This is a genomic window from Streptomyces sp. 4N509B (assembly GCF_052245655.1).
Taxonomy (GTDB): domain Bacteria; phylum Actinomycetota; class Actinomycetes; order Streptomycetales; family Streptomycetaceae; genus Streptomyces.
In genome coordinates this window covers 1-56,419 of the sequence record NZ_JBQQBZ010000044.1, presented here as the reverse complement: position 1 = coordinate 56,419, position 56,419 = coordinate 1, and the positions used below count along the sequence as shown (strand labels likewise).

At 73.3% G+C, this 56,419-nt stretch carries 46 protein-coding genes and 2 pseudogenes; 16 read left to right on the top strand and 32 right to left on the bottom strand.

Translation table 11 applies throughout. The annotated features are described in order from the left end of the window. Positions 1-214 (top strand): annotated as a pseudogene (locus tag ACTWP5_RS28240) (dihydroxy-acid dehydratase); the annotation flags it as partial. 93 nt (positions 215-307) lie between these two features. Here the strand turns inward: ACTWP5_RS28240 and ACTWP5_RS28235 are convergent. Next, complete coding sequence (locus ACTWP5_RS28235; protein ID WP_443223981.1) at positions 308-772, bottom strand: nuclear transport factor 2 family protein; 465 nt, start codon at positions 770-772, stop codon at positions 308-310. 181 nt (positions 773-953) lie between these two features. Here ACTWP5_RS28235 and ACTWP5_RS28230 point away from each other — a divergent pair, with 181 nt between their 5' ends. Beyond that, positions 954-1,748 (top strand): helix-turn-helix domain-containing protein, encoded by a 795-nt coding sequence (locus ACTWP5_RS28230; RefSeq protein WP_443223980.1) that lies wholly within the window; start codon positions 954-956, stop codon positions 1,746-1,748. Positions 1,749-1,759: 11 nt separating this feature from the next. Here ACTWP5_RS28230 and ACTWP5_RS28225 read toward each other — a convergent pair whose 3' ends face one another. Then, positions 1,760-2,866, bottom strand: coding sequence for an aminotransferase class V-fold PLP-dependent enzyme (locus tag ACTWP5_RS28225; RefSeq protein ID WP_443223979.1), 1,107 nt, complete (start codon positions 2,864-2,866; stop codon positions 1,760-1,762). A 249-nt stretch (positions 2,867-3,115) separates the two neighbouring features. On the opposite strand from ACTWP5_RS28225, the gene ACTWP5_RS28220 reads away from it, so the two are divergent. Next, positions 3,116-4,144 (top strand): alpha/beta fold hydrolase, encoded by a 1,029-nt coding sequence (locus ACTWP5_RS28220; RefSeq protein ID WP_443223978.1) that lies wholly within the window; start codon positions 3,116-3,118, stop codon positions 4,142-4,144. Here the strand turns inward: ACTWP5_RS28220 and ACTWP5_RS28215 are convergent. The 4 genes from ACTWP5_RS28215 to ACTWP5_RS28200 form a co-directional block, all read right to left on the bottom strand. Then, positions 4,138-4,896 carry a hypothetical protein gene (locus ACTWP5_RS28215; protein ID WP_443223977.1) on the bottom strand — a complete coding sequence of 253 codons (759 nt, stop codon included), beginning with the start codon at positions 4,894-4,896 and terminating at the stop codon, positions 4,138-4,140. The two genes, ACTWP5_RS28220 and ACTWP5_RS28215, sit on opposite strands and share 7 nt — an antisense overlap. A 192-nt stretch (positions 4,897-5,088) precedes the next feature. Continuing rightward, positions 5,089-6,951: an AfsR/SARP family transcriptional regulator gene (locus tag ACTWP5_RS28210; protein ID WP_443223976.1), complete on the bottom strand. Its 1,863-nt coding sequence runs from the start codon at positions 6,949-6,951 to the stop codon at positions 5,089-5,091. 140 nt (positions 6,952-7,091) lie between these two features. Continuing rightward, positions 7,092-7,289 (bottom strand): DUF397 domain-containing protein, encoded by a 198-nt coding sequence (locus ACTWP5_RS28205; RefSeq protein ID WP_443223975.1) that lies wholly within the window; start codon positions 7,287-7,289, stop codon positions 7,092-7,094. Beyond that, positions 7,286-8,110, bottom strand: a complete 825-nt coding sequence (locus ACTWP5_RS28200) for a helix-turn-helix domain-containing protein (RefSeq protein WP_443223974.1) — start codon at positions 8,108-8,110, stop codon at positions 7,286-7,288. The genes ACTWP5_RS28205 and ACTWP5_RS28200 overlap by 4 nt, the downstream gene beginning before the upstream one ends. A 359-nt stretch (positions 8,111-8,469) precedes the next feature. On the opposite strand from ACTWP5_RS28200, the gene ACTWP5_RS28195 reads away from it, so the two are divergent. The 4 genes from ACTWP5_RS28195 to ACTWP5_RS28180 all read left to right on the top strand — a co-directional run bounded on the left by ACTWP5_RS28195 (position 8,470) and on the right by ACTWP5_RS28180 (position 15,075). Further along, complete coding sequence (locus ACTWP5_RS28195; RefSeq protein ID WP_443223973.1) at positions 8,470-8,721, top strand: hypothetical protein; 252 nt, start codon at positions 8,470-8,472, stop codon at positions 8,719-8,721. Continuing rightward, a complete protein-coding gene (locus tag ACTWP5_RS28190) occupies positions 8,712-9,077 on the top strand; it encodes a hypothetical protein (RefSeq protein WP_443223972.1) in 366 nt (121 codons plus the stop codon). The genes ACTWP5_RS28195 and ACTWP5_RS28190 overlap by 10 nt, the downstream gene beginning before the upstream one ends. 513 nt (positions 9,078-9,590) lie before the next feature. Next, the gene (locus ACTWP5_RS28185) at positions 9,591-12,674 is read left to right on the top strand and encodes an AfsR/SARP family transcriptional regulator (protein WP_443223971.1); all 3,084 of its coding nucleotides are present in this window, start codon (positions 9,591-9,593) and stop codon (positions 12,672-12,674) included. A 337-nt stretch (positions 12,675-13,011) separates the two neighbouring features. Next, complete coding sequence (locus ACTWP5_RS28180) at positions 13,012-15,075, top strand: tetratricopeptide repeat protein (protein WP_443223970.1); 2,064 nt, start codon at positions 13,012-13,014, stop codon at positions 15,073-15,075. Between the two features lie 16 nt (positions 15,076-15,091). Here ACTWP5_RS28180 and ACTWP5_RS28175 read toward each other — a convergent pair whose 3' ends face one another. The 4 genes from ACTWP5_RS28175 to ACTWP5_RS28160 all read right to left on the bottom strand — a co-directional run bounded on the left by ACTWP5_RS28175 (position 15,092) and on the right by ACTWP5_RS28160 (position 18,718). Beyond that, on the bottom strand, positions 15,092-15,715 hold the full coding sequence (locus tag ACTWP5_RS28175; protein ID WP_443223969.1) for a hypothetical protein: 624 nt from the start codon (positions 15,713-15,715) through the stop codon (positions 15,092-15,094). Continuing rightward, positions 15,712-16,947, bottom strand: coding sequence for a hypothetical protein (locus tag ACTWP5_RS28170; protein WP_443223968.1), 1,236 nt, complete (start codon positions 16,945-16,947; stop codon positions 15,712-15,714). The genes ACTWP5_RS28175 and ACTWP5_RS28170 overlap by 4 nt, the downstream gene beginning before the upstream one ends. A gap of 164 nt (positions 16,948-17,111) precedes the next feature. Next, entirely contained in the window at positions 17,112-18,089 is a 978-nt protein-coding gene (locus ACTWP5_RS28165) for a S1 family peptidase (RefSeq protein WP_443223967.1), read from the bottom strand. Positions 18,090-18,148: 59 nt separating this feature from the next. Next, complete coding sequence (locus ACTWP5_RS28160; RefSeq protein ID WP_443223966.1) at positions 18,149-18,718, bottom strand: Uma2 family endonuclease; 570 nt, start codon at positions 18,716-18,718, stop codon at positions 18,149-18,151. Between ACTWP5_RS28160 and ACTWP5_RS28155 the strand changes: the two genes are divergently transcribed. Both ACTWP5_RS28155 and ACTWP5_RS28150 read left to right on the top strand, forming a co-directional pair. Then, a complete protein-coding gene (locus ACTWP5_RS28155) occupies positions 18,717-18,947 on the top strand; it encodes a hypothetical protein (protein ID WP_443223965.1) in 231 nt (76 codons plus the stop codon). The two genes, ACTWP5_RS28160 and ACTWP5_RS28155, sit on opposite strands and share 2 nt — an antisense overlap. Positions 18,948-18,994: 47 nt before the next feature. Continuing rightward, on the top strand, positions 18,995-20,587 hold the full coding sequence (locus tag ACTWP5_RS28150) for a bifunctional phosphatase PAP2/diacylglycerol kinase family protein (RefSeq protein WP_443223964.1): 1,593 nt from the start codon (positions 18,995-18,997) through the stop codon (positions 20,585-20,587). An 87-nt stretch (positions 20,588-20,674) separates the two neighbouring features. On the opposite strand, the gene ACTWP5_RS28145 is transcribed toward ACTWP5_RS28150, so the two are convergent. The 8 genes from ACTWP5_RS28145 to ACTWP5_RS28110 are packed head-to-tail and all read right to left on the bottom strand — an operon-like array spanning position 20,675 to position 30,616. After that, a complete protein-coding gene (locus tag ACTWP5_RS28145) occupies positions 20,675-21,361 on the bottom strand; it encodes a GntR family transcriptional regulator (RefSeq protein ID WP_443223963.1) in 687 nt (228 codons plus the stop codon). Positions 21,362-21,385: 24 nt separating this feature from the next. Further along, on the bottom strand, positions 21,386-22,906 hold the full coding sequence (locus ACTWP5_RS28140) for an aminopeptidase P family protein (RefSeq protein ID WP_443223962.1): 1,521 nt from the start codon (positions 22,904-22,906) through the stop codon (positions 21,386-21,388). Beyond that, positions 22,899-23,849 (bottom strand): ATP-binding cassette domain-containing protein, encoded by a 951-nt coding sequence (locus tag ACTWP5_RS28135; protein ID WP_443223961.1) that lies wholly within the window; start codon positions 23,847-23,849, stop codon positions 22,899-22,901. The genes ACTWP5_RS28140 and ACTWP5_RS28135 overlap by 8 nt, the downstream gene beginning before the upstream one ends. Before the next feature lie 3 nt (positions 23,850-23,852). Continuing rightward, the gene (locus ACTWP5_RS28130; RefSeq protein ID WP_443223960.1) at positions 23,853-24,743 is read right to left on the bottom strand and encodes an ABC transporter ATP-binding protein; all 891 of its coding nucleotides are present in this window, start codon (positions 24,741-24,743) and stop codon (positions 23,853-23,855) included. Beyond that, on the bottom strand, positions 24,740-25,735 hold the full coding sequence (locus ACTWP5_RS28125; RefSeq protein WP_443223959.1) for an ABC transporter permease: 996 nt from the start codon (positions 25,733-25,735) through the stop codon (positions 24,740-24,742). Before ACTWP5_RS28125 ends, ACTWP5_RS28130 begins: the two co-directional genes overlap by 4 nt. Beyond that, complete coding sequence (locus ACTWP5_RS28120; RefSeq protein WP_443223958.1) at positions 25,735-26,751, bottom strand: ABC transporter permease; 1,017 nt, start codon at positions 26,749-26,751, stop codon at positions 25,735-25,737. Before ACTWP5_RS28120 ends, ACTWP5_RS28125 begins: the two co-directional genes overlap by 1 nt. A 16-nt stretch (positions 26,752-26,767) precedes the next feature. Further along, on the bottom strand, positions 26,768-28,495 hold the full coding sequence (locus tag ACTWP5_RS28115) for an ABC transporter substrate-binding protein (RefSeq protein ID WP_443223957.1): 1,728 nt from the start codon (positions 28,493-28,495) through the stop codon (positions 26,768-26,770). Between the two features lie 57 nt (positions 28,496-28,552). After that, positions 28,553-30,616, bottom strand: a complete 2,064-nt coding sequence (locus ACTWP5_RS28110) for a glycoside hydrolase family 127 protein (RefSeq protein ID WP_443223956.1) — start codon at positions 30,614-30,616, stop codon at positions 28,553-28,555. A 184-nt stretch (positions 30,617-30,800) separates the two neighbouring features. On the opposite strand from ACTWP5_RS28110, the gene ACTWP5_RS28105 reads away from it, so the two are divergent. The 5 genes from ACTWP5_RS28105 (at position 30,801) to ACTWP5_RS28085 (ending at position 37,731) form a co-directional block, all read left to right on the top strand. Beyond that, a complete protein-coding gene (locus ACTWP5_RS28105; RefSeq protein ID WP_443223955.1) occupies positions 30,801-31,631 on the top strand; it encodes a hypothetical protein in 831 nt (276 codons plus the stop codon). 171 nt (positions 31,632-31,802) lie between these two features. Next, positions 31,803-34,205, top strand: a complete 2,403-nt coding sequence (locus ACTWP5_RS28100; protein WP_443223954.1) for a protein kinase domain-containing protein — start codon at positions 31,803-31,805, stop codon at positions 34,203-34,205. A 772-nt stretch (positions 34,206-34,977) separates the two neighbouring features. Further along, positions 34,978-35,808, top strand: a complete 831-nt coding sequence (locus ACTWP5_RS28095; RefSeq protein ID WP_443223953.1) for an amidinotransferase — start codon at positions 34,978-34,980, stop codon at positions 35,806-35,808. Positions 35,809-35,854: 46 nt separating this feature from the next. Further along, positions 35,855-36,841: a fatty acid desaturase family protein gene (locus ACTWP5_RS28090; RefSeq protein ID WP_443223952.1), complete on the top strand. Its 987-nt coding sequence runs from the start codon at positions 35,855-35,857 to the stop codon at positions 36,839-36,841. Then, complete coding sequence (locus ACTWP5_RS28085) at positions 36,838-37,731, top strand: hypothetical protein (RefSeq protein WP_443223951.1); 894 nt, start codon at positions 36,838-36,840, stop codon at positions 37,729-37,731. Before ACTWP5_RS28090 ends, ACTWP5_RS28085 begins: the two co-directional genes overlap by 4 nt. Before the next feature lie 79 nt (positions 37,732-37,810). On the opposite strand, the gene ACTWP5_RS28080 is transcribed toward ACTWP5_RS28085, so the two are convergent. From ACTWP5_RS28080 to ACTWP5_RS28020, 13 genes are all read right to left on the bottom strand, one after another. After that, positions 37,811-38,839: a DMT family transporter gene (locus ACTWP5_RS28080; protein WP_443223984.1), complete on the bottom strand. Its 1,029-nt coding sequence runs from the start codon at positions 38,837-38,839 to the stop codon at positions 37,811-37,813. A 272-nt stretch (positions 38,840-39,111) separates the two neighbouring features. Beyond that, positions 39,112-39,972 carry an HpcH/HpaI aldolase/citrate lyase family protein gene (locus ACTWP5_RS28075; protein WP_443223950.1) on the bottom strand — a complete coding sequence of 287 codons (861 nt, stop codon included), beginning with the start codon at positions 39,970-39,972 and terminating at the stop codon, positions 39,112-39,114. Beyond that, positions 39,969-41,261 (bottom strand): CaiB/BaiF CoA transferase family protein, encoded by a 1,293-nt coding sequence (locus tag ACTWP5_RS28070; protein ID WP_443223949.1) that lies wholly within the window; start codon positions 41,259-41,261, stop codon positions 39,969-39,971. Before ACTWP5_RS28070 ends, ACTWP5_RS28075 begins: the two co-directional genes overlap by 4 nt. Continuing rightward, complete coding sequence (locus ACTWP5_RS28065; protein WP_443223948.1) at positions 41,258-42,226, bottom strand: ribokinase; 969 nt, start codon at positions 42,224-42,226, stop codon at positions 41,258-41,260. Before ACTWP5_RS28065 ends, ACTWP5_RS28070 begins: the two co-directional genes overlap by 4 nt. Beyond that, on the bottom strand, positions 42,223-43,608 hold the full coding sequence (locus ACTWP5_RS28060; protein ID WP_443223947.1) for an ADP-ribosylglycohydrolase family protein: 1,386 nt from the start codon (positions 43,606-43,608) through the stop codon (positions 42,223-42,225). The genes ACTWP5_RS28065 and ACTWP5_RS28060 overlap by 4 nt, the downstream gene beginning before the upstream one ends. Beyond that, on the bottom strand, positions 43,608-44,876 hold the full coding sequence (locus ACTWP5_RS28055; RefSeq protein ID WP_443223946.1) for an ADP-ribosylglycohydrolase family protein: 1,269 nt from the start codon (positions 44,874-44,876) through the stop codon (positions 43,608-43,610). The genes ACTWP5_RS28060 and ACTWP5_RS28055 overlap by 1 nt, the downstream gene beginning before the upstream one ends. Continuing rightward, complete coding sequence (locus ACTWP5_RS28050) at positions 44,873-46,180, bottom strand: ADP-ribosylglycohydrolase family protein (RefSeq protein ID WP_443223983.1); 1,308 nt, start codon at positions 46,178-46,180, stop codon at positions 44,873-44,875. Before ACTWP5_RS28050 ends, ACTWP5_RS28055 begins: the two co-directional genes overlap by 4 nt. A gap of 2 nt (positions 46,181-46,182) precedes the next feature. Then, positions 46,183-47,445 carry an ADP-ribosylglycohydrolase family protein gene (locus ACTWP5_RS28045; protein WP_443223945.1) on the bottom strand — a complete coding sequence of 421 codons (1,263 nt, stop codon included), beginning with the start codon at positions 47,443-47,445 and terminating at the stop codon, positions 46,183-46,185. Positions 47,446-47,486: 41 nt separating this feature from the next. Beyond that, positions 47,487-48,872, bottom strand: a complete 1,386-nt coding sequence (locus ACTWP5_RS28040; RefSeq protein WP_443223944.1) for an ABC transporter substrate-binding protein — start codon at positions 48,870-48,872, stop codon at positions 47,487-47,489. Next, the gene (locus ACTWP5_RS28035; protein WP_443223943.1) at positions 48,872-49,762 is read right to left on the bottom strand and encodes a carbohydrate ABC transporter permease; all 891 of its coding nucleotides are present in this window, start codon (positions 49,760-49,762) and stop codon (positions 48,872-48,874) included. Before ACTWP5_RS28035 ends, ACTWP5_RS28040 begins: the two co-directional genes overlap by 1 nt. Beyond that, positions 49,759-50,733 (bottom strand): carbohydrate ABC transporter permease, encoded by a 975-nt coding sequence (locus tag ACTWP5_RS28030; protein WP_443223942.1) that lies wholly within the window; start codon positions 50,731-50,733, stop codon positions 49,759-49,761. Before ACTWP5_RS28030 ends, ACTWP5_RS28035 begins: the two co-directional genes overlap by 4 nt. A 7-nt stretch (positions 50,734-50,740) precedes the next feature. Next, complete coding sequence (locus tag ACTWP5_RS28025; protein ID WP_443223982.1) at positions 50,741-51,868, bottom strand: LacI family DNA-binding transcriptional regulator; 1,128 nt, start codon at positions 51,866-51,868, stop codon at positions 50,741-50,743. A 145-nt stretch (positions 51,869-52,013) separates the two neighbouring features. Further along, on the bottom strand, positions 52,014-53,336 hold the full coding sequence (locus ACTWP5_RS28020; RefSeq protein ID WP_443223941.1) for a DUF2252 domain-containing protein: 1,323 nt from the start codon (positions 53,334-53,336) through the stop codon (positions 52,014-52,016). 365 nt (positions 53,337-53,701) lie between these two features. On the opposite strand from ACTWP5_RS28020, the gene ACTWP5_RS28015 reads away from it, so the two are divergent. Together ACTWP5_RS28015 and ACTWP5_RS28010 are read left to right on the top strand one after the other, a co-directional pair. Then, entirely contained in the window at positions 53,702-54,487 is a 786-nt protein-coding gene (locus ACTWP5_RS28015; protein WP_443223940.1) for a hypothetical protein, read from the top strand. A gap of 141 nt (positions 54,488-54,628) precedes the next feature. After that, positions 54,629-54,721 (top strand): annotated as a pseudogene (locus tag ACTWP5_RS28010) (GNAT family N-acetyltransferase); the annotation flags it as partial. A gap of 33 nt (positions 54,722-54,754) precedes the next feature. Here the strand turns inward: ACTWP5_RS28010 and ACTWP5_RS28005 are convergent. Then, on the bottom strand, positions 54,755-56,035 hold the full coding sequence (locus ACTWP5_RS28005; protein WP_443223939.1) for a pectate lyase family protein: 1,281 nt from the start codon (positions 56,033-56,035) through the stop codon (positions 54,755-54,757). Between the last annotated feature and the right edge of the window lie 384 nt (positions 56,036-56,419).

Genomic DNA, 56,419 nt, shown 5'->3' with positions numbered 1-56,419 from the left:
CAACCGCCGCCTCGACCTCGACATCCCCGACACCGAACGCGCCACCCGCGCCGCCACGCACACCCCACCCCCACCCCACCCAGCCGCCGCCCACGCCACCCAACGCGGCTGGACCCGCCTCTACACCGAACACGTCCTCCAAGCCAACGAAGGCGCCGACCTCGACTTCCTCACCGGCACCAGCGGCCACCACGTCCCCCGCCACTCCCACTGAACAACCGGCCCCGGGCTGCCCGGTACCTGGGCAGCCCGGCCCACCGGCCCACCGGCCCACGCGACCGAACGGTGACGCCGGCCACCCCGGCCGCTACCCGTCGTCGCCGCCGTGCCCGTGGTGGGCGTGGTCGTCGCCGTGGGCGTCCGGGTCGAAGCCCTCGGGCGCCTGGTCGAGGAAGGTGGTGATCGCGCTGATCCTGCCGTCGGCGTCGAGGACCAGCACGTCGGTGCCCGTGGCGAACGGCTCCTTCCCGTCGGCGTCGATCGCCCACAGCAACCGGGCCCGCCCGTGGTGGATCTCCGGATCGCGCCGCGCCCGGAAGACCACCGCGCCCATGTGCCCCGCGAACTGCTCGCGGAAGCCCATCAGCGCGGACGGTCCGCTGAGGACGCCGACCGGCGCCCGGTACTCGACGTCGTCGGTGAACGTGGCCGACGCCAGGCGCCGCTGCTCCTCGGGCGCCTCGGCGTTCCAGAACCGCAGGTAGCCGTCGACGTTCCTGGCCGCGACCGTGCCCTCGTCCGTGTGCTCGTGCTCGTTCTCGTTCTCGTTCATGGCTGGCAGACTCTCCCTCTCGTCACGCGGGACTCACCGCTCGACGTGGCGCCGCGTCTCCGCGTCGCCGCGTCGGGGTGCCCGTGTCGGCACCTGTCTCGACCCTGCGGTGTCGGCGGCACGGTGTCGATTACGTGCGAGGTAGTTGCCCCGGCCCGGCCGGTCGGCGAGCCTTCGGAACATGGTCACGCTCACCACGGAGCCGGTCGGGTCGCTGGTGCGGCGGTGGCGGGAACGCCGCCACCGCTCCCAGCTGGACGTCGCGCTCGCCGCTCAGCTCTCCGCACGTCACCTGAGCTTCATCGAGACCGGGCGGGCCACCCCCAGCCGCGCCATGATCGAGCGGCTGTGCGAGGAACTCGACGTGCCCCTGCGGGAACGCAACGCCTTCCACCTGGCGGCGGGGTTCGCGCCGGCCCACCCCGAACGCCCGCTCGCCGACCTCGGCGCCGCCCGCGCCGTCGTCGAGACCGTCCTGACGGGCCACGAGCCCAACCCCGCCCTCGCGGTCAACGTCCGCTGGGAGCTGCTGGCCGCAAACGGCGCCGCGACGGCCTTCCTGTCCGGCCTCCCGCCCGCGTTGAGCGGACCCCCGCTCAACGTGCTGCGCGCCACCCTCCACCCCGACGGCCTCTCCCGACGGATCCGCAACCTCGCCCAGTGGCGCGACCACGTGCTGCGCCGCGTCCGCCGCCAGCTCGCCCGCACCGCCGCCGAGGGACTGCCCGAACTGCTCGCCGAGATCGAGTCCTACCCACTCCCCGAGGGCCACGCCGACCAGCACCCGACCAACGACCTCGCCGTCCCCCTCCTCCTGGCCTCCGACCACGGCGACCTCAGCCTGCTCTACACGACGACGCTCTTCGGCTCACCCCGCGACGTGACCCTCGACGAGATCGCCATCGAGACCTTCTTCCCGGCCGACCCGGCGACGGCCGACCTCCTGCGAAGCATGGCGGCACCGCCGCCCCGGTGACCCGACACCGCTCACGCGAGTCCGGACAGCGCCGCCAGCACCCGGTCGACGTCCTCGTCGGTGTTGAAGCCGTGGAAGCCGAGCCGCAGCACCCCGGCCCGCGCCGTGGCCCGTACCTTCCGCTCCTCAAGGCTCCGCACCGCCGCGTCCGCGTCGGGGACGCGGACCGTGACGATGTGGCTGGGCAGCTCGGTCGGGGTGCAGGTCAGGCCCAGCGCAGTGGCTCCCTCCCGCAGCCGCTCGGCGAGCCGGAGCGCGTGCCGTTCGACGGCCACGGCGTCGAGCCGGCCGACCAGGTCGAGCGCCGCCGCGGCCCCCGCCCACGAGGGCCAGCACAGCGACAGGTCGAGCTTGCGGGCGCCGGGCGCGTGCGACAGCGGCCCGCCGTAGAAGTCACGCCACGGGTGGGAGGTGCCCATGTGGTTGGGCGCCAGCGGCTCCAGCTCGTCGATCCGGTCGCGGCGCACGTACAGCCAGGCCGCTCCCCGGGGAGCGAGCAGCCACTTGTAGCCGTGGACGGCGACGAAGTCCGGATCCACGCCCTCGGGCCGCCGCAGCACGCCCGCGCTCTGCGTGGCGTCCACGAACAGCCGTGCCCCGACCTCACGGCAGCGCGCCGCGACGGCCGTCAGGTCCGTTCGCCAGCCCGAGGCCGACTGCACGTCGCTGACCGCCACGAGCGTCGTGTCCCCGGTGATCGCCGCGACCACCTCCTCGCCGCGCAGACATCCCTCGGGCATCGGCACCTCGTGCACGCGCACGCCGCCGCGCCGTCCCGCCGCGAGCCACGGGAAGACGTTGCTGCGGTACTCCCGCGCGCCCACCACCACCCGGCTCCCGGCCGGCAACGACGCGGCCACCGTCGCCGCGGCCTCCGAGAGCGACTGCGTCAACGCCACGTCCTCGGCCGCGACGCCGAGCAGCGCCGCGAGCTGTTCCCGGCTGCGCTGCGCGGCCCGGTCCCGTTCCTCCCAGGAGAACTCCCCCTCCTCCCAGCGGTCGAGCTCCTCCCGCACGGCCCGCGTCACCGGCCGCGCGGCGGGTCCGCAGCTGGGGGTGAACAGCCACGTGAGACGGTCGAGAACGGGGAACTGACCACGGAACTCTGCGAGGTCCACGCCTGCGGCCTCCTGACCGAAGATCGACGTCGGCGGCCCCCGGTGGCGGAGGCCGCCGTCAGCGTACGTGCGGTGGGGGAGCGGCGGCCGGTGATTTTCCCGGGCCCGGCTCCCTCCCCGCCCCGCCTCCACCGTCCTCACCCGGCGGGCCGGGCCGATCTTGCCGACACGGCAACAGAACGCGCGTCTCGGACGGGTTCCCCCGCATGCTGGACCAGCCAGTCGGTCTCGGCCACCCCGGGAGGACCCATGCCGCAGCCCTCCGCCGCGCACCCCAGCGGCGACGCCCCCCACGCCCGCCACCGGCTCGTGCCCTCGCCCGCCGGGCGCACCCACCTCGTCGAGCAGGGCGACGGCCCGCTCGTGCTGCTCGTGCACGGCTTCCCCGAGTCCTGGTACTCCTGGCGTCACCAGCTGCCGGCGATCGCCGCCGCCGGCTTCCGCGCGGTGGCCGTCGACGTCCGCGGCTACGGGCGTTCCTCGAAGCCCGAGCCGGTCGAGGCGTACCGGATGCTGGAGCTGGTCGCCGACGCCGTCGCCGTGGTGGAGGCCCTGGGCGAGCGCACCGCGGTGATCGTCGGGCACGACTGGGGCGCGTCCGTCGCCGCCACCTCCGCGCTCCTGCGACCCGACGTCTTCCGCGCGGTCGGGCTGCTCAGCGTGCCCTACACCCCGCCCGGCGGCCCGAGGCCGAGCGAGGTCTTCGCCGGGATGGGCGGAGCCGACGAGTTCTACGTCTCCTACTTCCAGCGGGCCGGCCGTGCCGAGGCGGAGATCGAGCCCGACGTGCGCGGCTGGCTCGCCGGCATCTACGCCGCCCTGTCCGCCGACACGATGCCCGCGCCCGACGCGCCCGACCCGCACTTCGTCAGCCCGGGCGGGCTGCTGCGCGACCGTTTTCCCACGGGGCCCTCGCCCGCCTGGCTCGGCGAGGACGATCTCGACGTGTACGCCGGGGAGTTCGAGCGCACCGGACTGACCGGGGCGCTGAACCGCTACCGGAACATGGACCGGGACTGGGAGGACCTGGCCGCCCACGCCGGTGCCCCCGTCCTCCAGCCGTCGCTCTTCGTCGGCGGCGCGGCCGACGCCTCGACGACGTGGCTCGCCGAGGCGATCGCGGCCTTCCCGACCACGCTCCCCGGCCTGTCCGCCTCCCACGTCCTCGACGACACCGGGCACTGGATCCAGCAGGAGCGCCCCGAGACCGTCAACCGGCTCCTGACCACCTGGCTCAGCACCCTCGACACCCCCGGGACCTCGGGACCGGCCTACTGAGGACGCGGGTGGTGCTCCTCGAACCAGCGACGGACGCTGGGGAGGGCCAGCAGGAGGAGATACCCGAGGTCGACGATGATCACGTAGATGAGGAACAGGGCGACCACCCGGGAGACGTCGTCGGGAATCCTCACGTCGGTGACGTCGTCCACCACGAGGGTCGCCACCACCAGCGCCACGCCGAGGAAGAGGGTGGCCACGGCGGCACTGATCAGCTTGACGCGGAACATCTCGTCGCCGTGGCGGAGCTGGTACCAGCGGCGCACGGCTCCCGGCACCACGATCGCCGCGACCAGCAGGGTGAAGACACCGGAGATCAGGACGACCAGCCCGCGAGGAAGGGAGTCCACCTCGTACCCGAAGTTGTCCACGTTGCGCAGCAGGGTGGAGGCGAACAGATACGCGACGACGAGGCTCAGGACGCAGGCGGTCAGCAGCAGAACGGACAGCGCCTGTACGGCTCGCGGCATGGTCTCCCGTCCCTCCGGCACCGGAGCCGGGGCAGTCTTGCGTCTCCACAGCCGACGACCCGCTCCCGCCGCCGTTTCCGTTTCCGTTTCGGCTTCCTCGCGCGGGCTCGGCGGCCGTTCACGAGCCTCCTCACGGACCGGCCGCGGTGGCTCGCCGCTCACGCGGGACGGCTGCTGGGCAGCGCGGCGGCTCGCGTCGCGCCGCATGCGGTAGTCGAGGTACTGGGTGACGATTCCCAGGATGGTGGCGATCGTGCCCAGCGCACCGAGCATCCGTTCCATGGCGCTCATCCTCGCGATGTCGGGGCACGACGCCGCACGGCATGCCGTTCACGCTCGCCCAGGCCCGACTCGACCACCCGAACGGTCCCGTGAGGCGAGCGATCAGGATCCACCGCCCCGCCTCACCGGGGCCCGACGAGTCCGATGAGTCCGATGAACCTGACGAACCCGACGAACCCGGGAGGCCCGCACTCAGGCGGGCGTCGCTCCGGTGCGCGCGGCGAACTGCCACAGACCGGGAAGCCCCGGCCGCACGGCGAGCAGCGCGCTGGTCAGGTCCCGCACCGAGGGCCGGCGGGCCTCCTCGGGAGCGTGTTCGTCGATGGCACGCAGCGCGGCGAACATGCGGCGGTGGTCATCCATCCGGTGCCACATCCGGGCACAGTCGGTGTAGTAGCGGGCGCGGCGCTCCGCGCTCGGGAGGCGGGCGGGAGCGATCTGCCGGGCGTGCGGAACGCCCTCGTCCGGTGTCCCGAGCCTGGTGTGGATCGAGATCAGGTAGAGCGCGCACTGGGCGGGGGTGACGTCCACCGTCGACTCGCCTTCGGGAGCCTCGGCCGCGAAGCGCCGGGCCCACTCGGTCGCCTCACCCGCCAGGTCGAGCGCCCGGGAACGGTCCTGGGTCTGTGCGGCCGTGTACGCGGCGGTCAGCATCAGGGAGGCATAGGCGGCGCGTTCCGGGGAGCGGGGATCGTCGTGTTCCGCGAGCGAGCGCGCCTTGCTCTCCAGGAGGTCGATGGCCTCCCGGTGGCTGCCGGACTGCCGCATCCTGATCGCCAGGACGCGGGCGGCCTCGCCGATGACGGTCGGCCGCCCGCTGGCCTCGGCGGCGGTCAGGGCTCGTCCGGCCGTCTGCCACGACATGTCCGAGCGTGTCTTGGTGGCGAGTTCGGACGCCAGCACGTACGCGCGCGCCACCATGGCGTGGGCCGTTTCCCGGGCCCTGCCCGCGAGCTGGTCCCGCCGGGCCTCGGCGGACGCGATGAGGCGAGGAAGAACCCTGCCGAGTTCCTCGTAACGGGCGGCGCGCAGGTGACCGCGTGCGGCGCGGAGTTCACCGACGAGTTGGTTGAGCGGAGTGGGTTCGGCCACCTCGGCTGACGGCGTGAAGAGCATGGCCTCGACGGGGGCGGTCGGCCGAGGGGACTGGGCCGCTGCCTCGGTGGTTCCGGCTGCGACGGAGGCGGTGACGCCGAGGGCATGAGCAACGAATCGCCTGCGCTGCACCTTTTCGTCCTTTCCGTCAACTTTCCCTGTCAACCGAGGATTCCGCCCGATGGTTACGGCAGGAGACGGCCGGCCCTGGTGGGGAAGCAGGTTCTCTACCGGAACATCGTTTCGGATGGCCGCGACAATCCCTTGAAATCGGGCGGAGCTGCGGTGGTGCCGGGCACGAAGCCGCCTCAGGATTCTCTCGCACGCCTCTAAAGCCACACCTGTCTGCCCGTCGCCGTAGAGAGCCAGCACGCGGCGTTCGGCCAGGGCTTCGTCGTCCGGGTAGTCCGAGGTGAGGCGGGTCAGCTCACCGGCGACCTCGTTGAACGCCCCACGTCGTAAACCGATGTCGGACTCGATCACGATGATGCGGCGTCTCACGCACCGCAGCCAGATGCGCTTCTCCTCGGGCCACACGCCCGACAGCCCGGCCAGCGGTTCTCCCCGCCACAACGGGTGCGCCTGGTCGGCGACGAACAGGGCCTTGTCCTCGTCGCCCCTGTCGTGGAGCTGCTGCGCCTCGTCAACGAGCGCGACGAACTGGTGAGCGTCGACGGCCTCCCGATCCGCCCGTAACACGTAGGTGTCCCCACGGTGCTCCACCTTGAGAGGCCCGAGCTTCCGCTTCAGCCGCGAGACGGCGACCTGTAAGTTCGCTCGGGTGGCCTGCGGAGGGCCGTCGTCCCAGACCTGCTCGATCAGGGTGTCGACCGGGACCTCGTCACCGACTCGCAGCGCGAGACAGGCGAACACCTTCGCCTCCTGCCGCCTTCCCAGGGGCTGGGGCGCCCCGTTCCCCCATAACTCGATCGCGCCGAGTAAGCGACACTCCAATGCCACCGTGCATCCCCCTTCGGCCGTCTCCCACCACGCGGGAGGGCTTCGATGGGAGGATGCTTCCCATTCGCGAGATCAACAGTCCCGGTGCGTGCAAAGGCCCTCGGGCCTATGCCCGAGGGCCGGCGGATGGGTGCGTGGGCCTACTTGAGTGTTTGCACGAAGGTGCTCCAGGCATGTGCCGGCACGATGAGGACGGGGCTGTCGGCGCGCTTGCTGTCGCGGACGGGGACGACGCCGGGGGCGGCGTCAGCAATCTCAACGCAGTCTCCGTTCTCCATACCGCCCGGACTGTAGCTGGACTTGCGCCATATGGCGGATTTCAGGTCAGGTGCGGTCATATCGTGTAATCCTCCATATACTTCTCAATGAGCTTCAAGGACTCAACTGGGCACAGCGCGTACATGCGAACCCAATCGAAGAGCTGAGTGAGCTCGGCGACCCGCTTCGGCGACTCCACTAGTTCGCCAGACTTGAAATTCTCGACGTGGGCGAGGTGCTCACCGTCAGGCATGGCCAGCAGCGTCAAGCTCCCTCCTAGCATCGGGTATCCGCCCTGGTCAAACGGATAAACCTGAACGGTTACGTTCGGTGACTGTGTGGCCCGAACTAGATTCTCGCACTGCCTCGCCATGCATTCTCTTCCGCCTATTGGCCGTTTCAGGGCAGCCTCATCCATGATGGCCCAGTAGAGAGGAGGATCCTCGCGCTCGAAGACCTTCTGTCGGTTCATGCGTCCGACAACAGATGCATTGACCTCTTCTTCGGAGATGCCAGGTGTGGAGGACGTGAACAGCGCGCGCATGTAGTCTTCGCTTTGAAGTAGCCCTGGGACGAGGCTGCTGTTGAAGACCTGGATGCGAGTGGCTTTTCGTTCCTTCTTCGCTGCACCCCGGCTGTAGTCATGGATCGAACCTCGCTTGATAGCTTCGAGCATTCGGCTGATCACGCCGCCATTCTCGAAAAGCACGTCAAGTCCGGTTGCCAGAGCTTCGGAAGGAAGCTGGTCGCCGCTTTCCACGCGGCTGAAATACGCATGGTTGTACCTCGTCTTGGCTTCCAGGTCCTTCTGCGTCCACCCACGGCGCTCGCGCTGGCTCTTCACCTCCTCTCCCAACATCCGTCGCAGATTGCCGCGTCCGTCCTCGTCGTACTCAGTCAATCGAACAACCACCCTTTGACTGCCGGGACTTGTCACCCCGTTTGCCCTAGTCAGCGTACTCCTTTCGGCGCAGCATCGTAGTCAGTCAGTCACAGTACGAACCGGAGGACGGTGATCCTCGGTGCCTGCGCACGCACGCTCCACCCAATCCCCCGCACCGCAGCCCGCTTCCCCGCAGCCCGCTTCGACGGAGACCACGGCGACGAGCGGTGACTCCGCCGCGACCTCCGTCGAGGAGTTGCGGAGGCGCGTGAAGGGGCCAATCAGGAGAGCCTGGTCGGCCTGACCTGGAAGCGGCCGTGACGGGGCGGCACGCGCGTGCGGCAGCCCCGCCTTCGGCCGTCGCCGACGTTCCGGAGGTGGAGTTCACGCTCGCGGCCCCCACACCCGTGCAGCTTCGTGACCGCGACGGCTGGGGCCGAGGGCTGTGCTGGCTGTGCGCGACCGCAGAAGCCCCGGTTCGGTGGGCCGGGGCGGTGGTCTACGCGAGCTCGACGCACGGCCGGGCCCGCGTGCACATGTACGCCTGCGCGCCCTGCCTGCGGCAGGTGATTCAACTGATCGACCGACAGCACCAGGACAAGCAGGAGGAAGGCGTCCGATGGCGATGAAGGAGTGGGAACGCGCCGAGGTCATCCGGCGCTACCAGGCCGGTGAGTCCATGCACAGCATCGGAAAGGACTTCGGCAGTCGATACCTCATCCGGAAGGTGCTCGTTGCCGCTGGTATCCCCGTTCGCCAGGCCCCGGGGAACCAGCGGCTGGGGAGTCATCGGCGGCGAGAGGTGGCCCGCATTTTGGAGGAGCACGGCGATGACATCGTCCGGCTCTACCTGAGTGGCGCGTCGTTTGTCAGAACGGCACGACCCTTCGGGCTCAATCCGGCGACGGTCGAGCGTTATCTGCGAGATCGGGGAGTTTCCGTCAGGAGCTTCGTCCAAGCTCATCGGGCGCGTCGAAACAAATGAAAGAAACCGTCGTTCACTGAGCAGAATCCGTGACGTGCTGCCCACTCGATTCCTTGAAAAGTATGCAGTCCGCACTCGCGACGCCGGCACTGATGAAGACGAACGTCGCTGCCATCGCGCAAACGATTCCGACGGCTCGCAGAAAACGCATTGCTCACCCAACTGTTCTTGTGGTGCTGGTGTGGCCACTGGTGCGCTTGTTCCAGGGCGGGACCTAATGTGAGCATGGAATGACTGTCTGTGTCAAATCTCGATCATGCGAGATCAACTGAGGGGATCTTAAAGTGTGATAGGTGGCCATTTGTCGTACTGTGGGGCTCTGGCTCTGTCAGCGCCGAGTGGCCATCCCCATTTCACACGTCCGACCATGAGCGTCGCCATAACGCAGGTCACTTTGCGGCGCCAGGGTCACACGGATCGCGGTTCTAACGGTCGTCATGGTGTGGGCTGGCCGCTCCTGTCATTCTCATGACAGAGACGACCCGGCACATCGTGGCAGGGAATGAGGGGCCCATGGAGTTCTGCATCCTCGGCAACGTCGAACTGCGAGCCCACGGGCGCACGCACACCCTGGGGTCGACCAAGGAACGCCTCGTGTGTGCCTGCCTCGCCTACGAGGCCGGCCGCCCGGTTCCGGCCGACCTGCTCATCGACCGGGTATGGGAGGACACGCCGCCAAGGAACGCGCGCGGCAACCTCCACCCCTACATCAGCCGGCTCCGCGTCGCGATCCAGTCCCTCGCACCCGTCGGCGGGCCGCACATCCGGTCCAGGAACGGCACCTACCTGCTGGACGTCGACCCCCGCTCGGTGGACGCCCACCGCCACGCCGGGCTCGGCGCGGAGGCCCGCAGGCTCGCGGACCTCGGCGAGGACGACCGGGCGCTTCGCCTGCTGGACGAGGCCGACCGGCTGTGGAGGGAACCCTTAGCCGGGTTAACGGGCCTGTGGGTAGAGAACTTACGCCTCGCGCTCACGCACCAGTACCTCGCCATGGCGCTGCTCCGTGCCGACATCGCCCTCCGACGCGGTGACTTCTCCTCCGCCGTCACGCTCCTGTCTCCGCTCACCGTCCAGCACCCCGCCGACGAGGCCCTGGCCGAGCGTCTGATGCTCGCTCTCCACGGCCGTGGCCTGACTCAGCAGGCGCTCTCCGCGTTCTCAACGATCCGGCGCCGCCTCCGTGATGACAGCGCCAGTGAGCCCGGCGAGCGCCTGCGTCGTCTCCAGGACGAGATCCTGCGCGGCACGCCGATTCACGACCTGGTGCCGAAGCCCCCGAGGACTTCGTCCGCTCGACCCTCGGAGCTGCCCAGGCCGAACACCCTGCTGAGACGGGGTCCTCTGGTCGGCCGACTGGCCGAGCTTCACCGTATCCAGCAGGCACTGACCTCCACGCCCGAGCAGGCGGGTGACGACATCGCCGTGGTCTCCGTCACGGGAATGCCCGGTGTCGGCAAGACGGCGCTCGCGCTCCACGCCGCCCACGAGCTGAGGGAGCACTACCCCGACGGCCAGATCTACCTGAAACTCCACGCCCACACGGGCAACCAGACGCCCATGGCCCCCGAGGCCGCGCTGGGCAGCCTGCTGCGCACCTTCCACGTCTCCTCCGCGGAGATACCCACCTCCCTCGACGCCGCCGCCTCGCTCTGGCGCAACCTGCTGGCGCGGCGCAGGGCCATCGTGCTCCTCGACGACGCCGCCGGCCTCGAACAGCTGATGCCTCTCCTGCCGGGGAGCGGGTCGGCGTCCGCCGTCATCGTGACGAGCCGTCAACGTCTCACCGGACTGCCCGGCGAACTGTCCGTTTCATTGGAGGTGTTGACCGAGGCGGACGCCGCCGCGTTGTTCCGGCGCACGGTGGGGGATGGCAGGGGCGCCGACAGCGGCGAGCTGACCGAGGTCATCCGGCGCTCCGATCGTCTGCCGCTCGCCATCGAGCTGCTCGCCCGTCGGATGATCTCCCACCCCACGTGGGAGGTCTCCAACCTCCTCGATCGTCTGCAGGCCACGGAGCGACCGCTGTCGGAGATGCGCCACGGCAGCAAGGCCGTCGCGCAGGCGTTCGCCCTCTCCTGTGAACGTCTCTCCGACACGCAGCGGCTCGTCTTCCGCCGCCTGGCTCTGCATGTCGGCGCGGAGTTCGACGCGTACGGGGTGGCGGCGCTCGCCGGTGTGGGCCTGGGCGAGACGGAGGCCGTGCTCGACGCCCTGCTCGACGGTCACCTCATCCTGGAACCCGTCCCCTTCCGGTACACCACGCACGACCTTCTCCGCGAGTACGCCCGCACCCTCGTGGCGACGGAGGAGTCCGGAGACCAGGCCGCCGAGGCCACGGAGCGGCTGCTGGACTACTTCCTCGTCGCCGCGGACCAGGCCGACCGCCTGCTGTACCCGGACCGTCCGCGCATACCGGTCGCCGTCGCGCGGGTGCCGGCCGCGCTCCCGTCGTGGGAGGACCCGAGTGCCGCCCACCGATGGTTCACCCGCGAGCTGGACACGTTGGTCCTCGCCGCCGAACGTGCCTGGGAGATCGGCCCGCCCGAGCGCGCGGCGCTCTTCGCGAACGCGATGGGAGGATTCCTCAACGGCGAGCACCACGGAGCCCTCGCCGAGTCGCTCCACACCCGCGCGGTCGCCTACTGGCGTTCCACGGGAAACGCGAAGGCCGAGGTCCGTGCCCTGCTGGACCTGACGGAGACCCACACCCACGCGGGGAACTACCCGGATGCCGTCGCGGCCGCCGAGCGCGCGCTGCTCCTCGCCGACGGCCACGACAGCGGCGCGGTGGTGTCCGAAACCCTCCTCAAGCTGGCCACCCCCTGCAAGCACATGGGCGACCTCCACAGGGCGCGTGAACTCCAGCAGAGAGCCCTCGACCTTCGCAGAGACGCGGGCGACCTTCTCGCCCGCGCCCGCGCCGAGAACAACCTGGCGGTGACGCTGCTGGATCTCGGAGAACACGACGCGGCGCGCGTGGCGTTCCGGAACGCGCTCGACCTCCTCCGTGAGACCGGCGAGGTGAGCGGTCAGGCGATACTCATCAACAACCTCGGGGACCTGTACATGAAGACGGGGGAGTTCGCTCTCGCCCGCGCGTCCTACGAGAAGGCGCTGGACCTCATGCCCCGCCACGCCCGCCCCGTGTACCGCGCGACCATCCAGATGAACCTCGCCGGGCTGCTCCTCGACTTCGAGGAGTCCGAAAGGGCGCTGGAGCTCTACGGAGAATCCCTGAAAATCTTCCGCCACATGGGTGAGAGGCGCCGTGAACTGCTGGTGCTCAACGGCATCGGCAAGGCCCTTCGATTGACCGGGCGGCCCGACGAGGCACTGCCCCACCATCTCGCAGCCCTCGCCATGGCCCGCGAGATCGGCGCGGCCCTGGAGGAGACCCAGGTTCTCATCCAGATCGCACTGACGCGGCTCGGACTCGATGACGACCCGGCGTCGACGGCCGTCCAGCACCTCGAAGACGCGCTGGCCATCGCGGAGCGGGTCCAGGCCGCCACCGAGGCGGAGGAGGCACGGAAGCTCCTCGGGCACCTTCGTGATGCGAGTTCCCGTACGGCGAAAGGAGTCCCGTCATCGTGATCCGCATCGGTCATCAGAGAGAAAAAGTAATGCCGCGGCGGGTCGGTTCTCCGTTCGAGGGCTCGAAGACGTGGGGTTGGCGTTCTTGTTACCGATTGAGGCGGGTACGAGACTGGTTGTAGGGGCAACCCATCTCATGGGGATGGTCGGAACGTAGGGGGTAGGGCAGATGGCGGATGCGCATTCCGGCGTGGTCTCCGTGTCAGGCGGCGGTTCGGAACACATGAACGTCGTCGGGGACGGAGTGCAACTCTGGGGCCCCAGCGTCCAGGCTCGGGACGTCTCCGGTGGGGTCCACATCCATCAGCATCACCGCTCCCCGACGAACCGGCGCCCCGTGCCACGTCAGCTGCTCCCCGTCCCGGCGCACTTCACCGGCAGGGAAACGGATCTCGACGCGCTCGATGACGTCTGGAACCGGCGGAACCCGGCGTCGCCCCTGGTGATCGTGGTGACCGGACCCGGTGGTGTGGGGAAGACCGCCCTCGTGTCGCGTTGGTTGGGCGACCGCTCGGGCGAGTTTCCCGACGGTCAGCTCTACGCGGACCTCCGGGGCTTCGCGCCCGGCACACCGCCGAGCGCCGCCGAGGTGCTCGGCATGCTGCTGCGGGCGTTCGGGGAGACCGAGGTGCCCGCCTCGGTGCCAGAGCTGACGGCACGGTGGCGTTCGGTCACCTCCGGCCTTCGGTTCGCCCTGATGCTGGACAACGCGGCGACCGCCGCCCAGGTGCGCACGCTGTTACCCAGCGCACCGGGCAGCCTCGTGGTCGTCACCAGCCGGCTGCGGCTCACGGGCCTGGTCGCGGACGGGGCGACGTTCCACCCGCTGGGACTGCTCGACGACGGCGCCGCCGTCGAGCTGCTCTCGCGCAGCGTCGGTCGGGAGCGGGTGGAGCGGGAACAGACCGAGGCGCACGAGGTGGTGCGGCTGTGCGCGTTCCTGCCGTTGGCGGTCTGCCTGGCCGGCGCGCGCCTGGCCGCCAGACCCGAGCAGCCCCTCACCAGCCTGGTCGCCTCCCTCAGCCGGGGACTGGGGCGGCTGGCCGCGCTGAGTGGCGCGGCGCTGCTGGCCGAGGAGGACACCCCCACCATGCAGTCGGTCCTCGACGAGTCGTACGCCGCCCTGCGGCCGGAGGTGGCGCGGCTCTACCGCTGCCTGGGCGTCCTGCCGGTCACGGAGTTCGACGCGGCGCTCACCGCCGCCGCCAGCGGTCTCGACGAGGCCGACGCCGACGTGCTGCTGGACGTCCTGGTGGAGGTGAACCTGCTGGAGGCGGTCGGCCCGGACCGGTACCGCTTCCACGACCTGGTGCGTTTGCACGCCGAGCAGCGCGGCCGGGCCGAGGAGGCCGCGCCGGTCCGGGAGGAGTGGTTGCGCCGGCTCGTTGACTGGTGCCTGGCCAGGGCGACCGCGGCGGAGGCGCTGCTCGCGCCCCAACACCGCACGATGCCGCGCGAGTACCTCTTCGAGCCCGCCACACCGGCCCCGTTCACCGAGGAACGCGAGGCCCTGACCTGGATGAAGCACCGCCACGAGAGCCTGATGGCGGTGCTGCGCGCGGCGGACGCGGCGGGCTGGGACCGTGCGGTGTGGCAGATGGTGGACGCGATGTGGCCCAGCTTCCTGCGGCAGCGCGCGTACGACTCGTGGATCGAGGGGCACGGCCTCGCGGCGGAGGCGGCACGCCGCGACGGACACCGAGCCGCCGAGTCACGCATGCTCACCTCGGGTGGCAAGGGCCTGCGCATGGCCGGGCGCCCCGAGGAGGCCGTGCCCTGGCTGACGCGCGCGCTTCAGCTGGCCCGCGAGGACAACGACCCGTTGAACGAGGCACAGGCGCTGAGCGCGCTCGGCAGCTGCCACCGCGTCGTGGGCCGCCTGGCCGCCGCGTCCGAGCTGTACGAGCAGGCTCTCGCGCTGCGCGAGGCCGCCGGCAACCGGCGGCAGACCGCGCTGGCGCGACTGCGGCTGGGCGAGGTCGCCTCAGAGGAGGGCCGGTACGGGGACGCCGTCGAGTACCTGCGCCGCGCCCGCACCGACCTCCTGGCCGAACGGGACCGCTACGACGCGCCGCGAGCCCGCGCGCTGCTGGGCTTCGCGCTCGGCCACGGCGGCAACGACGCGGCGCGCCGGGCCGGCGAGAGCGAGCTGCGGGGTGCCCTCACGGAGTTCGAGGCGGCGGGGTCGGAGTTCTGGCAGGGCCGCACCTGGGAGCTCATGGGAGAGCTGGCCGAGGACTGTGGTGACGCCCCGGCCGCCCGAGACTGTCTCGGGCGCGCCGGGGCGATCTATGGCCGACTCAGCCGGGCCGAGGCCCAGCGAGTGACCGAGAGCCTGCGCCGGCTGGAGCGCGCGGAGGATCCGCGAGGAGCTCCGTCCGGCCGGGGCGGGGAGGACTGACCCTCCGACAGGCTGATCAGAGCAGCGGCCTGACGTGCAGCCACAGGGGTGAGCCACCCTCCTCCTGGAGGCTGTGGAACGCGTCCGGCGGTGCCCAGGGCAGCCCGAGCGTCAGTTGGGAGTGGAGGAACGAGGCGAACGCCGACCGTTCCACGTCCGTCATGCGTGGCCTGACGCCCGGCGGGCGTGCCGCCGTGGGGACGGCCGCCACGCGGGTGCCGTTCCGCGCGGCGGCCACGCAGCCGCCGTCCGTGGTCGGGGCGAGGGCGAGCAGGCAGCCGGGGTACCGGTCGAGCAGCCGATCGACGGCCTCCACGGCGGGGAGGGCGGGGTCGCCGCTCCACCGCAGCACGTCGGCCCGTTCCGCCTGCCCGCTCGGCTCTCCTGCGCCTGGTGCCCCGCCGGCGTCCGTCACCGGAGCGCTGGTGTGGCCGTCCAGGGAGCCGACGTGGCCGTGGCCGGCCAGCCACACCCGCCACAGGCCGCCCGGGCGGTCCGCCGGGACCACGACGTACTGGCGCTCGGGGCGGGGCAGCCGGTGGAGGCCGACGCCGGTCCGCCACACCGCGACGCTCACCCACGCCACGCGCGGCGTCGTGCCCACGCCGGTGCCCTCTCCGGTGTCCGCGCGCGCCGTCATGCCGTCACCCCCAGGGTGCCGAGCGCTCTCGGCAGCGGCACCGGCCGGGTCACCGGCGGGTACGCGGGCTCGCTGATCCCGAGCCGCCGGTAGATCAGCCGGCGGAGGTGCGCGTTGAAGCGGCCCGGCTCGGAGGAGATGCGGGCCGCCACGGCCGCGTACTCCTCCCGTCGGTAGCACTCCCGCGCGTACTCCACCTGCTCCACCAGCGTCTTCTCCGGCGTCAGGCCGAGGGCCGTGACCGCCAGCGCCGCCGCCGGCGAGCCCTCGTGCACCTCCTCCCACGGATAGGCCGCGAGGAGGATCGGCGCATCGGTGAGCGTCGCGTAGGACGTTACCGAACCGTGATCTCCGACGACGACGTCGGCCGCGCAGAGGATCGCCCGGAAGTCGACCTCGGGCTGCGGCACCAGCAGGACGTCGCCCTGGCGACACACCGACAGCCAGCCGCGCACCTGCCACCACCCGTGCGCGCCCGCCACGTTGGGGTGGGCGAGCATGGCCGCGCGGTAGGCGGGGCGGGGCAGCTCGCCGAGCATGCGCGGCAGCAGCGCCCGCAGGCGGCCGAACGCGCCCGACTGACCCCAGGTGGTCGTCGCCACCACGAACGTCTGGTCCGGTTCCACGCCGAGCGCCGCGCGGTACGCCTCGCGATTCGGCAGGCTGACCGCGAGCCGGTCGTAGGAGGGGTCGCCCACCACGTGGGCGACCGCCAGCGCCTCCGGGCAGCCGTGCGCCAGCACGGCGAGTTCGTCGGCGTGGGCGAGTCCCAGCACGGCGGGAACCACCCGGCCGTCGGCGTCGAGAAGACCGCCGTGGCGGTCCAGCGCGCCGGGCAGTTCGGCCCGCTCGCCGCGCGGGAGGCGCCTGCGCTTGTTGTGTCCGGCGCCGTGCGAGAGCAGGACCACCGGGGCGCGTAACTCCCCGATGCGTTCCCTGCCGACCGCGAGCGCCAGGTCGAACTCGCTCCCGACCGCCACCTCCCAGGGCAGCACGGGACAGCCGAGACGGTGCAGAAAGTGGGTGGTGCCCTCGCCGAACGGGTGAGGCAGGACGGCGAAGGACACCTCGATGCGGGAGTCGGACTCCAGCAGTGGCACGATGTCGTCGAGCAGACGCTGCGCGTACGTCAGCGTCGGAACGACGGCGAGTACCTTCTTGCAGCCGCGAACCGTCAGCCACTGCTCGCGTTCAAGATGAGTCGGCCCGGTGAGGCCGACGACTGTGGACATGATCCATCCTTGGGTGAATCTCTCCCGGACCCCCCTGATCCGGGGCGGCGACCGGGCGGCCACCGGGTGGTGGCCGCCGCCTGCTGGCCGCTTTCGGGGACATGCCCATGGCTTCGGACAGAACTCTTGCAATAACCTTGCACGCTCTCTGAACGTGACCAGCGTTACGCCACCGTCAGGCCGTAGGCGGACATCGGCTCGACGATGGGCTGGAAGAACGTCGTGCCGCCCGTCGCGCAGGTGCCCGAGCCGCCGGACAGGATGCCGATGCCGACGGAGCCGGAGAACAGCAGGCCGCCGCTGTCGCCGGGCTGGGCGCAGAGGTTGGTCCGGATCAGGCCGGAGACGATCTGGCCGCCGCCGTAGTTGACGGTGGTGTTGAGGCCGAGCACGGAGCCGACGAGGACGCAGCCGGACGTGGCGCCGGCGAACCTCACGGTCTGGCCGACCGTGGGGCTGCCGACGCTGGTGATGCGGGCGAAGTTGTCGTTGCAGGGGCTGTTGGGCAGCGGCAGGTCCGGGTCCGCGTAGCGGATGAGGCCGTAGTCGTTGCTGGGGAAGCTGCTGCCCGCCGTGTCGCCGATCAGCTCGGTCCGCCCGATGTCGCCGTACCAGACGGGGTTGCCGTCGGTGCAGTGGCCGGCGGTGAGGATGTAGTACGTGCTGCCGGCGCGGACGTTGAGCGCGGCGCTGCATCGCGCGCCGGAGCCGGAGACGATCGGGTCGCCGGGCCGCACGGCGCTGTGGGGCCGCAGCACGCCGGGGACGCGTTCGACGGTGAGGGCGTCGGCGAGGGGGCCGACGTGGCGGGTCAGGCGGGCGAGGTCGCTCGCGGTCACGGTCTCGTCGGCCCAGACGCGGACGGTGCGGGCCTCGTGGTCGACGCCCCAGGCGGTGCCGGCGACGTCGGCGGCGAGCAGGCGGTCGCCGGCGGTCGCGAGCTGGGCGGCGGAGAAGCCGGCAGGGGTGGGGGTGGGGGCGGGGGCGGCCTGGGCGCTGATGCCGGGCGCGGCGAGGGCGGTGACCAGGGCGGTCAGCAGCGCGACGACGGCGAGGCGGGCGGCGCGAGGTCTGGAGGCGAGGCGGGAGCGGGGGTGCCGGTCTGACACGGGTCCTCCTGCGAGGGATGCGGGGTGTGGCATGGCCCTGACATGACCATCACTGGAGGTATCCCCGCCCGCGATCCGCTCCACCCGCTCGGCTACGCCAGCTTCGCCGTGTCCAGCTCCAGGTCGAACGGCGCGGGCAGCCGCACCGGAACGCCGAAGGGGTGCGGCCCGTCCACGCGGGTGTAGCCGAGCTCGCCGGGCAGGCTGAAGAGCGTGCAGGAACGCTCCTGGCGGTCCACGAGGAGGTAGAGCGGTGCGCCGTACTCGGCGTAGCGGCGGCGCTTGACGACGCGGTCCGTCTCGGCGTTCGAGTCGGAGGTGACCTCGACGACGAGCAGCGTCTGGCTGGGTACGAGCGCGGATTCGTCGGCCAGCTTCTCGGGGACCACCGCGAGGTCTGGTACGTACCAGTTACTGCTCCCGGGAAGGTCGAGGTTCCCCGCCCCTTCGATGCACCCCAGTCTCTCCACCGCCTCGTCGAGCTGTCGGCGAATGACTCGTGCTGCCTTCACGCGGCCCCAACTCGGCGACACGGGCTCGATGACTCCTTCGATGATCTCCGTCCGGTCGCCCTTGATGTGCTGGATCGCGTACTTCAGGGCGGTCTCGGGGTCGGGTGCCGTGTACGTGTGAGGCTCCGGGCGGGGAGTGGGTTTGTGCATGCTCGTCGGTCTGCTCCTCGTGCGGGCCCAGCTCGACAGCATCATGATGACCGCTTTTGTCTACTGCATTCGAGGTCTTCAGCGCCACGACGCTCGACCGCGTTCACTCGAACGGGGAGCATTCACCGCGGAGGGGATGAAGGTGGACGTGTTCGCCGGGCCGGGCCGGGAAGGCGTAGGGGGCGACATCAGGGAAGCGACGACGACCTCTCCCACGGACGAGCGGTGAGCGACCAGCGGCCAGCGGCGAGCGGCCAGCGGGGATGCGGAGGCACCATGACACGGATCGGGCGGCTGGACCGGCGGGTGTTCCAGTGGGTGGCCGACGCGCAGCCGCGCGGTGCCGAGCAGGTGCTGCCGAGGCTGAGCCGCGCGGCCAACCACGGCCTGCTCTGGCACGCGACGGCGGCGGGCCTGGCCGCCTTCGGCGGCAGGTCGGGCCGGCGCGCGGCGCTGCGGGGCGTCGTCGCGCTGACGATCGCCTCCGCCGCCACGAACTCGGTCATCAAGTACGTGGCGGGCCGCCAGCGTCCCCTCCTCGACGCCGTGCCGGTGGCGCGCAGGCTGGTGCGGCAGCCGCTGACGAGTTCCTTCCCCTCCGGTCACTCGGCCTCGGCGGCGGCGTTCGCCACCGGCGTGGCGCTGGAGTCCGGCCGGCTGGGCGCCCTCGTCGCCCCGGTGGCCGGGGCCGTCGCGGCGTCGCGGGTGTACGTCGGCGTGCACTACCCCTCGGACGTGGTCGCCGGCTGCGCGCTGGGCGTGGGCGCGGCGCTCGCGACCGGTCGCTGGTGGCCCCGCCGCCCCCCGCCGCGGCGTCTCGTGCACCACCAGGCGCCCGCGCCCGCGTTGGCGGGGGGCGCCGGGCTGGTCGTCGTGGTGAACGAGACGGCCGACATGGGGGGAGCCGCCGCCACCGAGTCCGACGCCGGGCGGCTGCGGAAGGCGCTGCCCGAGGCCGAGGTCGTCTCGTGCGGGGCGGGCGAGGACCTGGGGGCCGTGTTCGACGAGGCGGCCGACCGCGCCGCCACCCTCGGCGGGGCGCTCGGCGTCTGCGGCGGCGACGGCAGCGTCAACGCGGCGGCCGAACGGGCGGCGGACCGGGGTCTGCCGCTGGCCGTCTTCCCCGGCGGCACGCTCAACCACTTCGCCCTCGACCTGGGGATCGGGAGCTTCGAGGACACGGTGGCCGCCGTCGGCGAGGGCGACGCCATAGCGGTGGACCTCGCCCGCGTGCGCCCGGCCGACGACGGCGGGGAGCCGACGCGGCACTTCGTGAACACCTTCAGCCTGGGCCTCTACCCCGAACTCGTCCGCCGCCGCGAGGCGCTGGAGGGACGCGTCGGGAAGTGGCCGGCCGCGGCCGTGTCCCTGGCGCGCGTGCTGCGCGGCGCCCGGCCCTTCGACGTGGAGCTGAACGGGCGCCCCCAGCGCCTGTGGCTGCTGTTCGTCGGCAACGGCCTGTACTCGCCCGAGGGCTTCGCGCCGGCGCACCGGACCCACCTCGACGACGGGCTCCTGGACGTGCGGGCGGTGCGGGCCGACCGGCGGCTGGCCCGCACGCGGCTGCTGGTCTCGGCGTTGACGGGGACGCTGCCACGGTCGGACGTGTACCTCGCCGCCCGGGAGCCCCGCCTCCACCTCGCGGGCCTGGCCGACGACAGCTCCCTGTCCTTCGACGGGGAGACCGCGCCCGCCCCGCGCGTGCTGCTGTTGGACAAGCGGCAGGGCTCCCTGACCGTGTATCGGCGGGCCCACTTCGAGGACGACCTCCAGCCGACGCTCGCCGCCACGGCGGCGGCGGACCCGCCACCGCGCGGCCGGCCGCGTCCCTGGCGGGCCGTGCGCCGGCTGGCGTCCGGCCGCGGCTGAGGAGCGGCTGCCCCGCGGCCCCGGCCGAAGATCCGCCCGCGGCCCCGGCCGAACGCCGGCAGCGGCCGGCGTCGGCCGTCCGCCGTCTCAGCCGCGGAGGGCCCGCTCCGCCCCGTGGGCCCACTTGCCGCGGATGTGGCCGATGTGGCGCTCCATCAGCGCCTGCGCCCCGGCCGCGTCCCGGGCCTCGACGAGGTCGAGCAGCTCGTGGTGCTCGGTGGCCGACTCCTCCAGCCGCCCCGACTCCAGCAGCGGCGTCAGACCGAAGAGCCGCGTGCGCGACCGCAGGTCGGACACGATGGTGGACAGCTGCCGGTTGCCCGCGTACCCCAGCAGCTTGAGGTGGAAGACCCGGTCGGCGTCGATGTACGCCACCAGGTCGCGGTCGCGCACGGCCTGCACGATGGCGTCGGCCAGCTCCCGCAGCGCGGGGAAGTCGCCCTCCGGGACAAGTGGCACGACGGCCCGGATCGTCGGCGGCTCCAACAGCAGCCGCACGTGGGTGATCTCGTCCAGCTCCTCCTCGGGCACGGCCCGCACCCGGTACCCCTTGTTCGGCAGGGCCTCGACCATGCCCTCCCGCACCAGGTCGAGCATGGCCTCCCGCACCGGTGTGGCCGAGATCCCGAACATCGCGCCGAGCGTCGGCGCCGAGTACACCGAACCCGGCTTCATCTCCCCCGAGATCACGGCCGCGCGGACCGCGTCGGCCACCATCTCGCGCAGCCGTTCACGCTTGCTCAGCGGGCGTAGCCCCGTGATCGTCGGGGTCATGGCTCCCGTCTGCGCCGTATCCATCTACCCCTCCGCGGGTGTTGTGGTGCCAGAGCCTTCATACACGACATCCGACGCGCCGTCCGACGTGATCAGTTTCCGGACCCAGTCCTCGATTTCTCCGGCCGAGATCGGCAAGGCGCCCGACAGCACCTCCGCGCCCGTCCCGGTCACCAGCAGGTCGTCCTCCAGCCGGACGCCGATCCCGCGCAGCTCCGGCGGCAGCGTCTCGTCGTGGGCGTGGAAGTACAGGCCCGGCTCGACGGTCAGGACCATGCCGGGCGCCATCGCCGCGCCCTGGTACGCGTCGTACCCGGCGCGCCCGCAGTCGTGCACGTCCAGGCCCAGGTGGTGCCCGATGCCGCAGACGATGTAGCGGCGGTGCTGCTGTCCCTCCGGGGAGAGCGCCTCGTCGACGGAGACCGGCAGCAGACCCCAGTCGTGCAGGCCGCGCGCGAGCACCTCCATCGCCGCGAAGTGGAAGTCGGTGTACGTGCGCCCCGGTCCGACGTGGGCCATGCCGGCCCGGTGCGCCGCCTCGACCAGGTCGTGGACGGCGCGCTGCGCCTCGCTGAACCGCCCGCTGGGCGGCACGGTGCGCGTGACGTCGGCGGTGTAGTACGTCTCGGTCTCCACGCCCATGTCGAGCAGGAGCGGCTGGTCCGCCAGCACGGGCCCGTCGCAGCGGACCCAGTGGAGGGTGGGGGCGTGGGGGCCCGAGCCGACGATCGTGAGGTACCCGGGGCCGTTGGCTACGGTGCGGGCGTGGCGGTCGAAGGTGCCCTGGAGCCAGCGCTCGCCGCGCCCGCCGGGGGCCGCGACGGCGGCCGGGATCGCGGCGACGGTGGCGGCGAAGCCGGTCACGGTGTGGTCGACGGCCTGCCGCAGCTGCTCGACCTCCCACGGGTCCTTGACCATCCGCAGCTCGGAGAGGGCGACGCCGAGCCCGGTGGCCGCCTCGGCGTCCCGGTTCAGGCCGTGTCGGCGCACCAGTTCGGGGTCGGTGCCGGGGGTCGCCAGGGCGCCGGCGGCCAGGCGGCTCAGGGCGTCGTCGAGCTCGTCGAGGGGGCGGACCGTCAGGCCGAGGGCGCGGGACCACTCGACGAGGCCGGGGGAGGGGCCGACCCACAGCTCGCCGTGGACGGCGTCCGCGAAGAAGCCGGTGTCGCCGGGGCGTGCCGGGGGCGGCACGTAGAGCTCGGCGGTGGTGTCGCCGCCGGTGCCGGCGCGCAGGACGAGGACGGCGTCCTCGACGGCGCAGCCGGTCAGCCAGAGGAAGTCGCTGTCGCCGCGGTAGTCGTAGTACATGTCGTTCGCGCGGACGGGGGCGTGGCCGGCGCCCGCGACGACGGTGGCGGGGCCGGTGCGTTCGGCCAGGCGACGCCGGTGGTCGGCCGCGGCCTCGGCCGCGCCGGGGACGACCCGGGCGGGGACCTCGACGGAGCGCCAGCCGCCGGCGATGGCCTTGGTGAACGCCGGCACCTCGCCGAGCCGTGGCGGCCGGGTGTCGGCGTACGGGGGGCGGGGGAGGGCGGGCTCAGTCATCCTTGGTCTCCTTCGCTGCCTTCGTGGCCTGCGCGTCCTTCGTGGCCTGCGCGTCCTTCGGGTCCGTCGCGGGGCTCGCGGCGCCTGCCGGGCCGTCCGCCGCCGGCGCCGCCTCCGCCGCCCGGCGGCGGGCCGCGGCCCGGCGGGCTGCCTCCCACTCGGGGCGGATCCGGGGCACGGCCGCGAGCAGCGTGCGGGTGTAGTCGTGGCGCGGATCGCGGAAGACCGTCTCGCGGTCGCCCTGCTCGACGATCCGGCCGCCGTTCATCACCGCGACCCGGTCGGCGATCTGCCGGACCACGGCCAGGTCGTGGGCGATGAACAGGTAGCTCAGGTTCTCCTCGCGTTGCAGCCGCCGCAGCAGGTTCACGACCTGCGCCTGCACCGAGACGTCGAGCGCCGAGACCGCCTCGTCGCACACGACGATCCTCGGGCCGACGGCCAGCGCCCGCGCGATGCCGATGCGCTGCGCCTGCCCGCCGGAGAACTGCGCCGGGTAGCGGCGGCTGTGGTCCGGGTTGAGCCCGACGCGTTCCATCAGCGTCCGGGTGAACGCCCGCGCGCCGCCCGGCACCTCGCGGCCCTGGTACAGCAGCGGCGCGGTGACGATCCGCTCGACCGTGTGGCGGGGGTTGAGGGAGGAGTACGGGTCCTGGAAGACGACCTGCACCTCCGAGCGGAAGCGGTGCAGCGCCTTCCCCGACAGCCGCGTGACGTCCTCGCCCTGGAACTCCACGCTGCCCGCCGTGACGTCCAGCAGCCGCGCCACCAGCCGGGCCGTCGTGGACTTCCCCGACCCCGACTCGCCCACCAGTGCGAGGGTCTCGCCGGCCCGCAGCGACAGGTCGACGTCGTCCACGGCGCGGAACACCCGGCGCCTGCCGCCGCCCCGCAGGGTGAACTCCTTCACCAGACCGCGCGCGCTGAGGATCTGCTCGGTCATCGGTCAGCCTCCCAAAGGTGCGTCCGGGGACGCGTCGAGCGTGCGGAGGTCCCCGACCTCGTCGTCCAGCCGCGGCACGGCGTCCAGCAGCGCCCGCGTGTACGGGTGCCGTGGGTCGGAGAAGAGCCGCTCGGTGTCCGCGCGTTCCACGCAGCGGCCCTCGCGCATCACCACCACCTCGTCGGCGACCTCGCTGACGACGGCCAGGTCGTGGGTGATCAGGATCAGGCCCGCGCCGGTGTCCTCGCGGACCTCCTGAAGCAGCCGCAGGATCTGCGCCTGCACCGTGACGTCGAGCGCGGTGGTCGGCTCGTCGGCGATCAGCAGGTCCGGCTCGCAGCTGAGCGCCATCGCGATCATGACGCGCTGCCGCATGCCGCCGGAGAACTGGTGCGGGTAGTGGTCCACGCGCCGCGCGGCGTCGGCGATGTGGACCCGCTCCATCGCCTCGACCGCCACCCGCCGCGCCTCGCGGCGCGTGGCGCGTGGCCGGTGCGCCCGGTACGCCTCGGCGATCTGGAGGCCCACGGTGTAGTACGGGTTGAGGGAGGAGAGCGGGTCCTGGAAGATCATCGCGATCCTCTCGCCCCGCACCCGCCGCAGCTGCCGCTCCGGCAGCCCGGTCAGCTCCCGGCCCGCCAGCGTCACCCGCCCGCTCCTGCGGGCCTGCGGCGGCAGCAGGCCCATGACGGCCAGGCTCGTCATGGACTTGCCGGATCCCGACTCGCCGACGATGCCGAGGGACCCGCCGGGCGGCAGGGAGAACGACAGCTCCGACACGACGTCGACGGGACCGGCCGCCGTCGGGAAGGCCACCGTGAGGTCCGAGACCTCCAGCAGCGCCCCGTCCGCGCCCGCCGGCCTCGCGGCGCTCACCGCACTCGTCGGACTCATGAGGACGTCACCCGCACTCTCGGGTCGAGGGCCGTGTACACGAGGTCGACCACGACGTTGCCGACGACGACGAAGAACGCCGCCAGCAGCGTGACGCCCATGATGACCGGCTGGTCGTTCTTGGTGATGGCGTCCGCCGTCATCTTGCCGACGCCGTTGATGCCGAAGACCGTCTCCGTGATGAGCGCGCCGCCCAGCAGCCCGGCGAAGTCCATCCCGAAGATGGTCACGACGGGCGTCAACGCCGGCCGCAGCGCGTGGCGGCGCACCACCAGCTGCCGCGGCAGGCCCTTGGCGCGGGCGGTGCGCACGTAGTTCTCCGACAGCGTGTCGATGACGTTGGCGCGGGTCAGCCGCGCGTACAGCGAGGCGTACGCGAAGGCGAGCACGATCCACGGCATCAGGTACGTCTGGAACCACCGCGTCGGGTCCTCGGTCAGCGCCACGTCCTGCGGGAACGGCAGCCACTGGAGCTCCACCACCAGCACGTACTGGAGCACCAGCGCGAACACGTAGTTCGGGATCGACAGGCCGGCCAGGGCGACCGTCATGGCGCCCCGGTCCCACCAGCTGCCCTGCCGCAGCGCCGAGACCAGGCCGCCCGCGATGCCCGCCAGCAGCCACAGCACGGCCGCGCCGACGGCGAGCGAGAGGGTCGCCGGCATACGGTCGGTGATCATGTCCCACACCGGCTGGCTCGACTGGAAGGAGTAGCCGAGGCACGGCGCGGCGCACTCGGTGGCGCCGGGCCCGCTGCCGTAGGTGCGGCCGGCGACCAGGCCGCCGAGGAAGGTGAGGAACTGCTCGTGCAGCGGCCGGTCGAGCCCGAGGTTGGCGTGGATCTGGTCGATCAGCTCGGGGGTGCAGTTCTTGCCGCAGATCTGCACCGCCGGGTCGGGCGAGAGCACGAAGAAGACGCCGAAGGTGAACAGGCAGACCAGCAGCAGGATCAGCACCACGCCGGAGAGCCGGACGGCGAGGAAGCGTGCCATCAGCGGGTCCCCCCTTCGGGGCCGAGGACGGTGCGCAGCCGGTCACCGAGGACGGTGAACGACAGCACGAGGAGGAAGAGGAAGGCGCCGGGGATCGCGAAGTACGTCGGCACCACCGAGTACCAGCTGACCGAACTGGCGATCATCTGGCCCCAGGACGGCGTCGGCGGAACGACGCCGACGCCGAGGAACGACAGGCCCGCCTCGGTGCCGATGTAGCCCGGGATGGCGAGCGTCGTCATCACGACGATCGTCGAGCGCAGGTTCGGCAGGATCTCCCGGAAGACGATCGACACGCTGCCGGCGCCCGAGGCACGGGCCGACTCCACGAACTCCCGCTGCGCCAGCGACATCGTCTGCCCGCGCACCACGCGGGCGAGATAGGGCCAGCCGAAGAACGAGATGACGACGACCAGCAGGACCGCCCGGTTGCCCGCCGGCAGCGCCGACAGGATCGCGATCATGAAGATCAGGGCGGGGAACGCCATGAGGAAGTCCATGACGCGCGAGATGACCCAGTCGACCTTGCCGCCGTAGTACCCGGCGAGCAGCCCGAACACGACGCCCAGCAGCGTCGTCAGGGCGGTCGCGGAGAGCGCGATCAGCATGGAGACGCGGGCGCCGTAGACGATGCGGGCGAAGATGTCCCGGCCGTTGCCGGGCTCCACGCCGAACCAGTGGTCGCCGCCGGCGCCGCCGAGGTCCCCGAGGGGGACGCCGGCGAGGTTCGGGTCGATGGCGGAGGAGTCGAACTCGTACGGGCCCCAGCCGCTCAACCTCACGATGAGCGGCGCGAACACCGCCATCAGGATGACCAGCAGGATGTACGCGGCCGACAGCACCGCGCCGACGTCACGGCTGAGGACGCGCCACACGCGGGGCGCCGGCACCGGCGCCTCGGTCGGGGCGGCGTTCGGGGAGACGCCGGGGGGCGCGGGCGCGCCGCCGCCGGTGGCGGACGGCGCGCCCTGCTCGGCGTTCCCTGGCCCCTTGTGGAGGGGAACGGCGGAGGTCATGGACGTATCCCCACCGTCACCCGCGCTCGGGGTCACGCAGGCCGACGAGGACCAGGTCGTAGCCTCCCGAGGCGGCGCCCGGGTTGGCGTACAGGCCGGTCACGTTCTCACCGGGGACGGTGAGGGTGGCCTCGACCGCGAGCGGCACGATCGGCGCGAGCTCCATGATCTCCCGGTCGAGCTCGCCCCACTCGACGTTGGCGGCCTCCAGGTCCGTCATGGCCCGGATCTCGTCGATCCGCTCGTTGATGTGCTGGTCGTCGATCTGGGCCAGGTTGCCGTTGCCCTTCTCCGTGATGTTGCGGCCGTCGAAGAGCGGCGGCAGGAAGGTGGAGGCGGAGGAGGCCCAGTCGGGGCACCAGCCGGTGATGGCGGCGTCGTGCTGCTGCGAGGGGGTGCCGATCGTCTCGTAGTACGTCGCCACGTCGATGACGTTCAGCTCGACGTCGATGTTGATGCGCTGGAGCGACTGCTGGATGGCCTCCGCCTGCGCCTGCATCTTCGGGTCGGAGCGGATGTCGAGCGTCAGGGAGAAGCCGTCGGAGTGGCCGGCCTCGTCCATCAGCGCCTGCGCGGCCTCGACGTCACCGGTGTGGCCCTCGCTCGGGTACAGGTCGTAGTCGGCGTGGCCGTTGACCGTGGCCGGCAGGATCGTGGTGGAGACCTCCGCCAGCTGCGTGCCGCCGCTGGCGACCTGCACCGCCGCCTTGTCCACGGCCAGGTTGATGGCCTGCCGCACCCGCACGTCGTCCAGCGGCTCCTTGGTGGTGTTCAGGCCCATGTAGGTGGTGCAGACGCCGGGGAAGACCATCGTGCGGCCCTCGTACCGGGGGTCCTGGAGGCGCGCCAGCGTCGCGGGCTGGACGGCGCCGCCGAGCATGTTCACGTCCGCGCCCTGGCCGGCGAGCATCCGCTCGTCGATGGTGGCCTTGTCCAGGCCGATGGTGAACTCCCAGGCGTCCGGGTACGCCTCGCGGACGTCGTCGGTGTCCGGGTCCCACTCCTCGTTGCGGACCAGGCTGATGGAGCTGCCCGGCTCGTAGGACTCGACCCGGTACGGGCCCGAGGCGATGGGGTTGTTGATGAACGCGTCACCCGCGCCGCTGTCCACGGGGAAGGGCACGAAGTTCGGCTGGGCGACGACGGAGCCGAACTCGGGGAAGGGCTCCTTCAGGTGGAAGACGATCGTCCGCTCGTCGGGCGTCTCGATGGTCGGCAGCGGGCCGTCGCGGTAGGGGCCCTCGTAGCCCTCGGGCGCGTCGATGACCTGCCGGGCGTAGGGCGATCCGATGCCGATCTCCGGGTCCCAGTTGCGGGAGACGCCGAACTTGACCTCCTCGGAGGTGATCGGGGTGCCGTCCTCGAAGGCTATGCCTTCCTTGAGGGTGAACGTCCAGGTCAGGCCGTCCTCGGACGGGGTGCCGAGGTCGGTGGCGAGGTCGGGGACGACCGTCGAGGGGTCCTCGGCGTTGCCGGGCGCGGCGGTGGTCAGGGTGCGGTAGATCAGGCGGTAGAAGTTGTTGACGCCGCCGTCGAAGCCGCGCGCCGGGTCGAGGTAGGAGAAGTCGGCGTTCTGCAGCACGTGCATGGTGCCGCCGCGGGCGGGCGTGTCGGTGAACGAGCCACCGCCGTCCGCCCCGCCGCCGGGGCCGCCGGAGGTGCCGCCGCCGCCACAGGCGCTCAGCGCGAGCGTCGCCGCGACGGCGGCGGACGCCACCGCTCTGGCGAGAAAGGATCGCTTCACTGGGGTGTCCTTACTGTCGGAACTGTCGAACGGGTGGGGGTTCGGGGGTCGGGCGGGTCAGCGCAGGTGGCGGAGCCAGACCCGCATGGCGCCCGGCTGGCGGTTGCCCCACAGGAAGTACGGGACGAACCGGACGGGAACGCGTGCCGGAGGCGCGGCCGGCTCGGCCGGCTCGGGGTCGGGCAGGACCTCCGGGTACAGCTCGCCCCGGCCCTCCCCGTCGCCGTAGCCGTGACCGTCGACGGGGGGAACGGCGGCCAGCGCCGCCCGCAGGACGGAAACCGGCGTCCCGAAGGTCTCGGCCTCCGTCTCCACCCGCACCTCGCCGAGGTCGGCCGGGGTCAGGACCAGGTCGTCCACGGGCGCGCCCGCGTCCTGTTGCTCCACGCAGTAGACGAGCGGGCCGCGCAGCAGGGCCAGGCTGCCGCGCGTCGCGTCGAGGTAGGGGTGGGAGCGCACCGCGCGCACCCGCGTCGGCAGGTCGAGCACGACCCGGTCGCCGGGGGCCCAGGCCCGCGACAGCCGCAGCCACCCGGACCCCGGCGCCCCGGTCGGACCGGTCTGGGTCGCCGGGGCCGCCGGCTCGTCGTTGACCCGCAGGCTCGCGCCCCGCGCCCACGCCGGCACCCGCAGCACCAGCGCCGGGGCCGGGGCCGACTCCGGCGCCCGTGCGTCGTCGCGCGGCGCCGACGCCACGGCGTCCACCGTGACCGTGACCCGCCCGTCCCACGGGTAGGCCGTCTCGACCGTGAGGTCGAGCAGGCCCGTGCGCAGCCGGGCCGGCGCGTACAGCCCGATCGTCACCGCGTCGGCGGAGACGGTCGCGAGGTGGTCCTGGAGCTGGGAGACGAAGCGGACGATGTTCGGCGGGCAGCACGGGCAGCCGAACCACGCCCGGCGCAGCGGCTCGCCGCCCTGCTCCGCGCCGCTGCGCTGCTCGTGGTCGGGCCGGCGTTGCAGCGGGTTGTCGTAGAAGAAGGCGCGGCCGTCCAGGGAGGTGCCGACGGCGAAGGCGTTGTACAGCACGCGCTCGACGACGTCGAGCACGTCCGCCCTGCCCGTCGCGAGGAAGAGCCGCCAGCCCCACTGGATCGTGCCGATCGCGGCGCACGTCTCGGCGTAGGCCCGCTCCGACGGCAGCTCGTAGCGGTCGCCGACGGCCTCGTCCGAGTGGCGCGCGCCGAGGCCGCCGGTGAGGTACAGCTTGGTGGCCACCATGTCGTCCCACAGCGCCTCGAGGTGGTCCAGCAGCGCGGTGTCGCCGCGCTCCAGGGCGACGTCGGTCGCGCCCGCGGCCAGGTAGACCATGCGCACGGCGTGGCCGGTGACCGAGGTGAGCTCGCGCAGCGGTTCGGCGTCCTGGAAGTACGAGGCGGGGAAGATCGTGTGCCGCAGCCGGCCGCTGCCGCGCCGCTCCACGAACAGCTCGGCCTGGCGCAGGTACCGCTCCTCGCCGGTCTCCCGGTACAGCTCCACCAGCGCCATCTCGACCTCGGGGTGGCCGCAGTACAGCGGCTCGCCGTCCTCGCCGTAGCGCTCGACGGCCAGGTCGGCGAAGCGGCGGGCGACGCGCAGCAGCCGCTCGTCGCCGAGCTGGCGGGCGGCGGCGACGGCGGCCTGGGTGAGGTGGCCGAGGTTGTACAGCTCGTGGCCCCAGGAGAGGTCCTCCCAGGGGGCCTTCTGCGCGTCGGGGCCCTGGAAGTAGGTGCCGAGGTAGCCGTCGGGAGCCTGGGCGGCCTCGATCAGCGCGACGCTCTCCTCGTAGAAGTCCTCGCACGCGCGGGCGTCGCCGGCCTCGCCGGCGTCGCGGGCCAGCTCGTACACCAGGCCCTCGAGCGTCTTGTAGACGTCCGTGTCCAGGAACGGGTACCGGCCCCGGTACGGCTCGGCCTCGGCTGCCCCGGTCGACCCGGCCGTCACGCGGCGGAAGTTGTCGAGGTTGCCCGCCTGACGAATCTCGTGGGCGGCGTGCGGCAGCGTCGCCGAGCGGTTGCGGTCCTGCCACGCGGTGAGCAGGCCGGCGCCCGTGAGCCGGGCCTCCCGGCTCCCCAGTGACCGCCCGACCACGCCCACGCCGCGCACGGCGGGCGCCCCGCCCGTGTGCCGTTCCCCAGAGGTCATACGCTCAGCCTTTCGCCTCGCTGAAATGTACAGGGTGACATTGCACTGGTACTGATATCTCTGCGGTTATCAAACGCGTAACGTTCTGGTTACGTCCCTGTCCGGGGAGCCCTCCCGAGCACGCTCGGCTAGCGTCCCCAGCGACAGCCGGAGGTCACCGGAGGGACGAGGGAAGGGCACATCCGTGGCGAGCAAGGTCCACTTCCTGCCGAAGGACGTCGGCAGCCTCAGCGGCGGCCCGCCCCCCGGCGCCCGCCCCCACCCGCCCGGCACCCTCTTCGTCCTCGGCGCGCAGGGCGGCATGAGCGTGGAACCCGACGCGGGGTTCCGGCTGCTGTTCGGTCGGGACGAGCCGGAGGTCCACGTCTGCGTGGGCCTCGGCGACACCTACGTCAGCCGCCGGCACGGCCTCATCACGCGCCAGGACTCCCGCTGGCTGCTGACCAACACCGGCAGGCGGCCGATACGCCTGGCCGGGTCCCGGCTCGTGCTCGGCGGGGACCAGGCCGAACTCCCCCTCGGCTACACGCCGCTGTTCATCCTCGCCCCCCGGCAGGAGCACCTCCTGGAGGTCCGCGTCTCCGCCTCGGCCTCGCCCCCCGGCCCCGGTTCCGGGCACGGCTCGGGCTACGGCGAGGACGTGTGCGAGGCGAGCACCGCCGAGGACCCGCGCGAACTGGACGACACCGAGCGGCTCGTGATCGCCTGCCTCGCCCAGCGGTACCTGCGCAACGAGCCGCAGCCGCAGCCGCTGACCTGGGCTCAGGTCGCCGAGGAGCTGAACGGCCTGCGGCGCGGCGCGGACACGGACCGGCCGTGGACCCAGAAGCGGGCGGCCCACGTCGTCGCCAAGGTGCGCCGGGAGCTGAGCCGGAAGGGCGTGTACGGACTGGTGGAGTCGGAGGTGCCGCCGCCCGTCGGCAACGCGCTCAACCACAACCTCATCATCGACCTGCTCACCACCGTGACCATCGGCAAGGACGATCTGGGGTTGCTGCGCGGCGCCGGCGAGTGAGCCGTCCCGTGGCGCACTGACGGCCGCCGGCGCGCTCCCTCACCCCGCGCGCCCGGCCCGGGCGCCCGGCCCGCCACCTCCCGCCCCCCACACCCCGCCGAGGCGGTAGCTTCGGGTTCACGCGGCGCGCTCGGGCGCGTGCGGTGCCGGGCAGGGGTGAGGAGACGAACGGTGCGTGCCGGGGTGAGGATCGCGGGCCGCTACGAGCTGCGCAGGCCCGTCGGGGAGGGGCGCGGCGGCGCGGTGTGGCTCGCGCACGACGTGATGGTCGGCCAGGACGTGGCGCTGAAGCCGGTGTTGATCAGGGGAGACCGCGAGCGGGCGCTCAAACGGCTGCGGGCCGAGCCGCGCGCCCTGGCGCGCTTCCGGGACCACCCGCACGTCGTGACCCTGTACACCACCGAGGAGTCCGACGGCTTCTGGCTGGTGATGGAGTACGTGCCCGGCGGCGGCCTGTCCGGCGAGCGGTTCTCCCCCGTCCGCGCCGCACGGCTGGGCGCGCAGATCGCGGACGCGCTGGTCGACCTGCACGCGGACGGCATCGTGCACTGCGACCTCAAGCCGGCCAACATCGGCTACGGCCGGCGCGGCGAGGCGAAGCTGCTGGACTTCGGCGCCGCCTACCGGCTGAGGCGGCACCAGACGATCTCGCCCAACGGTCCGATCAGCTACACACCCGGCTTCGTCGCCCCCGAACTCGCCCTCTACCGCATCCCGATGCCGGCCTCGGACGTCTTCAGCCTCGCGATGACGCTGCACGCCCTCGTCGCGGGCAGGCCCGCGCCCACGCCGATGAGCGCGGACGAGGTCGTCGAGCTGGACCAGGAGGCCGTCGGGCCACTGGGGCCCGCCCTGAGCGCGATGCTGCACTACCACCCCGAGCGCAGGCCGGACGCGGCCGAGGCGAAGCGGCTGTTGGAGGCGGTCGTGGGGCCGCCCGCCGCGTCCACGCACGTCTCGCTCACCCCTTTTCCGGACGCGGGCCTGGACGTGGACCTCTTCGGGTCCGCGTCCGCGTCCGTGTCGGAGCCGGGGCCCGGGGCCGGGCCCCGCCAGGGGCCTGAGCCCTCGTCCGCCTCCGCGTTCCGGCCCGATGCCCCGCCCGACGCCCGGACCGGTGGTCCGGCCGGCGGGCCACCCGAGGTCCCGCCGGTCCCGGCGGTCCCGGACGCCCGCTCGGCGTCGGCCTCGGTGGCCGCCCGCGCGCCCCGGCCGGGCGCCGCGCCCGCCCCCTCGACGCCACCGCCGCCGCCGCCGTCTCCGCCCTCGACCCCGCCTCCTCCTCCCGCCACCCCGCCGCCCGCGTCGGCCCCCTCCGTCCCGCCCGCGACGTCGCCCGGCCGCGTCCGCCGGCGCGTCCTCCTCACGCTCGGCGGCGTCGCCGTGGCCGTGGCGTCGGTCCTCGCCGCCGCCGCGACGGACCTCCCGCCCCTCTTCGACGACGGCCCGGGCGAGGCCACCTCCCAGCCCGGCGACCCGGGCCAGCCCGGCGGCGGCGAGGGCGGGGTCCGCACCGCCCCGCCCCGGGCGTTCGAGCGCGAGGCCGCCCACACCATCCCCGTCCAGAGCGCCGACCACCCGCCCCTCGCCGTCCACGGCACCACCGTGTGGCTCACGGAGAACGAGCGCGTGACGGTCAGCGACCTCGTCACCGGCGAGCCGCGCGCCACGGTCGAGCCGGAGAACCCCCCGCTGTACCGGGCGTCGGGCGGGGCGCCCGAGCACGAGCTGAACCCCCCGGAGCCGACCGAGATCGACGGCGAGCCCGTGATGGTCGCGACCATCCCCGTCCTGCTGCCCGAGGGCAGCGCCGGGATCGAGGTCATCACGGCACGGGCCACCGACGCCCGGGTGCTGGGGCGGGTGACGATGCCGCTGGGTGGGCTGCCCGAGGGCCGGCTGGGCGCCTCGGTGTGGAACGGCACCCACGACGGCGTGGCCCCGGTGCAGTGGACCGTCGACGGCAACCTCCAGGGCACCGCTGCCGTCGACGTGGTGGAGGGCACGGTGCTGTGGGAGCGTCAGGACTTCCGCGTCGTGGACGGCTACGGCGGGCACCTCCTCGGCTTCGGGTACGACGCCGAGCGGGAGCTGTGGCACATGCGGGGGGCCAGCCTCACCACGGGTGAGGACGTGTGGAGCGTGGAGGTCGGGGACTGGCGGACGCTGCCCACCTGGGGTCCGTGGACCGGCGTCGAGTCCAGCACGTTCGGCGCGGGGATGCCGCTGCTGGAGATCGCCACGGGGCACTTCGTCCTCCAGGGCCAGGTCGACCTGGCGGGCGTCGAGGAGTGCTGGCGCGGCGGCGACGTCGCCGTCTGTGCCGGTGACGACGCCCTCGCGCTCGACGTCGCGGCCGGCGAGGTGTTGTGGGAACGGACCGCGTGGCACGGCGAGGTCACCGCCGCCTTCGGGGACCTGCTCTACGTCAGCCGCAACGACGGGCCCGTCGTCCTGGACGCCCGCACGGGCGACGTGGTCTCCACCGACGCCGGCGTCGCGCCCGACCTGGTCACCCCCTACGGTGGCCTGGTCTTCACCGACACGGGCGTGAACGTTCACCTCGCCCGCTGACGGGCGGCCGCGCCCCGTTCGACGCCGGCCCACCGCCCGCCCCGCGCCCGTGGCCGAGGTGACGCCCCCTCCGCCACCCAGCGGCGATCGCGCCACGTGTCCACGGGATTACGCACCGAGGGCTTCCGGTCGCGTGTGGCCCGCCACCACGCCGCGATGTCGACCGAACGCGAACGGTGACCGCCCTCGGCGGCGGGCGCCGCGAGGGCTGGCAAGCCCGAGAACGCGTCAGATTCGGGCGGCGGCGCCCCCTCGGCCACGGCCCCTGACGTGCGGTCACGGCTCGCGGGGCACTCCGTGGCCCCTTCCGGATCCGGCCGTCGGTTCCCCGTCGGAACAGCATGTGAAACGGGTGTCCGAAAAGGCCGGTGCCCGGCGCGTTCCCGTCCCCCTCCGGTCCTTCTGTCAAGACCGTGCCAGCGGCCATTCTGTTCCGGTCCCTCGGATCTTCTTGTCTCCGCGATAGGGGTCGCGTTCAATCGGTGCCGTGACACTCGACACCCGCGAAAACTCCCGTGTTCTCAACGAGTCGTCAGACGGCCGGACGAGTCCCGTCCGCTCCTACACCGAATGGGATCCGCTGGAGGAGGTCATCGTCGGAATCGTCGACGACGCCTCCTTTCCGACGTGGCACATGTCGCTCCCTCCCGTTCTTCCCTCCCACCAACACGCGACCTTTCGCAGCCAGGCGGGACGTCCGTTTCCGCCGCACCAGATCGAGGCCGCGCGTCGGGAACTGGAGGAATTCGTCCGCGTTCTCGAAGGTGAGGGGGTGACGGTCCGCCGCCCCGAGCCCATCGCCCAGCGCCAGACGTACAGCACCCTGGACTGGTCGAGCACCGGCATGTACGCGGCCATGCCGAGGGACGTCCTGCTCGTGGTCGGCGACGAGATCATCGAGTGCCCCATGGCCTGGCGCTCCCGGTACTACGAGACCCTCGCCTACCGCCCCCTGCTGAAGGAGTACTTCCACGGCGGCGCCCGGTGGAGCGCCGGGCCCAAGCCCGAGCTGCGGGACGCCCAGTACGACCACGGCTGGGTCGACCCCGGCGAGGACGGGCCCGCGCGCCTGGTGGTGACCGAGTTCGAGCCGACCTTCGACGCGGCGGACTTCACGCGCTGCGGCCGGGACATCATCGCCCAGAAGAGCAACGTGACCAACGAGTTCGGCATCGAGTGGCTGCGACGGCATCTCGGCGACGACTACCGCGTCCACGTCTTCGAGTTCGACGACCCGCACCCCATGCACATCGACGCCACGCTCGTCCCGATGGCCCCGGGAAAGCTCCTCGTCAATCCCGAGCGCGTGCGGAGAATCCCGAAGCTCTTCAAGGGATGGGACGTGATGGAGGCGCCGACCCCCGTCATTCCCGACCACCACCCGCTCTACATGACCAGCAAGTGGATCAACATGAACATCCTCATGCTGGACGAGGAACGGGTCGTCGTGGAACGTCAGGACGAGCCGATGATCGCCGCGATGAGGAAGTTCGGATTCACGCCGATCCCGTGCGACTTCCGCAACTTCAACAGCTTCGGTGGCTCCTTTCACTGCGCCACCCTCGACGTGCGGCGGCGCGGCACGCTCACGTCGTACTTCTAGCGTCCCTCGACGAGGACACGAAGAGAGAAGAGAGGAGGACAGCGGAATGCGCACGACGCGCGTATGGCGCAACACGCCGAAGGACGCGATCCTGCTGGCCCTGAGCGTCGCGCAGCTCGTCACGACGCTCTGGCTCGCCGCCCGCTTCGACGACCCGTCCCCGGCGGGCTGGGCCGTGGGCACCGCGCTGCTCGCGGTGATGACGGCCTACAACATCATCGTCATCTCCCACCTGTTCACCCACGTCCCCTGGTTCGTCTCCCACCGGCTGAACGCGGCCGTGTCGCTGCTGAACTCGGTCAACATCGGCCAGTCCGTGCAGGCGTACCAGCTCACCCACGTCCGCAACCACCACCGTTTCAACAACGACGCCAAGTCCGCCGACGGCACCACCCGCGACACCACCTCGACCTACCGCGACGGCGAGGACGGCGAGCACGCCCCGCTGGTGCCCTACGCCGTCGGCGGGGCCCTCTCCTCCCTGCTCACCCGGGCCAGGGAGGTGGGCCAGGTGGTCCGCCTGTGGCGGGTCGGCCCCGCCGAGACCGCCCTCCACGCGCTGGCCTCGCGCCGCGAGGCGCGCCGCCGGCGCGAGCTGCGGCAGATCCAGGCCGACCGCGCCGCCCACGTCCTGTCGCTGGCCGTCTTCTGCGCGATCTCCTGGCAGTGGACGCTGCTGAGCTACCTGCCGGCCTTCCTCGCCGCGCTCACCATGGTCAACGTCCAGAACTACTACCGGCACTACGGCGCCAACCCGGCGGAGCGCGCGGCCGACTCCGTCAGCCACTACGGCCGGCTCTACAACCTGCTGACCTTCAACGACGGCTACCACCAGGAGCACCACCTGAGCCCCGGCGCCCACTGGTCGAGGATGCCGACGGTCCGCGAGCGCAACCGCGACAAGCTCGCGGCCCAGCCCCGCATCGTCAGCCCGGTCCCGGCCATGCTCGGCTTCCTCGACCGCCGCCGCCCCCTGCTCCACCGCGCCTCCTCCGCCGGGGCCGGCGCCGACAGCACCGGGGGGACGCCGTGACCGCCCCGGCCGCCTCCACCGAGGCCGAGGGCCGGGCGGTCACCGGCCGGGCCCTGCCGCCCGACGGCTTCCGCGCCCACGTCACGACCGGCGTCCTCGACGTCGACGCGGTCCACGCGGTCCTGCGCGGCGAACTCGCCGCCTACCGGGTCGTCGACTTCCTGACCGCGCGGGACGCCGAGCGGATCGTCGCCAACTTCTGGGGCTCCGGGCGCCGCACGCCCCGCTACGGCGACGGCGAGGACGGCGTCGAGGGGTACTTCCTCGGTCCCTCCCACATCGAGAAGACGACCGAGGAGTACCTGACGGCGGTGGAGGACTCGGCCGACGCCGTCCACGCCCTGTACGAGGGGGCGGAGAACCCCGTCGCGGCGGTGCGTCACGCGCTGGTGGCCCACGGCCGGGTCGCACGAGCCAGGCCCGCCGCGCACGAGGGGCGCCTCGCCGGGGACTCCAAGGCGGTCTGCTGGAACCAGACCGGCGCCTACCAGCTGATGCCGCACGACGACCTCGCGCAGCTCAGTGACCCGCTCCAGGCCGGCTTCGAGATCCAGCGCCTCACGCGCGTCATGGCGGTCAACGTCTACCCCAGGGTGCCCGAGGGCGTCGGCGCGCTGCGGCTGTGGAACGTCGAGCCCGACGACGCGAGCCGGGCCGCGCTCGGCCTGACCCACAGCGGCTTCCCCTACCCACCCGACCTCCTCGACGACCACGCGAGCCTGACCGTCCCGGTCCGCACCCGCGACCTGTGCGTCATCAACGGCAACCTCGTCCACGCCGTCGTCGGCGGCGGCGGAACGGGAACGCCGGGCGGGCCACGGGAGAAGCGGCTGCTGCTGACCTGCTTCACCGCCCTGAACGACCGGAACGAACTGCTCTGGTGGACCTAGCGCGGGCGGGGACGGCGACACCCACGCCGGTGCGTTGGACGGCCGACGCGCCGCACCGCGCCCCACTCCTCCCGGCGCCTCAGCCCTCCCGCGACGCCCCGTTCGGCGTCCCGGCACCGGACCCGGCCACGGTCGTGGTCTCGACCCCGGCTCCGGCTCCGGCTCCGGACCCGGCCACCGTCACGGCCTCGACTCCGGCGGTCAGCCGCGACTCGGCCAACGCCAGTCCGGCGATCGCCGTCAGCAGCAGCACCGTGCCCACCACCGTGGCCACGGTGAGGGTCTCGTCGAGCAGCACCACGGCGAGCGCCGCCGCGCTGACCGGCTCGATCAGCATCACCACCGCCGCCGTGGCCGCCCGCACGGCCGCCGTCCCCGCGAAGTACAGCGGGTAGGCGAGCGCCGTGGTGACCGCCGCCACGTACAGCATCATCCCCACCACGCGCGCCGGTTCGTCGGTCTGCGGCCACAGCCCCTCGGCCGCCGCCAGCGGCAGCATCAGCGCCGCCCCGATGCCGAAGGACCAGACGGTCAGGGTGTACGGGTCCTCGCCCGCGCCGTGCCGCCCCGTCCACCGGCCCAGCACGTTGGCGACGGCGTACCCGGCGGCGGACAGCAGCGCCCAGGCCACGCCGAGGGGACGCACGACGCTGGTCTCGTTGCCGAGCACCAGCACGGCCAGGCCGAGGAGCGCGCCGCCGACGGCCAGCAGCCCGACCCGGCCGACGCGCTCGCCGAGGAAGAGCCGCCCGCCGGCGGCGGTGAACACCGGGGCGGCGCCGAGGGTGACGATGGTGCCGACGGCCAGCCCGGTGTCCCGCACCGCGCCGAAGTACGCCGTCTGGAAGACGGCCAGCCCCAGGCCGGTGCCGGCCAGCAGCAGCGCGCGCCGCCGCAGCGGCGGGCGCGGGGTGGTGCGGGGTGGCCGGCGCCGCCGCAGCACGCCGGCCGCCAGGAGCAGCAGCGCCATGCCGCTGAGGAACCGCCAGAACGACACGGCCATGGGGCCGAAGTCGCTGGAGCGGTAGACGATCTCGACGGCGGCGCCCGTGGTGCCCCACGTCACGCCGGCGACGGCGAGGTAGCTCAGGCCCCGCCCGACCGACAGCGACGGCCGCCGGGCGCCGGCGGGCGGCGCCCCGGACGGAAGGGCCGCCGGGGCGGGACTGGTGGTGGGGGTGGAGGCGGTGGTGCTGGCAGGCGACGTGCTCGCGTTGGACGCGTTCGACACGGATGACTCTCCCGACGGAAGCTGAGTGGTCGTGGACTCCCTGACGCGGGCACAACCAGCCGGCGCGCCCACCGCGAGGGGCGGACGCGCGGATGTCGGTGGGCCCGCTCAGCGGGCCGGAGGCGAGAGCACTGCCATGCGCATGCGCGTCACCCTACACGGCGTGCGAGCGCGAGAGTACGGTGCGCGCCCGCCACCACGGCCGGGTCGACGAAGCGGCCGTCGGGCAGCGCCATGGCGCCGACGCCCGGCGCGGACGCGACGGCGGTGACGATCTCCTCGGCCGCCGCCACCTCGCGGCTGCTGGGCAGGTACGCCCGCTCGATGACCGGGAGCTGGCGGGGGTGGATCGCGGCCCGGCCGAGGAAGCCGAGGCTCCGGCCGGCCGCGCAGGAGCGGGCCAGGCCCTCGACGTCGCGGACGTCCGGATAGACCGACTGGGGCGGCGACGGCAGCCCCGCCGCGCGGGCGGCCAGCACGACACGGCCACGCGGCCAGGCCAGCGACGCCTCGTCGCCGAGGGGCACGCCGAGGTCGGCCCGCAGGTCCGCCTCGCCCAGCGCGATGCCGGCCACCGCCGGATGCCCCGTGGCGATGGCGTGGGCGTGCTCGACGCCCAGCGCGTTCTCCAGCAGCGGGTACAGCGCGGGCGTCGGGGCGTCGGGGCCGAGCCAGCCGAGGAGGCGCTCCAGTTCGGCCGCGCACGTCACCTTCGGCACGCGCAGCGCGGCCAGGCCCGGCAGCGGCGCCAGCCGGCGGACCTCGGCGGCGGCCAGCGGTGAGTCGAGGGCGTTGATCCGGACGTGGACCGGCACCTCGTGGCGCCGCGTCAGCAGCTCGGCGGTGGCGTCGAGGGCGTAGCCCTTGCGGTCGGCGGCGACCGCGTCCTCCAGGTCGACGATCACGACGTCCGCGCCGGAACGCAGGGCGCCGGCCACCCGCTCCGGCCGGTCCCCGGGCACGTACAGCCAGGTCAGGACGACCTCGCCCGACCGTTCTGCGCCGTTCACAGCGCGCCCTCCCGCCGCAGCCCCGCGATCTCCTGCTCCCGCAGGCCGAGTTCGCCGAGGACGGCCTCGGTGTCGGCGCCGTGGGGCCTGCCGGCCCAGCGGATCGCGCCGGGCGTCTGGGAGAGGCGGAAGAGGACGTTCTGCATCCTCACCGTGCCGAGCTCCTCGTCGGGCACCTCGGTGATGGAGCCCAACGCCCGGTACTGCTCGTCGGCCATCACGTCCCGCACGTCGTAGATCGGCGCCACGGCCGCCTCGGCCTTCTCGAAGGCGGCGACGACCTCGTCCCTGTCGCGGCGGGCGATCCACGAGGCGACGGCCGCGTCCAGCTCGTCGGCGTGCGCGGCGCGCCCGGTGCCGGTGGCGAACCACTCCTCCTCGGTGACCTCCGGCCGCCCGACCAGCCGCATCACGCGTTCCGCGATCGACTGCGCGGAGGTGGAGACGGCGACCCACCGGCCGTCGGCGGTGCGGTAGGTGTTGCGGGGAGCGTTGTTCGTGGAGCGGTTCCCGGTGCGCGGCTGGACGTAGCCGAGCTGGTCGTACCAGACGGGCTGCGGCCCGAGGACCGTCAGGATCGGCTCGATGATCGCCATGTCGACCACCTGGCCGCGCCCGGTGCGCTCGCGGCCGGCGAGCGCGGTCATCACGGCGTAGGCGGTGGTCAGCGCCGCGATGGAGTCGGCCAGGCCGAACGGCGGCAGCGTCGGGGGCCCGTCCGGCTCGCCGGTGATCGCGGCGAAGCCGCTCATGGCCTCGGCGAGCGTGCCGAAGCCGGGCCGGCGGGCGGCCGGGCCCGTCTGGCCGAAGCCGGTGACGCGGGCCAGCACCAGGCGGGGGTTGGCGGCGGACAGCTCCTCCCAGCCCAGGCCCCAGCGCTCCAGGGTGCCGGGGCGGAAGTTCTCGACGACGACGTCGGCGGTGGCCGCGAGCCGCAGCAGGACGTCCCGGCCGCCGGGGGTGGACAGGTCGAGCGTCATCGTCCGCTTGTTGCGGCCCAGCAGCTTCCACCACAGGCCGACGCCGTCCTTGCTGGGGCCGTGGCCACGGGAGGGGTCGGGCCGGCGCGGGTGCTCGACCTTGATCACCTCGGCGCCGAAGTCGCCGAGGAGCGTGGCGGCGAGCGGGCCGGCGAAGAGCGTGGCGAGGTCGAGCACGCGCAGCCCCGCCAACGCGGCCGGGCCGTCGGGGGCCGCGTGGGGGGCCCCGGAGGCGTCCGGGGTGTCGGGGGCGTCGGGGGTGTCGTGCGCGGGTGCGGCGGACGCCGCGTCAGGTGCGGGGTTCGTCATGCTTCCTGCTTCTGCTGGTGCGTGTCCTGCTGGGTGTCGTGGAGGGCGTCGATCTCCTCGCGGGAGGGCATGGCCGAGGAGGCGCCGGGCCGCTGGACGCACAGCGCCGCCGCCGCGGAGGCCCACGCCATGGCCTCCCGCATCGGCCGCCCCTCCCCGAACGCCGCCACCGCCAGCGCGCCGACGAACGCGTCCCCCGCGGCCGTGGTGTCCACCGCGTGGACGCGGTGCGCGGGCACGGCCACCGGCTCGGGCGCCTCGCGCGAGACGTGGAGGCTGCCGGCCTCGCCGAGCGTCACCACCACCTCCGGCACGTGCTCCAGCAGGGCACGCGCCGCGCGGCGCGGGTCGTCGTGGCCGGTGAGCGCCGCCGCCTCGTGCTCGTTGGGGACCAGCAGGTCCGTCAGTGCCAACAGCTCCCTCGGCAGCGGCTCCTCGGGCACGGGCGCGGGCGTCAGCACCGTGCGCACCCCACGGGCGCGGGCGGCGCGGGCGCCCGCCACCACGCCCGCCAGGGGCAGCTCCAGCTGCATCAGCAGCGCGCGGGCCGAGCCGAGGCGCTCGGCGTCGCCCGGGGCGAGCCCGGTGACGGTGCCGTTGGCGCCGGGCACGACGACGATCGCGTTGCCGCCCTCGTCGTCGACCACGATGTGCGCGGTGCCGCTCGGGCCGGGAACGGTCCGCAGGCCCTGGGTGTCGACGCCCGCCTCGGCCAGGGCCGCGCGCAGCCGGGGCCCGAAGTCGTCGTCGCCGACAGCGCCGACCAGGGTGACGAGGCCGCCCGCGCGGGCGGCGGCGACGGCCTGGTTGGTGCCCTTGCCGCCGGGGACCGTGCGGAAGGAGCGGCCGGCGACGGTCTCGCCGCGGCGCGGCGCCCGCGCCACGTAGGCCACGAGGTCCATGTTGGTCGAGCCGAGGACGGCGACCGCCGGGCGGGGCGCGTCCTGCGCGGGGTGTCGTGTCATGCGGAGACCTCCAGCGTGCGGGCGGCGAGTTCGTCGAAGCCGACCCCGTCGAAGCCCGTGACCGAGCTGGCGAGCCGGTTCTTCAGCGGGCCCGCCAGCCGGGGGTCGACCGCCTCGGGCGAGCCGGCCAGCAGCCCGGCGATCGAGCCGGCCGTCGCCCCGTTCGAGTCGGTGTCCCAGCCGCCGGAGACCACGAGGGAGACGGAGGCGGTGAGGTCGCCGTCGGCGTGGGTCAGGGCGGCGGCCAGCAGCGCGGCGTTCGGCAGGACGTGCACCCAGTGGTAGCCCAGCTCGTCGGCGTAGCGGGCGTGGAGGCGGTCCACGACGGCGTCGAAGTCGCCCGCGAGGGCCGGGTCGCGGGCCGCCGCCACGCCGAAGCGGACGGCCTGGGCGTACCGGGAGTCCGGCGGCACGACGGACAGCCCGGCGCGCAGGCAGGCGTGGACGTCGCTGGTGCCGCCCGCCGCCTCGGCGACGGCCGCGGCCACGAACATCTCGCCGTAGACGCCGTTGGCGGTGTGGCTGAGCACCGCGTCCCGGTGGGCGAGCTCCGCGGCCCTGCCGGGGTCCCCCGGGTGGGTCCAGCCGAAGACGTCGCCGCGGATCTGCGCGCCGATCCACTCGCGGAACGGGTTGTGGTGGCTGGCCGTCAGCGGCGGCTCGACGCCGGCCAGCAGGTTGCGGTACGCGACCCGCTCGGCGGTGAAGGTGCGGCCGGCCGGCAGCTCGTCCAGCCACAGCCGGGCGACGTCGTCGGTGGTGAAGTCGTCGCCGTGACGGGACAGGAGCAGCAGGCCGAGGAGCGGGTAGTTGAGGTCGTCGTCCTCGGGCGCGCCGCCGAGGGTCTCGGCGAGCGCCACGGCGGCGGCGCGGCGGTTCCACGGGTGCGCCGCCAGCACGTCGGGCGGCACGCCCACGGCGGTGAAGTACGCGCGGGGCGGCCAGTTCCCCACCGCGCGGCCGAGGGCGCGGATGCCCGTCAGCGTCACCTTCTCCACGGGCTTGCCCAGCACGCAGCCGACGGCACGGCCGAGCCACGCGGCGTGCAGCCGGTCCAGCAGAGAGCTCCCGCCCTCCCGCGCGCCCGGCCGCGCCGGGCTCGGCCAGTCGGGGCAGGCGGCCCGGATCGCGGCGAGGTCGGTGGGCTCGCTGTCGGCCATCGGCGAGGGCAGCGCCGCGAGCTCGTCCAGCAGCCGCAGCGCCATCGCGCGGAGCGTCGGCCCCGCGCGGCCGGGCGAGGCGCCGGCGCGGTCGGGGGCGAGCCGGCCGCCGGCGGCCAGCCAGCGGCGTTCGACGTCGGCGGCGTCGCGGCCGTCCTGCGCGGCCTGCCGCAGCTCGTGCCCGAGGAGATCCTCCGGCTGCACCCACGTCAGACGCAGCATCACGCCTCACCGCCGGACCGCTCGTTCGCCGCCGGGCCGGGCGGCGTGCCGGGGGCCGGCTCCGTGAGCGCCGCGAAGCGGTCCTCGTGGGCGCGGCGGCGCTCGACGTCGCGGGCGAACACCTCGCGCGCCACCGAGGCCAACGCCTCGGCGGGGGCGCGCAGGTCCAGCCGGCTGGCCCGCGCCACCTCCCCGCTCCACTCCTTCGGCACCACGGCCTCGCCGCCCAGCGCGCCGGCGATGGCGCCGCTCATCGTGGCGATCGAGTCGCAGTCCCGGCCGTAGTTGACCGAGCCGAGCACCGCCTGGCGGAAGTCGCCGCGCGCCACGACGAGCATCCCGAGCGCGATCGGCAGCTCCTCGATGGCGTGGAGACGGGAGGGGCGGCGGGCGGCGAGCGAGGGGTTGCGGTAGTCGGGGCCGACCGTGTCGAACGGCTCCACCGCCGCGCGCAGCGGCCCCAGCGCGTCGGCGAACGCGTCGTGCCGGGCGGCCTCCTCGCAGACCGCCTCGATCGCCGGACGGGTGCCGTCCTTCGCGAGCCGCAGCGCCTCGCCGACCACCGAGTCCGGTGTGGCGCCGGGCGCGCAGGCCGCCGCCACGGCCGCGGCGAGCACGGCGGCGGCCTCCCGCCCGTAGCTCGACTGGTGCGCGCCGGCGACGTCGAGCGCCTCGGCGTACGCGGCGTCCGGGTTCCCCGCGTTGACCAGGCCGACCGGCGCCATGTACATCGCGGCGCCGCAGTTGACGATGTTGCCCACGCCGGCCTCGCGCGGGTCGACGTGGCCGTGGTGCAGCCGCGCCACCAGCCACTTCTCGGCCAGGAAGATCCGTTGCAGCGGCAGCGCCTCCGCCTCCAGCTCCGGGATCCAGCGGGGGGTCCCGATCAGCTCGGGCACCAGGTGCTCGGCGATCGCGTACGCGTCGAGGTGGTCGCGGACCTTCTCGTAGACCCGGACCAGGGCGTGGGTCATCAGGGTGTCGTCGGTGACGTGCCCGTCGCCCTTGTGGTACGGCGCGATCGGGCGGGCGGTGCGCCACTGGTCCCGGTGGAACGGCTCGACGATGCCCGTCACCCAGCCGCCGTGCCGCTCGACGATCGCCTCGGGCGACCAGCCCTCGACCGCCCCGCCGAGGGCGTCGCCGACGGCCGCCCCCACCAGGGCTCCCGCGGTGCGGTCCTCCAGCGACAGCGACCCTGGCGGAGAGGACGCGGAGGTGGGGGAGGAGGGGGTCGTGGAGGGGGGTGAGGCGGTCGGCGGGGTCATGGGGTGTGTCCTTCCGTGCGGGGGGGGGGGGGGATCGCGGCCAGACGCTCCGCGAGGTCGACGAGGTCGGCGTCGACCAGCTGCGGCAGCGCGCAGCCGGCCAGCACACGGCAGCGGTCCCGCCACTCCACGGGCAGGCTCTCGGCGCCGCCGACGACGCCGGTCAGCGCGCCGGCCAGCGCCGGGGCGGAGTCCGCCACCCGGGAGAGGCAGGCCGCGCTCGGCACCGCCCTGGTGAGGTCGCCGCGCGCCGCGGTGGCCACGGCCAGCGCCACGGGAACGGTCTCGGCGGCGGCGATGCCGTAGCTGTAGACGTGGTCGACGATCTCGTGCTCCAGCACCGGCACCAGCGCGAACGCCCCGCCCCTGGGGTCGACGGCGCGCGCGAGGTCGACGGCGCGGACCGCGTTGCGGCGGATCTCCGTGCCCTCGGGCAGCTGGCCGAGGGCGGCGTCGACGCAGCCGTCGATGCCGCCGCCGTCGAGGGCCACGGCCACGGCCGCCGCCACGGCGCGGGCGCCGTGGACTCCGTCGCCGTCCTGGGTGTACCGGGCGTCGAACTCGGCCAGCGCCGCGGCGGCGTCCGGGTCGCCGGGGTGGACGAGGGCGAGGACGGCGGCACGCACGCAGGCCGCGTCGTCGAAGTAGTGCGGGTTGTCGTGGCCGGTGGCGGGGGGCCGCAGGCCGGCGGCGAGGTTGCCCAGGCCCGCGCGGACCGAGATGCGGGCCCGCAGCGGGATCTGGGCCGACTCGATCTCGTCGGCGCGGGCCGCCGCCACCGCGACCTCCTCCGCCAGCCCGTTCCACGCCAACGCGAGCGTGGCGCGCACCCGCTGGTCGGGCGTCAGGTCGCTGCCGGCCGCGCCCGCCTCCGCCTCCGTCGCCGACAGCACCGACAGGGCGGTGAACGCGGCCCACTCGGCGTCGTCGGAGGGGCCCAGGCGCAGCGGCTCGGGGGGCTGGTTGAGGGCTATCGGGACCGGCAGCGTCGTCGTCGCGTTCTGCTCGGCGAAGGTGTCGAGCTCCCGGGTCAGCCGCCGGGTCCAGTCCGGCATCCGGGCGGCGCGGTGCCGTCCCGAGGGCCAGCCGGCGGCGTCGCCGGCGGCGATGCCGAGGAGCAGACCCTCGATCCGCCGCACCACTCCGGCCGGCGCGCCGTCCGGCGCCCCGGCGGGCGGCGCCGCCGCGCCGGGGGCCGGCACGCCCACGGCCCCGGGGGCGTCGGAGCCCGCCGTGGTGACACCGGCCGCCACGACCGGCGTGACGGGGCTGGCGTTCGCCGTGCGAGAGGTCGCACGCGCCATCGTCACGCCACCGCCCTTTCCCCGCCGACCCGTTCCTGCCCAGCGCGGGTCCCGGCCCCCGCCCCGGGCCGCTTCCCGTTGCGCTCCGTGCCGGCCGGCGCCGTGCCGTTCCTCCCCTCCCCGGCCCGCTCCTCCGGCGGCCGTCCCTCGTCGGGCGCGGGAGGGGGCGTCAGCCGGTCGGCGACCTCCAGCACGTGCCATCCCGCCGTCGACGGCAGGCAGTCGCCCCGCGCCGGGCCGATCGCCGCCGCCCACTCCGGGGGGATCGACCCCTCGCCCCGCAGGGCCCCGGACAACGCCCCCGCCACCGCCGCCGTCGTGTCCGCGTCCCGCCCCATGTTCACGGCCGTCGGCACCGCCAGGGCGATGTCGCCGCGCGCCGCCGCGAACGCGCCGAACGCCAGCCCCACCGCCTCCGGCGCCAGGTCCGTCCACGGATACCCGCCGATGACCGTCGCCGACCGCACCGCCCGCTCGATCGACAGCGGCGTGGCCTCCGGGTCCCGCCGCGCCAGCCGCGCCGCCGACACCGCCCGGTGCAGCGTCCGCGCCGTCCACGAGTCCTCCGGCACCACGGACAGCGCCGCCTGCACGACCACCTCCGGGTTGTGGCCGACCATGGCCGCGGCGACCCCCGCGGCCACGGCCCGCCCGCCGTAGATCCCCTCCCCGTCGTGCGACACCGTCCCGTCGATCGACACCAGCCGCGCCGCCTCCGCCGGCCGCCCGGCGGCGAAGACCCCGAACGGCGCCGCCCGCATCGCCAGCCCGTCACTCCACGCGTGCCGGTGCTGCGCCGTGATCGGCGCGGCCAGGCCCCGCCGGAGGTTCTCCAGCGTGCCGCGTTCGCTGAAGCCGGCGCCGCGGAACGGCCCCTCGTCCAGGTCGGCGATCCACCGGTGCCACGCCGCCTCCACGTCGGCCACCGTCAACGCCGAGCCGTGCCGCGCCAGCAGCAGGCCGGAGAAGATGGCGTACTCCGTGTCGTCCGTGCCGACCGGATCGTCGGCGACGAACCCCTCGATCCGGCCCCAGCGGCGCCGGATCTGCGAGGGCTTGAGGTTCTCGGCGGGTGACCCCATGGCGTCCCCGACGGCCAGGCCGAGCAGCGCGCCCCGGCCGCGGTCACGCGGCACGGGTACGACCGCGGCGGGCCGGGGGATCCCGGCCGCGCCGGCGGCGCGTGTGGCGGTGGAGGTCGGGGCGTCGGCGACGAGCTCCGCGGGGAGACCGGCGCCGGGGTCAGTGTCGAGACTGAGGCTCATGGCGTGTGCGGCTGCTTCCTTGAGGTGGTGGGGCCAGCGCGTTACCGCTGGTATCGGTCGAGGGTGCGGTTGCCGTCGTCGACCAACTCCTCCCGCAGGTCGTCGAGGTCCCCCGAGCCGGCGTAGAAGTCCTGGAACGCGGGCGTGGCGATCTTGTCCTTCCACTCGGGATAGCCCCGGACCCCGAGCACGGGGGAGGGCAGCAGCTCGGCGGCGACCTCGGCGCCGGTGCGCCAGCCGTGCTCCGTCGTGGTGAACGACGGATCGGCCAGCGCGGTCGCGCTCGTCGGCAGCATCCAGTCCCCGAGCGCGAGATCCACGGCGTGGTCGGGGCGCGTCAGGTACGCGATGAAGTCGGCGGCGGCCTGCTGGTGGTCGGAGTCCTCCGCCACGGACAGCGTCTGCGGCGCGACGCCCTGCGCCAGCCCGAACTCCCCGCCGCCCGTCGGCATCGGCAGCACCGTCCAGTCGAAGCCGTCGGGTGCCTGCTGCACCACCTGCTGGCGGTAGGAGAAGTTCAGCGGGAGCATGGCGTAGCGGCCGTCGAAGAAGCCGGGGAGGGTGTCGGAGCCCGACATGCCGAGGCTGCTGTCGGGCGCGGTGCGGTCCTCGGTGACCTGCCGGCGCACCACCTCCGCGACGGCCGAGTCCGCCGCGTCGTACCGGATGACGGGCTCGCCGCCGGCGTCCTCGTAGAACAGGCCGCCGCCGGTGGTGACCGAGAGGTTGACCGACTGGCTGACCGGCTCGCTCATCGACCACGCCACGCCGTAGGTGTCGGTGTCCCCGTCCCCGTCGGTGTCCCGGGTGAGGGTCCGGCTGGCGTCCTCGAACTCCGCCCAGGTCCACGGCTCCTGCGTGGTCGGGATCCGCACGCCGGAGTCGCGCAGCAGCTCCGCGTTGGCGATGAGGACGCGCGGCTCGTGGAGGAACGGCACGCCGTAGACGCCCGTGTGGCCGTCGTCGAGCTCGAACGTCGTCGTCCGCCAGGAGCTGTCGGGGATGTCGGAACGCGTCGTCTCGGGCAGCCGCTCCGTCAGGTCCGCGAGGTACCCGCCGTTGGCGAAGTCGATGAGGTCGGAGGCGTCGTTGTGGATGATGTCCGGCGCCTCGCCGCCCATGAACGACGTCAGCAGGTAGTCGTGGATGTTGGCCCAGTCGCCCTGGACGTACTCGACCTGGACGTCGGGGTGCTCGGCGTTCCACCGGTCCACCAGGGCCGTCGTCGCCGCGATCGACTCCTCCTGCCAGGCCAGGCTCAGGAACGAGAGCCGGACCGTGCCGTCGTCCCCGTCGTCGTCGCCGGCGCAGCCGGCCAGCAGGGCGGTGGCGAGCGCCAGGGCCGCGGCCCCGCGCGTGCGGGCGCGGGCTCGGCCACGGGGGTGGCGGCCAGGGGTGTGGCGGCCAGGGGTGTGAGGTGCGCGCATCAGCCCTTCACCGCCCCGGCGAGCATCCCGTTGACCAGCCGTCGCTGGAGCAACGCGAAGAACAGCAGGCTGGGCACGGTGGCGAGGAACGCGGCGGCGGCCAGCGGGCCGAGGTCCGCGACGCCCTCCGCGCCGATGAAGTGGGTCAGGATCACGGACATCGTCTGCTTCTCCGGGGTCTTGAGCAGCACGAGGGCGAAGAAGAACTCGTTCCACGCGGTGACGAAGGAGAACATCAACGTCGCCACCACGCCGGGCGCCAGCAGCGGCAGCACCACGCTGGTCAGCGTGCGCAGCCGCCCGGCGCCGTCCACCGCCGCCGCCTCCTCCAGCACGCGCGGCACCGCCCGCACGTAGCTGGAGAGCATCCACAGCGCGAACGGCAGGCACCACACCACGTACACCGCGACGAGACCGACCAGGGAGTCGATCAGCCGCAGGTTCCGCAGCACCAGGAAGAGCGGGATGATCACCAGCACCAGCGGGAACATCTGGCTGACCAGGATCCACGCCGTGCCCGCCCTGCTCACCCGCGAGCGGTGGCGGACCATCACGTACGCGGCGGGCACCGCGATCGCGACCGCGATGACGGCGGCGCTGCCGGCCGCCAGCAGGCTGTTGAGCGCGGAGCGCAGCAACGGCTGGGTGTCGAAGGCCGTGCGGTAGTTCTCCAGCGTCGGGTCCTGCGGCAGCCACGTCGGGTCGATCGAGCCGAGCTCCTGCGCCGGCTTCAGCGACGTCGAGATCAGCCACAGCAGCGGGAAGGCCAGGAAGACCAGGTACGCGGCGAGCGCCACGTACTGCCCGGCGCGGCCGGCTCGGCGGCCGAGGTCGCGGGACCTCGGGGAACGGGTACGGGGGGAACGGGTCCGGGGAGTGGTGGTGCTCATGCCGCGTCCTCCTCACGGAGCCGGTTGCGCAGGAAGACCGTCAGCAGCACCGCGACGACCGCGACCATCACCAGGCCCATCGCCGCCGCGTAGCCGAACTGCCCGTACCTGAACGCCTCCTCGTACGCGAACAGCGCCGGCAGCCGCGTCTCGCCGCCGGGGCCGCCCTGCGTCAGCACGTAGACCAGGGCGAAGGAGTTGAAGTTCCAGATGAAGTTCAGGGCCGTGATCGCGAAGACCACGGGGCGGATCGCCGGCCACGTCACCGTGGTGAAGCGGCGCCACACCCCGGCGCCGTCCAGGTGCGCCGCCTCCCGCAGCTCGTGCGGCACGTTCTGAAGCCCCGCCAGCAGCACCACCGTGGTCTGCGGCATGCCGGCCCAGACGCCGACGACGATCACGGCGGGCAGCGCGAGGGAGAGGTCCGTCAGCCAGTCGACCGTCTCGCCGTCCCCGAGGAGCCCGAGGCGGGAGAGCGTCTCGTTGAGGATCCCCGCGTCCTGGTGGTACACCAGCCGCCACATGATGCCGACGACGACCTCCGGCATCGCCCACGGCACCAGCGCCAGCGTGCGCGCCAGCCACCGGAAGCGGAGGTTCTGGTTCAGCAGCAGCGCGAGGCCGAGCGCCAGCAGGAACTGGAGCGAGGTCACGCTGAACGCCCAGACCAGGCCGACGCGGAAGGAGTCCCAGAACAGGTCGTCGTGGCGCAGGTCGGCGAGGTTGGCCAGGCCCACGAACCCGGTGGGCTCGGTGCGGCCGGCCTGCGCGTCCGTGAAGGCGAGCGATATGCCGTACAGCAGTGGCACCACGCTCAGCACGAGGATGGGCAGCAGGGCGGGCAGCAGCAGGAACCACGCGCCCCGGTCGAGCCCGAGCGCGCGTCTGCGCTGCTCGGGCGTGCGGGGCGGCGGTGTGCCGCGTCCGCCCTTGTCCGGGACGACGCTGTCCCGGTACGCGGTCGAAGTCATACGAACCTCACGTCGGCGGTCGGGCCCCGGGCTCCGTCGAGGCGCCCGGGTCGGTGGAGGCGCGCACCACCAGACGCGGCGGAGCCGTCGTCGTCCGGTGGCGGGGCCGGTCGGTCCCCGGGTCCCTACCCAGCTGTTCGAGCCGTTCGAGCCGATCGAGCAGCAGCTCGGCTGCGCGCCTGCCCCGCACACTGGACCGCAGGTCGACGCTGGTCAACGGCGGCCACGCCGCCTGCGCGAGACTGCTGTCGTCCATCCCCGCGACGGCGATGTCGTCGGGGATGCGCAGGCCGCCGACGTGCAGGGCCCGCAGCGCGCCCAGCGCCAGCTGGTCGTTGGCGCAGAAGATCGCGTCCGGCCGCTCGTCGGGCCCGAGCCCGAGCAGCCGCTCGGCCGCCACCGTCCCCGCGTCGATGCCGAAGTCCGTGTGCACCACCAGCCGCTCGTCGTACGGCAGCCCGCACTCGGCGAGGGCCGCCCGGTACCCGCGCTCGCGGTTGTGCCCCGGCACGGTGTCGGGCGGGCCGTTGACGAACGCGACGCGGCGCCGGCCCGTGGCGTACAGGTGCCGCACGGCGATCGCCGCCCCCGCCACCGAGTCCGCGCGCACGCTGTCCACCGGCACGTCCTCGGGCGGCGACCCGATCACCACGACGGGGCGGGCGGCGTTCGTCAGCGCCTCGATGTGCGCGTCCGTGACCCGGATCGGGCAGATGATCAGCCCGTCGCTCGTCCGGTCCCTGAGGCTGCGCACCACCGCGAGCTCGTCCTCGGCGACGGCGTCCGTGGAGTGCAGCAGCAGCCGGTACCCGGCCGCCTTCGTGACGGTCTGGATGGCGCGGACCATCGCCACGTACGCCGGGTTGCCGATGTCGGGGACGGCGAAGGTCAGCTGCCGGGTCCTGCCGTCCTTGAGCGAACGGGCCACCGCGTTCGGCACGTACCCGAGCTCGGCCGCCGCGCGCCGCACCCGCTCGGCGGTGTCACGCCGCGCCGCCTGGCCGTTGAGCACCCGGGAGACGGACGCGACGGAGACACCGGCGCGCTCCGCGATCGAGACGACCGTCGGCTGGCCGGGCGCGTCCCCACGCCCCTGTCCGCGCCCGTCTCCGGGCCCGCGACCACGCGACATCATCGTCACCCTTTGTCCCTTAACAGCCGATCGCCGTAAACGTTTCCAGCGGCTGTAATCGTTTACAGATAGTGCGCCCGGTGATCCCGTCGCGTCAAGGGGCATGGCCCCGTCAACGGGATGGGGGGCGCCGGGATGTGACCGCGCGTCACGAGAGGCCGGGGATACGACCGTTCCTGAAGAGGTCCACGAAGACCTGGTGGTCGGCGCGGGCGCGCGAGCCGTAGGCGTGGGCGAAGTCCACCAGCAGCTCCGCCAGCCCCGCCGCGCCGTCGCCGATGGCCGCGTCGATCGCCCGCTCGGTGGAGAACGGCACCAGCGAGTGCCCGCTCTCGTCGTCCGCCGCCGCGTGCATCGTCGCCGTCGCCCGGCCCAGGTCCGCCACCACCGCCGCGATCTGGGCCGGGTCGTCGATGTCCGACCAGTCGAGGTCGATCGCGTACGGCGAGACCTCGGCCACCAGCTGCCCGGCGCCGTCCAGCTCCGTCCAGCCGAGCCACGGGTCGGCGTGGGCCTGGAGCGCGCGCTGCGAGATCACGGTGCGGTGGCCCTCGTGCGTGAAGTAGGAGCGGACCCGCTCCTCGGTGATGTGCCGGGAGACGGCCGGGGTCTGCGCCTGCTTCACGTAGATGACGACGTCGTTCTCCAGCGCGTCGCTGTTCCCCTCCAGCAGGATGTTGAACGAGCGCAGCCCGGCGCTGCCGATCCCGATGCCCCGCCGGCCCACGACGTCCTTCACGCGCCGCGCGTCGGGCTGCGTCCGCCCCGAGGCCGGCAGCGTCGCCACGTACCCCTCGAACGCCGCCAGCACCGTCGCCCGCGTCGCCTCGTCGAGCTCGATGGCGCCGCCGCCCGGGGTGAAGCGCCGCTCGAAGTCCCGGATCTCCGTCATCGTCTCCAGCAGCCCGAACCGCGTCCGCGCGCGGGCGTGCCGCAGCGCGTCCAGCAGCGGGCCACGCGCGGTGTCGAGGGTGAACGGCGGCACCTCATCGTCCCGCGCGCCGCCGGCCAGGGCGGCGATCCGCTCGCGGTAGGCGGCGGCGTAGGCACGGACGAGGTCGCTGATGACGTCGTCGCTGAGGGCCTTGGTGTACCCGATGAGCGCGACGGAGGCGGCGAAGCGCTTCAGGTCCCAGGTGAAGGGGCCGACGTACGCCTCGTCGAAGTCGTTGACGTTGAAGATCAGGCGGCCGGTGGCGTCCATGTACGTGCCGAAGTTCTCGGCGTGCAGGTCACCGTGGATCCACACGCGCGCCGTCCGCTCGTCGAGGAACGGCCCCTCGCCGGCGGCCTCGCCGCGCAGGTCGTGGTAGAAGAGGCAGGCGGTGCCCCGGTAGAACGCGAACGCCGAGGCCGCCATCTTCCGGAACTTCACCCGGAACGCGGCCGGGTCCGCCTCCAACAGCTCCCCGAACGCGGCGTCGAGAACCCCGAGCATCTCCTCCCCGCGCCCGTCGTCCTGTGCCGCCATGGCGTTCCCCTCCACGTCTCCCACGTGTCCCCACGTCTCCCACGTCTCACGAGCCGATCCGGGGGCGACACTACTCCGGCGCCCGGCCACACGTTCGACGCCTCGCTGGGATGTGACGCAGCAGACCGCGGACGAGGGTCCCCGTCGGCGCCCGTTCCCCCGGCCCGAGGCCGCCCCGCCCGCACAGCACAAAGCCACCCATCCGCTCCGGATCCCCCGCCCCCCACGGCTCCACTCCGACCCCCTCCGGCTCCACCTCCCGCTCCACCTCCAACGACCGGTCCCTTCCCAACCACCCCCGCAACGGCATCCGCGCGGGAGTTCCTGTGACCGGTAGGGGGAAACGTCGCGGCAGCATATGGGGCATGAACCGTTTCGTTCGGCCGCTGTGGACGGTCGTCGTGCTGCTCGGCGTCGGACTGGTCGTCGGCGGCATGGTCGCGCGGATCGTCGGTGGTACGGGAGTTGACAACCGACCGGCGTTGGTGGGGGTCGTGCTGGTGGGGGTCTGGCTCGTCGCTCGGGTGGTGGTGGGCCGAGGGCTGGATGTGCCGAAGGGGGGCGGGCCCGGGCGGGCCGTCGGGCATGCCCTGGTGCTGGCGCTGGGTTTGCTGCTGGCTGTCTGTCCGTCCCGGGAGGCGATCGTCGATCGCGTGCAGGCGGTCGGGGACGACGAGCCCGCCGTCGACCTGCGCGAGCCCGAGGCGCTGGAGGCCGCGTTGGCGGCGCTCAGCGACCGCGCCGGGCATCGGCAGGTCACCAAGGTGACGATGAACGCGACGGTGGTGTGGGCGCGTGTCCCGGTCGAACCGGGCGAGCGGTGGGTGCGCCTCTTGGGCTATCAGCAGGGCGAGGTGACCGAGGCGGGGCGGGGCAACGACGCCATCCAACCGCTGTCGGCAGACGAGCAGTTCTCGATGGACGAGGTGGCGTGGGACGAGATCCTGCCCGCGTTCGAGCGGGCGAGGGCGGAGTACGTCGCCGAGAACGGGGAGGAGCCGGCCGGGGCCAGCGAGATCCATGTCCGGCGCGTCTGGGGCGACGATTCGCGGTCCGGGCCCGTGCGGATCGATTTCGCCCTGGTGGGCGAGGGGAGTTGGCGCTACTCGATGGAAGCCGACGGCAGCGGCCTGGCACGCGACCAGCACTGAGCCCCGGCCGCCGCCTCTCACTCCATGGGAAGTTCGGTGCTGATGACGTCCCCATCTCCTGGTGGAGGATGTGCCGGATGCCGCCGTGGGCGATGGCGAGGGGGCATGGAACGGTGCCGCCCCGGACCGCGCCGAGCTGGGGCCCTGCACGCGACCGCCGCCAGAGCGCCGGTGTACCCCCGCATCGGATTCGAGCCCAACTCGCCGGTGCACTTCTTCGGCCTGGCGGACTGAGCCCGTGACCTCGACGGGGCTCACCCACTCGCGTCAGCGGTCGGCCAGCCCGTTGATGTAACGCTCCACGTGGGTGTAGCCGGAGGCGTCGGTGTCGGCCGCGTCGGAGGGGTCGGCGGGGTCGAGGCCTTCGGCGGTCTCCCAGGTGTCCGGCATGCCGTCCCGGTCGCCGTCCTGCGGCGCGGTGCCGCCCTGGAGGTTGCCGAAGCCGCCGACGCTGGCCGGGTCGGTGATGATCGAACCCCTCTGGTTGATCACGTCGTTCACCAGGCGCGTGTCGATGGCGTCGCGCGAGAGCGAGGCGCCCGCGCCCGCGAGTACCGTCTCGTACGCCTCCTCGGGAGTCTGGACCGTGACCGAGGGGAAGTCGAACGGCTCGTCCATGATGGTCGCCGGGCCGAGGTCGGCGTCGGTGGCGGCGCGGCCGTCGAGTTGGCCGTCGACGTCGAGGTCGACGACGTTGTCCGCCGCGTGGATCTGGTAGTTGGCGTTGGCGCGGGTGAAGGGGGCCCCGGTCGTGGAGGGGCCGGCGAGGAAGTAGTTCCCGAGCGCGTTGGCGTTGGAGACGCCCGCCGAGTCGCCGAGGATGTAGCCGTCGGACCCCCAGTTGTAGACGAGGTTGTTGACGTACTGGAGCCGGCCCTTGGACTTGGGGTTCCTGGTCTTGTTGTGGATGTAGAGGTTGTGGCTGAGGGTCACGCCGTTGCTCTGCACCAGGCCGCCGCAGGAGTGCGGGTCCAGGCCCTCGGAGATGATCGAGTGCTGCACGGTGATGTCCGTGCTGTTGTTGATCGAGAAGTTCTCGTCGCGACCCCACGAGGCGGAGACGTGGTCGAAGACGATGGTGCTGGCGCCGTCCATCGTGACCGCGTCGCGGTTCTGGTCCGGCGTCAGGCCGTGGCGGAACCGCATGTGGCGGACGATGACGTTGGACGAGTCGGAGAACGAGACCTGGTAGCCGCGCGTGGCCACGCCGTCGCCCGGGGCCGTCTGGCCGGCGATGGTGATGTCGCTGGCGACGTGGAGCGGCGAGGCGAGGTTGATGTAGCCGCCGACGTCGAACACGACGATGCGCGGCCCCTCACTCACCGCGTCGCGGAAGGAACCGGAGCCCGAGTCGTTGAGGTTCGTGACGTGGTAGACCTCGCCGCCACGGCCCCCGGTCGCCCGTGCCCCGAAGCCCTCGGCTCCCGGGAACGCCACCGGGGTCTGGAGCGTGTCCGCGACCGTGCCGGCACGTGGTGCCGGAGACCCCTCCGCCGCGACCGGCAGCAGTGCGGCGGGCACGGCGACCGCCACGGCCACCCCCAGCACGACCGGCGTCTTCCTCCACCTGCGCGACTCGCCCATCACTACCTCCACTGCTCTCGTCACTGAGCGGGCTGTACGGGCGGCGTCCCGGCCGCCTGATGTGTTGTCGTAGCCGCGTCCCAGAAGGTTGCCGCGACGCCGATGGCCAACGCGCGGACGACCGCCGGGAGGGCGCGGCTATGGCGGCCGGGGATGTAAGGCGGAAACCGTTGGCCGTGTCATAACGGTGGGCTACGCTGGTGTCACGCTGTGACAGGGTGGCGTTGCGCCTCGGGGGTGGGGGTGGTCTGGTGGGGCTTGACGACGTGGTGGGGCGTCGGCGGGTGATCGATCCCGCGACGGTCGAGGGGTGGGCGGCGGCCAGTGGGCCGGCGATGCCGGAGCGGG

What these genes read in the sequence shown, in the direction of transcription:
- ACTWP5_RS28235 (WP_443223981.1), bottom strand. Translation starts at nt 772, where the DNA reads ATGAACGAGAACGAGAACGAGCACGAGCACACGGACGAGGGCACGGTC.
- ACTWP5_RS28230 (WP_443223980.1), top strand. Translation starts at nt 954, where the DNA reads ATGGTCACGCTCACCACGGAGCCGGTCGGGTCGCTGGTGCGGCGGTGG.
- ACTWP5_RS28220 (WP_443223978.1), top strand. Translation starts at nt 3,116, where the DNA reads ATGCCGCAGCCCTCCGCCGCGCACCCCAGCGGCGACGCCCCCCACGCC.
- ACTWP5_RS28215 (WP_443223977.1), bottom strand. Translation starts at nt 4,896, where the DNA reads ATGGAACGGATGCTCGGTGCGCTGGGCACGATCGCCACCATCCTGGGA.
- ACTWP5_RS28205 (WP_443223975.1), bottom strand. Translation starts at nt 7,289, where the DNA reads ATGACCGCACCTGACCTGAAATCCGCCATATGGCGCAAGTCCAGCTAC.
- ACTWP5_RS28190 (WP_443223972.1), top strand. Translation starts at nt 8,712, where the DNA reads ATGGCGATGAAGGAGTGGGAACGCGCCGAGGTCATCCGGCGCTACCAG.
- ACTWP5_RS28185 (WP_443223971.1), top strand. Translation starts at nt 9,591, where the DNA reads ATGGAGTTCTGCATCCTCGGCAACGTCGAACTGCGAGCCCACGGGCGC.
- ACTWP5_RS28175 (WP_443223969.1), bottom strand. Translation starts at nt 15,715, where the DNA reads ATGACGGCGCGCGCGGACACCGGAGAGGGCACCGGCGTGGGCACGACG.
- ACTWP5_RS28170 (WP_443223968.1), bottom strand. Translation starts at nt 16,947, where the DNA reads ATGTCCACAGTCGTCGGCCTCACCGGGCCGACTCATCTTGAACGCGAG.
- ACTWP5_RS28165 (WP_443223967.1), bottom strand. Translation starts at nt 18,089, where the DNA reads ATGCCACACCCCGCATCCCTCGCAGGAGGACCCGTGTCAGACCGGCAC.
- ACTWP5_RS28155 (WP_443223965.1), top strand. Translation starts at nt 18,717, where the DNA reads ATGCTCGTCGGTCTGCTCCTCGTGCGGGCCCAGCTCGACAGCATCATG.
- ACTWP5_RS28160 (WP_443223966.1), bottom strand. Translation starts at nt 18,718, where the DNA reads ATGCACAAACCCACTCCCCGCCCGGAGCCTCACACGTACACGGCACCC.
- ACTWP5_RS28150 (WP_443223964.1), top strand. Translation starts at nt 18,995, where the DNA reads ATGACACGGATCGGGCGGCTGGACCGGCGGGTGTTCCAGTGGGTGGCC.
- ACTWP5_RS28145 (WP_443223963.1), bottom strand. Translation starts at nt 21,361, where the DNA reads ATGACCCCGACGATCACGGGGCTACGCCCGCTGAGCAAGCGTGAACGG.
- ACTWP5_RS28140 (WP_443223962.1), bottom strand. Translation starts at nt 22,906, where the DNA reads ATGACTGAGCCCGCCCTCCCCCGCCCCCCGTACGCCGACACCCGGCCG.
- ACTWP5_RS28135 (WP_443223961.1), bottom strand. Translation starts at nt 23,849, where the DNA reads ATGACCGAGCAGATCCTCAGCGCGCGCGGTCTGGTGAAGGAGTTCACC.
- ACTWP5_RS28130 (WP_443223960.1), bottom strand. Translation starts at nt 24,743, where the DNA reads ATGAGTCCGACGAGTGCGGTGAGCGCCGCGAGGCCGGCGGGCGCGGAC.
- ACTWP5_RS28125 (WP_443223959.1), bottom strand. Translation starts at nt 25,735, where the DNA reads ATGGCACGCTTCCTCGCCGTCCGGCTCTCCGGCGTGGTGCTGATCCTG.
- ACTWP5_RS28120 (WP_443223958.1), bottom strand. Translation starts at nt 26,751, where the DNA reads ATGACCTCCGCCGTTCCCCTCCACAAGGGGCCAGGGAACGCCGAGCAG.
- ACTWP5_RS28110 (WP_443223956.1), bottom strand. Translation starts at nt 30,616, where the DNA reads ATGACCTCTGGGGAACGGCACACGGGCGGGGCGCCCGCCGTGCGCGGC.
- ACTWP5_RS28090 (WP_443223952.1), top strand. Translation starts at nt 35,855, where the DNA reads ATGCGCACGACGCGCGTATGGCGCAACACGCCGAAGGACGCGATCCTG.
- ACTWP5_RS28070 (WP_443223949.1), bottom strand. Translation starts at nt 41,261, where the DNA reads ATGACGAACCCCGCACCTGACGCGGCGTCCGCCGCACCCGCGCACGAC.
- ACTWP5_RS28065 (WP_443223948.1), bottom strand. Translation starts at nt 42,226, where the DNA reads ATGACACGACACCCCGCGCAGGACGCGCCCCGCCCGGCGGTCGCCGTC.
- ACTWP5_RS28060 (WP_443223947.1), bottom strand. Translation starts at nt 43,608, where the DNA reads ATGCTGCGTCTGACGTGGGTGCAGCCGGAGGATCTCCTCGGGCACGAG.
- ACTWP5_RS28055 (WP_443223946.1), bottom strand. Translation starts at nt 44,876, where the DNA reads ATGACCCCGCCGACCGCCTCACCCCCCTCCACGACCCCCTCCTCCCCC.
- ACTWP5_RS28050 (WP_443223983.1), bottom strand. Translation starts at nt 46,180, where the DNA reads ATGGCGCGTGCGACCTCTCGCACGGCGAACGCCAGCCCCGTCACGCCG.
- ACTWP5_RS28045 (WP_443223945.1), bottom strand. Translation starts at nt 47,445, where the DNA reads ATGAGCCTCAGTCTCGACACTGACCCCGGCGCCGGTCTCCCCGCGGAG.
- ACTWP5_RS28040 (WP_443223944.1), bottom strand. Translation starts at nt 48,872, where the DNA reads ATGCGCGCACCTCACACCCCTGGCCGCCACACCCCTGGCCGCCACCCC.
- ACTWP5_RS28035 (WP_443223943.1), bottom strand. Translation starts at nt 49,762, where the DNA reads ATGAGCACCACCACTCCCCGGACCCGTTCCCCCCGTACCCGTTCCCCG.
- ACTWP5_RS28030 (WP_443223942.1), bottom strand. Translation starts at nt 50,733, where the DNA reads ATGACTTCGACCGCGTACCGGGACAGCGTCGTCCCGGACAAGGGCGGA.
- ACTWP5_RS28025 (WP_443223982.1), bottom strand. Translation starts at nt 51,868, where the DNA reads ATGATGTCGCGTGGTCGCGGGCCCGGAGACGGGCGCGGACAGGGGCGT.
- ACTWP5_RS28020 (WP_443223941.1), bottom strand. Translation starts at nt 53,336, where the DNA reads ATGGCGGCACAGGACGACGGGCGCGGGGAGGAGATGCTCGGGGTTCTC.
- ACTWP5_RS28015 (WP_443223940.1), top strand. Translation starts at nt 53,702, where the DNA reads ATGAACCGTTTCGTTCGGCCGCTGTGGACGGTCGTCGTGCTGCTCGGC.